This window comes from Aquibacillus sediminis (genome assembly GCF_005870085.1).
GTDB classification, from domain to species: domain Bacteria; phylum Bacillota; class Bacilli; order Bacillales; family Amphibacillaceae; genus Aquibacillus_E; species Aquibacillus_E sediminis.
On sequence record NZ_SZNM01000029.1, the window covers coordinates 1 to 45,446 of the forward strand.

Sequence of the window (45,446 nt, forward strand, 5' to 3'; positions counted from 1 at the left end):
CACCTCTAGATGAGACTTCCCATCATTTTAAATGAGTAAGATCCCTCAGAGACGATGAGGTTGATAGGTCCGAGGTGGAAGCGTGGTGACACGTGCAGCTGACGGATACTAATAGATCGAGGACTTATCTATATTTGAGTTTTAAATGTTTGTTTGTCTTGAGACTTTCTTATCTAGTTTTGAAGGTACATATCTAACTAAATACACCATTGTTTAGTGGCAATAGCGAAGAGGTCACACCTGTTCCCATGCCGAACACAGAAGTTAAGCTCTTCAGCGCCGATGGTAGTTGGGGCTTTGCCCCTGCGAGAGTAGGACGCCGCTAAGCAACCATATTTAATCGCTCCACAGTACCTTAACGGTAGAGCAATCGACATTTAGTCGGTATGTTGTAGATTTGTTGTCTACCTGTGGAGTTATTAATTTGTCAAATTTTAATTGGCCCGTTGGTCAAGTGGTTAAGACACCGCCCTTTCACGGCGGTAACACGGGTTCGAATCCCGTACGGGTCACCAAAGTTTTTTCACATAGATGAAAATAACTTACATTATGACGGAGGATTAGCTCAGCTGGGAGAGCACTTGCCTTACAAGCAAGGGGTCGCAGGTTCGAGCCCTGCATCCTCCACCATTAAAATCATAGTTTAGCCGTTGTTAAAATAAACTTAAATACATTAAGGATATTTAACTAACGTTAAAAAATTAGGTCCGGTAGTTCAGTTGGTTAGAATGCCTGCCTGTCACGCAGGAGGTCGCGGGTTCGAGTCCCGTCCGGACCGCCATATAATCTATTGATTTAACTTCTTGCTCAGTTAAAATAATAATGTAAATATTTTATTAGCCGGCCTAGCTCAACTGGTAGAGCAACTGACTTGTAATCAGTAGGTTGGGGGTTCAAGTCCTCTGGCCGGCACCACTTTTTTATTAGTATATGAATGAGACAATTTAATTACGAGCCATTAGCTCAGTTGGTAGAGAAACCGTAAACCTCATGGAATAACATCAGTGTAGGTTTTGCGAGGAGCGTAAACATCGATGAGTATGCTTGCAACGTGACGAGCACAAACAGAATAAGCTTCATTGTATTACTAGTATTTATACTTAATAACATGGAAAAGCTAAATTAAAATTTATTACGAGCCATTAGCTCAGTTGGTAGAGCATCTGACTTTTAATCAGAGGGTCGGAGGTTCGAATCCTCCATGGCTCATCAAGGATGTTATGGTTATGGATTCTCACCTACGGTTTCCCTTGTTTCGTTTAAATTTAGTGGTAACAAGGACTAGCCTACGGCGTCGGAATCCTCCATGGCTCATCACTTAAGCGGGTGTGGCGGAATTGGCAGACGCGCTAGACTTAGGATCTAGTGTCTTCGGACGTGGGGGTTCAACTCCCTCCACCCGCACCATATACATGCGAAAGTAGTTCAGTGGTAGAACACCACCTTGCCAAGGTGGGGGTCGCGGGTTCGAATCCCGTCTTTCGCTCTTGCTTTGGCGGTATAGCCAAGTGGTAAGGCAGAGGTCTGCAAAACCTTTATCACCGGTTCAAATCCGGTTACCGCCTCTCCACATATTAGACACTTAAGTGCCGGGGTGGTGGAATTGGCAGACACACAGGACTTAAAATCCTGCGATAGGTGACTATCGTGCCGGTTCAAGTCCGGCCCTCGGCACCATAATAAAGCGCCCGTAGCTCAATTGGATAGAGCGTTTGACTACGGATCAAGAGGTTAGGGGTTCGACTCCTCTCGGGCGCGCCAATAGTAAAGTAACTCAGTTCGATAGAGTAACGAGGGGCCTTAGCTCAGCTGGGAGAGCGCCTGCTTTGCACGCAGGAGGTCAGCGGTTCGATCCCGCTAGGCTCCATTTTTAAAATATGGCGGTGTAGCTCAGCTGGCGAGAGCGTACGGTTCATACCCGTGAGGTCGGGGGTTCGATCCCCTCTGCCGCTATTATAAAATAGATCTTTCACAAGGTTGATACTATCTAATAGATTTAACCTAAAAGATCATACGGAGGAGTACCCAAGTCTGGCTGAAGGGAGCGGTCTTGAAAACCGCCAGGGGCTTCACGGCTCGCGGGGGTTCGAATCCCTCCTCCTCCGCCATTAAAATTCTATTAATATCTTATTCTATATAGAGTGAGCAACTTAATAAACCCTCTTGACTTAAACATCACACTATAAACGGCTCGGTAGCTCAGTCGGTAGAGAAACCGTAAACAACCTTGAGTAAACATCAAAGTAGGTTTTGCGAGGAGCGTAAACATCGTCGAAAAAGCATGCAACGTGACGAGCACAGAGCATCAATGAAATAACATCGAAACAAGATAAAGAGCGAGCTTTAATACATAAACATTACACAATACATGGCTCGGTAGCTCAGTCGGTAGAGAAACCGTAAACAACCTTGAGTAAACATCAAAGTAGGTTTTGCGAGGAGCGTAAACATCGACGAAAAAGCATGCAACGTGACGAGCACAGAGCATCAATGAAATAACATCGAAACAAGATAAAGAGCGAGCTTTAATACATAAACATTACACAACACATGGCTCGGTAGCTCAGTCGGTAGAGCAACGGACTGAAAATCCGTGTGTCGGCGGTTCGATTCCGTCCCGAGCCACCACTTAAACATAGTGGAGGGATAGCGAAGTTGGCCAAACGCGGCGGACTGTAAATCCGCTCCCATCGGGTTCGTAGGTTCGAGTCCTACTCCCTCCACCATTAGTATTATTTTATGCCACAATGGCGGTTGTGGCGAAGTGGTTAACGCACCGGATTGTGGTTCCGGCATACGTGGGTTCGATCCCCATCAACCGCCCCATTTTAATAGTTTACTATACGGGTGTAGTTTAGGATGTTAGTCTACATATACTCGTTACTTTATTATATAATGGGCCTGTAGCTCAGTTGGTTAGAGCGCACGCCTGATAAGCGTGAGGTCGGTGGTTCAAGTCCACTCAGGCCCATCATATTCCCCCCCTTATATAATCCCATCTAATTAATTATTCTATAAAAAAATACATACATTTAATTCATCTTGGACAGACTATTGAAGTGCATTAGTTAAGATTAATCCACAGTAGCTCAGTGGTAGAGCAATCGGCTGTTAACCGATCGGTCGTAGGTTCGAATCCTACCTGTGGAGCCATTGGAGAAGTACTCAAGTGGCTGAAGAGGCGCCCCTGCTAAGGGTGTAGGTCGTGTAAACGGCGCGAGGGTTCAAATCCCTCCTTCTCCGCCATTTTATTGGGCTATAGCCAAGCGGTAAGGCAACGGTTTTTGGTACCGTCATGCGCTGGTTCGAATCCAGCTAGCCCAGCCATATACCTATTACATATAAAATCCCTTATGAAGGGATTTTTTTAGTACTATTAGTAAAATGAGCACATAAACTTCGGCGTAACATTGACATGGCTCTACTGGCTCTACATTATGAATCAAGGTATTTAGTGGAAAGAGAAACAGGACAAAGGTAGGAGGCGGCCCCTCATTCCTCTAATTATTACAAGCGATCGGACATCCATTCCTCTTGGTATGTCCGTTGGCAAAAGTTGGACCTATGAAGATAACACCAAAACTTTTACAATCCGACAGATGGGTGAATTTACCTTGCTATTACGTTTTATCAGCATCTAATTCTGGCTCTTTGTGCCTCGTTAAACCTTTTTCATACCCACAGAAGAGTTGTGTTAAAGCCAACTCATTATCTACGGTATTATTTTCTTCTATCTTTCCCTAAAATTCCTTTAATTTCGACAATTTTTCAGTTACAATAGTAGATATTTTCATTAAAGACAAGGAAGGAGATACCCTATTATGCATCGAGAAAAATGGGCATCAAAGATCGGATTCATGCTGGCAGCAATGGGGTCTGCTGTTGGGTTAGGAAATATATGGCGTTTCTCCTATGTAGCTGGAGAGAATGGCGGGGGCGCTTTTTTAATTCTGTATCTAGCGTGTATATTAATCATAGGTATTCCACTATTACTAACAGAAGTCAGTATCGGAAGACAGGCGCAAAGTGATGTGGTTGGTTCTTATCAAAAGTTAGCACCGAAAAAGCCATGGTATTTAGTTGGGTATTTAGGTGTTGCTAGTGCCTTTTTAATTTTAGGTTTTTATAGTGTTATTTCTGGTTGGTCCTTATATTATTTTTGGAATTATTTGGCTGGGCAGTTAGCTGTAGAACCTGCAAGTGGCTATCAAGCAGCTTTTGGCTCGTTTATCACAAATCCATTTCAGCCAATTTTTTGGCATGGCTTGTTTATGGTAATGGTCATTTTTATTGTTTTATCAGGTATTAAAAAGGGTATTGAAATGGCAAATAAAGTATTTATGCCGACTCTTGCAATCATTTTAATTTTATTAGCAATTTATAGTGTTTCATTAGATGGAGCTGTAGAAGGGTTGAAGTTCCTATTCCAGCCTGACTGGTCCGTCTTACAGGATCCGTCCGTTTATATTGCTGCATTAGGACAAGCGTTTTTCTCCTTAAGTTTAGGTGTGGGAACAATGCTAACGTATGGGAGTTATTTATCCAAACAGCATCGCTTGCCAGGTGCAACGGTTGGTATTGGGATTATGGATACGTTATTTGCGATTATTTCGGGGATTGTTATTTTTCCAGCCGTATTTGCGTTTCAGATTCAGCCCGACGCTGGCCCGGATTTAGTGTTTATTACTTTGCCAGAAATATTTAATCAAATGCCATTTGGTTCTGTTGTTGGTATTCTATTTTTCTTATCGCTAACCTTAGCGGCCATCTCGTCATCAATATCGATTCTGGAAGTTCCAGTTGCTTACTTTATTCGTGCAATGAAGTGGAGTCGTAAGCAGGCATCGATAGTGACTGGGTTGATTATGTTTGGTTTAGGCGTATTATCCTCATTAGGAATGGGTGTGCTCTCAGGTGTTACACCGATTGGCGACAATAATATTATGGATTCAATGGACTTCATTGCCTCGAACATTTTCTTACCAATTGGTGGGTTGACCATGGCCCTCTTCTTTGGTTGGTATATCAATAAGAAGGAAGTGTTTGCAGCAACAGACCTTACGAATTCTAGATTGAGACATGTTTGGTATACGCTTGTTCGTTACCTTGCACCAATCGGAATTATTGTTATTTTCTTGAATGCGATTGGTGTGCTGTAACTTGCTCCTTCGTGGTATGATAACAGTAATGAAGAAAGTTTATGGAAGGAGGGAACAGCTTGGCTATCACCAATGAATCCATAATCAATAAGATGCTTCACGAGTTAGAAAATGCCAAGGCCAAAAAAGATAGAGATGATGCTGTTCGCGAACATATACGTGCAGTTCGGTCATTGTGTGATTTAATTTTGGATCAATCAAGTGATGTTACATCGAAGCAACCAACTGCTAGCAATGAGCAAGAACTAAAAGCGATGATGGGAAGTTTGGAATTTCCGCAAGCATCACCAAAGCAAACCAGCATACAAAAGCAATCAACGATCGATCATGGAGAGGCGAACGGTAAATCATTATTTGATTTTTAATGAGAGGGGAAACGTATGATGAAACTCTTTCTTTTATTAGCGGTTATTAATGGATTTTTAGCAGTAGCTTTAGGTGCATTTGGTGCCCACGGATTAGAAGGGAAACTATCGGAAAAGGCAATTAAAACATGGGAAAAAGCGGTCACGTATCAAATGTTTCATACCGGTGCACTAGCTGTCACAGGGTTATTAATGAGCAAGTTCCAAGGTGGGGCATTTACAACAGCAGGTTGGTTTTTCTTAGCTGGTATTGTTATTTTCTCTGGTAGCCTTTATATCTACGCCCCAACAGGTATAAAAGCGTTCGCCATGACCACCCCAATTGGTGGCTTTGCCTTTTTAATCGGCTGGGTGTTACTAGGATATGCGATTGTTAAATTTGTTTAAAAGTACAAATAACAAGTAAAAATAATGATCACAAAAGCGCGTAGTATTTGTTGTGCAAATAGAAAGGTATGTCGTTTTTTTAATTCAACGATTCCTTCAAAAGCAAAGCTCAAGGCTAAGGTGAAACAGGTGAGTAATGCAAGTGTCCGATTTGCATTAATCAGTGCCATTGTGCCGATTAATACGGTGAGTGCCATCATCAAAAGTTGTAACTGAACAAATTGTTTGTATGGGTGCTTCATCCTAAACCTCCTTATAAAAAAAGATAAAGAGACCCTTGCAGCATGTTCGAGTATGCTGCAAGGGTTTTTTATTTAACTAGTTTGGTACACTTATCGGGCTGGATAGTTTACTGTTTGATTACCTGCTGCAAATGGATACTCATAGTTAAGTTCCTCATCAAAAGTTACATAATCTAGATAAATCATTAGAAGTAAATAACGTCTACCTGTCTCTGGATCACTAAGAATAATGTGGTCTCTTCCTGCAGCCTCGATGACCCCTTTAAATATTTGGGCATTCCAACGGTCGTTGTTTTCAAATGTCATATAAACGGTAGCTATTTTCCCTTTATTTAAGCGTAAAATATTCTCAATATAGCTTTCTTCTACTGGTAACATACCAGGAACATCACTTGTTGGTTGTTGTTGTTGTTGTGGAGGTGTTGGTATTTGACCTCCAGCTGGCGGCATTTGCGGCATTGGTTGTTGTTGAGGTGCTTGTGGCATTTGTCCGGCATAAGGATAACCCGAAGGTGCTTGTTGTGGGTACACAGGCATTTGCCCATACCCTGTTTGTGGTTGGAATCCAGCTCCCATTTGTCCTGGCATTCCTTGTGGTATTTGTGCTCCTGGTGCTCCTTGCGCTCCTGGTGCCCCTTGTGGCATGCCTGCCCCTTGTTGTGCGGGTTGGTTTGCACCGTTATTGTTTGAATAAGATCCCTCTTGTTGTTGACGAAGTTCTTCGTTGCTCATGTAAGAAACCTCTCCCTTCCTTAAAATAAATTAATTGATAATAGAGCATAGTATGGATGATAACAGCATTCCTAGCAGTAGGATTACTGTTGATCACTGTAATAAGAAAGTGGGCTATAGATCATAGTTGCCTGGCAAGCCACGTCCGGCCCAACGGCCATCGATTACCAGGATGATAAAACCAATCTATGTTTGATCCCAAATTCCTGTGACACATATCCAAAAAATTTTTATCCCGATGCAACCGTCGTAAGCTCCCCACTTCAAAACATCAAATGAGACGAAGATGTTAAGTGAGAGTTAACTTTTGCTAACACTACAATTGGTTTAAGGGCTACGTGTCTCCCCTTGGTACTGACACGCAGTGAGTAAGAACAATAACCTCCCACTAAGTGAAGATCTATTTATCTAAACACTCGTGGACACTCAGATTCCAAAGGATTATAGAAGCAATGAGATTTATAGCGTCCTGCATTCCATTGGTCAAACCACTGAGCAGGACAACTCCCTTCTGGTTTAAAAAACCACAAGGAATGACTCGCTGGATGATATTTTTCACCTTTAATCACTTTACGAGCTAAATCAATATCCTTTTGTCTAGCACGTTGGAAGAAATAACCTTTTTGTGTTGCTTCAAAACCACCAGGGCTTTGGAAAACCATGTCGCGTAAACTTGTTAGATCAGTAAAGTCAGAGCAATCGGAAATCACCCGATTCACACCGGTGTTACCAACCATTAACATACCAAGTTGACCATCCCCCTCTGCCTCTGCTCGCATTAGCCGGGCAAGTAATTTTACATCTTCCTCTGTGTGTTGCACGACAGCCATGTTGTCACCTCTCTCCAAAAGAAGGCGGATCGGTGAATAGGTGCGACAAGTGCACATACTCTAATACATATGCCTATGCAGAAATGATTTAAACGATGATAAAAATTGAATGATTTTCTGCAATTACTTTCTCAATGTGCCCAAAGTAAGTATATGGTGGAACATGAAAAGATGTTCATAAGTAAGTGACTTTTTTAAAAAATTCACAGAGGAAAGGTAGGAGGGCGGTCTAAAAAACGTTATACAAACGATTGAGCATGTTCCATTGTGTAAAAGTTTGTAACATAACTTAAATTTGTTCGTCTAATTAGTAAATAGATTTTCGCATTATTTAGTTAAGATAAAGAAAGGAGCATGTTAAATGTATAAACTAGTATTAGGGAGTTTACTCACCCTTACCCTAGCTGCTTGTGGGACAACAGGTGCAGAGGAACCAGGAGAAAAACAGGCAGGAGAGGAACAAGTTGAGGAAAACACCGTCAGTATGGAGAACGTCGAACTATCTACGGATGCATTAATCGAGGGGGATCAAGCGAAATTTGTATTGGAATTGGAGAATACAAACGAGGAGGATGTGGACCTTTTAATGCCAAGCGGTAAGAAATATGAAATTGTAGTAACAAATGATGAGGGGGAAGAAGTGTATCGTTATTCAGAAGGTAAGATGTTTACACAAGCATTAGAAACCGTTACGATTCCAGCCGATGATAAAGTGGCATGGGAAGAAGAATGGGATTTACATTCCGAGGACGAACTTGTTGAAGAAGGAGAATATAACGTAGATTTTACTGTAGTTGTAAACGAATTTGACGGAGAAGAAGTAGAAGACTTTACGGACGAAACGACATTAGAAGTGTCCGATTTGAATTTTGCTTTTAAAAATGTAAATCTTGAAAAATCAGATGGCGACTATGTAGTGACAGGAGAAGCTAGAGTGTTTGAAGGGGTATTCTTATTCAGTGTGGATAGTGGCAATGAGAACATTATAGAGGAAACAGGGGTGCAAGTGGATTTTGGCGCACCTGAATGGTCAGAGTTTACAATCGACATTGCAGAAGAGGATGTACCTGAAAATGAACCAGTAACACTTTCGCTATATGAACGGAGTATGAAAGATGGTTCCAAGACAAATATGATGGAGCTGCAGCTGAATCAAGAGCCACAGGACCTATAAGGTTTTGTGGTTTTTTACGTTGTGAAAAAACAGAGAAGAAATCATGTCGATTTCTCCTCTGTAGTTGTATCGTTAATTTACTTGTAAGTAAGCAGGTACGGAATCTTTTTCTAGGATGTTCCCCACATAGAAAGCACCGAATTCACCGTAGCGCGCACTTACTTCATCAAAGCGCATTTCATAAACGAGTTTTTTAATTTGTAAGACGTCTTTCGCAAATAGCGTAACGCTCCATTCCCAGTCATCAAATCCCATTGAACCAGTAATGATTTGCTTAATTTTGCCCGCATACTTTCTACCAGTTAGACTGTGTTCATACATTAACTGTCGGCGGTCATCGAATGGAAGGGAGTACCAATTATCGTTTCCTTGTCGACGCTTGTCCATTGGGTAAAAGCAAATATGATCCCACTTTGGTAGGCGTGGTTTTAGTCGTGCTCGCACACCTGGGTTATCTTCAGGATTTTCGCCTTCTTTGGACATATATTTAGAAAGTTCGACAACAGAAACATAAGAATAAGCAGGGACAGTGTACTCAGCTAGTTTTGATTTGTTAAAGGCAAGTTCAACTTGCTCGAGTTCCTTCATTGTTGGTCGAAGGATCATTAAAATAAGATCTGCTTTTTGTCCCATAACGGAATAAACAGCGTGACTTCCTTCGCGATCTTCTTCAATTTGCTCCCAATCCGTTACCATGTTTTGAAATTCTGTGATCGCAGTTTGGCGTTCATCTTCTGAGGCCTGTTTCCAAGCTGTCCAATTTATTGTTCTTAAGTCATGTAGACAATACCAACCATCCATGGTTTCTACGGCTTCTGCCATAACGCATCTCTCCTTCATTATTCCATCTGTTTTTAATATAACATAATTGGGGAATAGTAATCATGAATCATGTTTACATGGAATGTCGTAATAGTTGTTGGTGGTCAAGGTTTATTCACAAAAACGTATCATAATTGTCAAAAAATGTAAGAAGTTGTTATTTATCCCTTTTATTCAAACACAAAAAGGCGTATTATATATAACAGGAATAATGATGGAGGGTTCATTTATGAGTAATCTATTTGATAATTTAACAGCAAAATTAAAAGAAAACGGCAGACGTATTGTCTTTCCAGAAGGATTAGATGAAAGGATCATCACAGCTGCTAGTCGTTTAGGTACAGAAGGAATTGTTGTACCTGTACTACTAGGAAATGAAGAAGAAGTGAAACAGAAGGCAAGTGAGATTGGTGTTGATGTAAGCAATACAGAAATCATTGACCCAAATAGCTATCATGCTTTTGATGAACTTGTTGCAAGTTTTGTCGAACGCCGTAAAGGAAAAGCAACAGAAGAAGATGCTCGTAAGATTTTATTAGATGAGAACTATTTTGGTACAATGCTAGTCCATACGGGTAAAGCGGATGGTCTTGTTAGTGGTGCGGTTCATTCAACAGCTGATACGGTACGCCCTGCACTACAAATCATCAAAACAAAAGAAGGCATTAAAAAGACATCGGGTGTGTTTATCATGGTTCGTGGTGATGAGAAATATGTGTTTGCTGATTGTGCCATCAACATTGCACCTGACAGCCAAGATTTAGCTGAGATTGCAGCGGCAAGTGCTGAAACAGCGAACTTATTCGACATTGATCCACGTATCGCGATGTTAAGTTTCTCAACGAAAGGTTCTGCTAAATCAGAAGAAACGGAAAAAGTTTCTGAAGCAGTTCGTATCGCAAAAGAACAACATCCTGATTTAGTGTTAGATGGGGAATTCCAATTTGATGCAGCATTTGTTCCATCTGTTGCAGAGAAAAAAGCGCCAGACTCTGTTCTTAAAGGGGATGCGAACGTATTTGTTTTCCCAGGACTGGAAGCAGGAAATATTGGATACAAAATAGCCCAACGCCTAGGTAACTTTGATGCAGTTGGCCCAATCTTACAAGGACTTAACAAACCAGTTAATGACTTATCACGCGGCTGTGATGCGGATGATGTATATAAATTGGCTATTATTACTGGTGCACAAGCACTATAAAATTTACACGAGACGAGCTTGGATCTAAAATGGATCTGAGCTCGTTTTTTATGTGCGTTCTGTTTAAGTTAAAACGTGGATATGAGAGCAGAGGAAGGAAACGTGTATATTAAAGCTAAAAAAAGCGCTAGATGTGCACGATAAAGAGAGAAACGTGTATATTAGGGCAGAAAAAAGAGCTAGATGTGCACGATAAAGAGAGAAACGTTTATATTAGGGCAGAAAAAAGCGCTAGATGTGCACGATAAAGAGAGAAACGTTTATATTAGAGCAGAAAAAAGCGTCAGATGTGCACGATAAAGAGAGAAACGTGTATATTAGAGCAGGAAAAAGAGCTAGATGTGCACGATAAAGAGAGAAACGTGTATATTAGGGCAGAAAAAAGCGCCAGATGTGCATGTTTAGGAGAGAAAACGTTTATATTAGAGCAGAAAAAAGAGCTAGATGTGCACGATAAAGAGAGAAACGTGTATATTAGAGCAGGAAAAAGAGCTAGATGTGCACGATAAAGAGAGAAACGTTTATATTAGCGCAGAAAAAAGTGCCAGATGTGCATGTTTAAGAAGGAAACGTGTAGGTTTAGGGTGGATTTTTATTCTATTATACTTGTTTCAAAAAATAGTGTGGAGAAGAGGAGGCATTAGATGTGACAGATAGATCATTTTCAATTAAACAAGTTGTTCTTCATCGTTTGAACATGCAATTAAAACAGCCGTTTACAACAAGTTTAGGTGATGTGAACTTGAAAGATTTTTATGTTGTCGAAGTCATCGACGAGGAGGGTTATCGCGGTTTTGGCGAAACAGCAGCATTCCCAACACCTTGGTACACAGAGGAGACAGTCGAGACAAACCGACATGTAATGGAAACCTCGTTAATCCCATTAGTTTTATATCAATCATTTACGCATCCCAATCAAGTTGCCCCGCTATTTGAAAAAGTACGCCGAAATAATATGGCGAAAGCGGCAGTTGAAGGGGCGATTTGGGATTTATATGCCAAACGAAAGGACATGCCGCTAGCAACTGCAATTGGTGGAGCCAAACAAAAAGTTGATGTAGGCGTTAGCATTGGCATTCAACCTTCGATCAACCGGTTGCTACATACAATTGAACGGCGAGTAGCTGAAGGGTACAAGCGTGTGAAATTAAAAATCAAACCCGGCTGGGACGTAAACGTGCTCGAACAGGTTCGTACCCGTTTTCCTGATCTACCAATTATGGTGGACGCAAATTCTGCCTACAGCTTACAAGATATCGATCATTTGAAACAGTTGGATGATTTTAATTTAATGATGATCGAACAACCCTTAGCCCATGATGATTTTTTAGAACATGCCCAACTACAAGCGAAATTACGCACACCGATTTGCTTAGATGAAAGTATACATACGTTGAATGATGTGAAAATGGCCGTTCATATAGGGAGTTGCAAGATCATTAATATAAAAGTTTCCCGGGTTGGTGGGATAACGGTGGCCAAACAAATCCATGACTATTGTGCCGCTCACAATATCCAAGTATGGTGTGGCGGAATGTTAGAGGCAGGCATTGGCCGCGCCCATAGTGTCGCGCTTTCTACGCTACCGAATTTTACCTTGCCAGGAGATACAGCGGCATCTAGCAACTATTGGGAGCGAGATATTATTGATCCTGAAGTAACAATGGAAAATGGGGAAATTACCATTCCAAATCGCGCGGGGATTGGGTATGAGGTGGATTGGAAAGCGTTGGAGATGTATCGTGTTGGAAAAAGTATTTTTAAATAACGAAATGAGGGACCACATTACTGTACAAGGTGGATCCTCATTCCGCTATTTGCTGCAAAAGAGAAGGTTTTCGAAAGGAACCGGTTCTTGGTTCCGTTAAAGGTGTGCATTAACAGTAAAAATGAATGAAAAAAAGGCAAATAGCGGAACCAGAGGCCGGTTGAATCAAGAACCACATTATCGTGCAAAACGGGTCCTCATTCCGCTATCCCCCTCAAAATCAAAACGAGATTTACCCCAACACCTTTCTATTCCGCTCCACCATTTGTTCCATTCTTTTTTCAAAAATGGCCTGTTCTTGTTCATCCAAAGGATCACGCGTTAGGTCTGTCGCTAGTTCTTCAAGGGCTTGTTCAATCCGCTCAACAACGTCTTGGACGGTGAGGGAGCGATCAAGTAGTTGCGACAAGGAAGCCATCGTTTCCGGTCGAATCGTTGGATAGTCAAACGAACCTTTTTCCCCGCGCAAACCATGTTCGTAAAAACCACGCACAAGCTCAGCGCGCTCCTCGCCATCCCCTTCGACACACAAGTAGATTTGCACGGCCGCACCGTTTTTAACACGTCGTTGCGAAATACCGGCAAACTTTTTTCCATGAATACTTAGGTCGTATTCACCAGGACAGTAAGAACCTTCTACTTCATATGCTTCAATGCCATCCGTCAAGTCACGGAAAAGATACTTGGTGAAATCCACCATCGCATCGTATCCATCGTGAATGCCCAGTTTTTTTATGTCAGGCAAAATTAATGACATATTTAATACGCCGCGATCAAGCACGACCGCAAGTCCTCCAGAATTGCGCACCGTTCCTTGGAAACCGTGCTCCTGTAAATAGGCTAAGGCATCATCGATGTAAGGCAATTTTGCATCGGGAATGCCTAACATAAGGGTGTGATCATGGACCCATAGCCTTAATGTTGGGGCAGATTCATGGTTGCCAACCGATGTTGCCAACGCATCATCAATTGCAAACGAAGCCATTGGTTGATGTTCCTCTGGTTGACTTTGATCAATATATCGAAAAAGCGTTCCACTAAAAAAATTTTTCCAATCGGTCATAATATGTACTCCTTCAGTTAATATAAGCAGTTCTATTATACCAAATAAAAACTTTTTGCTAAAAAGCATTTTTGTTAGACCGAATCTATTATATAATGACGTTAAATAGAATATTTCGCAGCAATGAAAAAGGGTTTCTAACATACTAGAGCCCTTATCATTTTGTCTAAGCAAAGTCACCCGATGATGAAAGTCTAAGATGAGAAATGCGGTGGTATGACTTTGCCTAGTATAGATTAGCATGCAGCAAGAAGTTTAATTAAATGCAGAAAGGGTAAAAAAATGTCATATAAAGACGAGCGATTAAGTGAAGAAAAAGTATTTAAAGACCCAGTACATAGGTATGTGCACGTCAATGATCAGGTGATTTGGGATTTGATTGGTGCCCCAGAGTTTCAGCGTCTGCGTCGTGTGAAACAATTAGGGACATCTTATGTGACGTTTCATGGGGCTGAACATAGCCGGTTTAATCATTCCTTAGGTGTGTATGAAATTGTTCGTCGCATTCTTAATAACTTCGAAGGCCAACCGAATTGGAATCAGGATGAGCGACTGTTATGTTTGTGTGCAGCTTTACTTCACGATCTTGGACATGGCCCGTTTTCCCATTCATTTGAGAAAGTATTTAAATTAGACCACGAAGATTTTACGAGAAAAATTATTTTAGGTGATACCCATATTAATCAAATTTTACGACGTGTTGGCGAAGCGTTTCCGCAAAAAGTAGCCGATGTCATAAACAAAACGTATGAGGATAAACTAGTGGTTAGCTTGATTTCAAGTCAAATCGATGCCGATCGTATGGATTACTTGCAACGGGATGCCTATTATACAGGGGTTAGCTATGGTCACTTTGATATGGAACGGATTTTACGTGTGATGCGTCCGCTTGAGGATCAAGTGGTCATCAAGGAGTCCGGGATGCATGCTGTCGAAGATTACATTATGAGCCGCTACCAAATGTATTGGCAAGTTTATTTTCACCCTGTGACAAGAAGTGCAGAAGTGATTTTATCGAAAATATTACACAGGGCCAAATCACTTTTTGAACAAGGCTATGCCTTCAAATTAAAGCCAACCCATTTTCTTTCCTTTTTTGCTGAAGATGTGTCCTTGCAAGAATATTTGCGGTTGGACGAGCATGTTGTGCTGTATTATTTTCAAATGTGGATCGACGAAGACGATGAGATTTTAAGTGATTTATGTGAAAGGTTTAGTAACCGGCACTTATTTAAATATATTGAATTTAATCCAAATTTACAGATGAACCAATGGATGGAGCTGTATCGCTTATTTACTGAAGCGGGCATTAATCCTGATTATTACTTAGTTGTCGATTCGTCATCCGACCTCCCATATGATTTTTACCGACCAGGAGAAGAAGAGGAGCGTTTGCCAATTCATTTGTTAATGCCAAAAACAAATGAATTGCGAGAGTTATCCAGACACTCAGACATTGTTGAAGCCATTTCCGGAAAGAAGCGAACCGATCATAAGCTTTATTTCCCGCAAGATTTTTTAGAAGCACTACCAGAAGATAGCGACATAAAAAAACGTATTTTTGAAATCTTATTTCATTGATTTTTGATAGAATAGGGGTTGTTTGTTTTGTTGGAAAATCATGCAAAATTAGTGAAGTTCTTTTCATCTTCAGACGAGATTATTGGTCGAAAAAAGTTGCAAAAGATGATCTATATACTAAAAAAGTGTGATGTCCCATATGAGGAGAAATTTGAATTCCACTTTTATGGACCATATTCAGAGGAACTAACATTGCGAATTGAGGAATTATGTAATCTAGGTTTTATTACTGAGCAAAAAGAGAAAAAGAGTAACTATTATCAATACCGCTATCAAGTGACAGAACAGGGCGAGCAGTTTTTAAATCAATCCAATGTCACACTACCGCCGATTGACAATTTGATTGAAAAAATGAAAGTGCAAAGTTCCAGATTTCTAGAACTTGTTTCCACGATGCTCTATTTCGACCATTTATCCAAGCAAGAAGTCGCGGAAAAGGTGCAGGTAGTGAAGAAAAAGTCCAATTACACCGAAAAAGATATCAATGAAGCGTGGCAGTTTATTGATGAATTGAATGCCATCGCAAAATAATAAAACCACCCTTTACTAGAGATGTGAAGGGTGGTTTTTGTATCTCTGGAACGCATTTGCTATTTAGAGCGTAATCCCGCAAAATCCAGTGTTTATTCTCAAGATCCTGCGTGTTTAGAGCATAATCCCGCAAAATCCAGTGCATTTTCTCAAGATCCTGCGTATTTAGAGCGTAATCCCGCAAAATCCAGTGTTTATTCTCAAGATTCTGCGTATTTAGAGCGTAATCCCGCATGATCCAGTGTTTATTCTCAAGATCTTGCGTATTTAGAGCGTAATCTCGCATTATTCAGTACTTTTCCCTTAATCCAGTGATTATACAGTGATTTTAGAAAATCACTGTACTTCACTAGTTTAATTAATCATTTGCTGCACATAATCCAGCTATACGTCATAATAACTAGTTGAGCTGATTAATCGACCAACCGTTTCCCGCCAACTCCATACTGGCGCTTATCAATATCTTCCACAAACACCACTACTTTTTCTTTTGATGCGCCTGTGGTTCGAACAACGGCATCGGTTACTTCCTCAATTAAATCTTTCTTCTGTTCATCGGTACGTCCTTCTAACATTTTTACTGTTACATATGGCATGGTGAGCACTCCTTTTTAAGTTTCTAGCATATCTAATTCGGTTTTGCACGTATAAATTCCTGCTAACATCCAAGAATGCCTAGAGATGAAATCTTTTTTCTATCTATGCTACAATGATACACACAAAGTTCCGTACATAGACTGGTAGAGCAAACGTGTCAATTTTAAGGAGGTTTATAGATGAGTACAGAAGGTTCTTCCAATAATAAGAAAAAAAGTAACCAGTTTACAATCATGAAGGATGACTCAACAGATGGCCATGGTGGTTATGGTGTTGGCGCAATCAGCTTAGAAAATGTTTCCCCAGTCATAGTGGATCCAAATGAGGATCGTGCGTTTGTTGATATGGGTGCGATGCATGCGCGTAGTGAAGTTGAGCGTCGGGTGAAATTTTTGCCAAATAAAGACGAGGTTCCAAATGGTAAATTGTATTGGATCGTTTGGGTAACGGTAGAACAAGCGGAAAATGGCCCACACTATTATGGGGTGACTGGAAGTGAAATCCGCGTCGATCGTTCTATTAAACGGGCATATAAATCAATGCCAGAACATGTGAATCATTTGGATAAATCATTAAAGGGAAAAGTCATTTTAGACCATATGGATGAAAAATCGAAACAGTTGCTAGGTGACTTTTTACGTGACTTTAATGAAGAAATGTGGGAAAACTCTTCTGATGAATTAAAACAAGTATTGCCACCAAAATCATAGTATTTTACCCCCTGCATGTAACTAGCAGCAAGCCCCCGTATTAAGTTTTTGATGTAAGTGGGGGAAACTGTCAGTTAATGTCGGATTCGGTAAGGTCATACTTTTGCGGTACTAACAAACAGTGGGGAAAAAGCCACTGTTTGAGGTTCACTTTAGGAAACATGATAGATTTGGTGAATATTTCTTGTAGTTTTTCGGTGAAGTTTGTAAAATATATAACACATGGTATTGTTTTCCATGTACTAAGACAAAGAAAAAGGCCGGATCATTCCCGTGATCCGGCCTTTTTCTTTTTATTCCGCAATGTAACTAGAAAAAAGGAATCGCATGATAGAAGTGTCTCTTGATAGAGAAGCGTGAGTAAGATTAGAGTTCCCATTGGGTTTACTGTCCCGAAATAAGAAAGAAACGCAAAATTCGGTACAGAAACAGCTTTTACTGTCCCAAAATAAAGAAGAAGCGCAAAATTCGGTACAGAAACTACTTTTACTGTCCCGAAATAAGAAAGAAGCGCAAAATTCGGTACAGAAACTACTTTTACTGTCCCAAAATAAAGAAGAAGCGCAAAATTCGGTACAGAAACTACTTTTACTGTCCCGAAATAAGAAAGAAGCGCAAAATTCGGTACAGAAACTACTTTTACTGTCCCGAAATAAGAAAGAAACGCAAAATTCGGTACAGAAACTACTTTTATTGTCCCAAAATGAGAAAGAAACGTATAAAAACAACGTGGAGGCCCCTGTTAGACAATCAACGTGCAAACACATAGAAAAGTGTACGGCAAAAGGAGACGAATCCCCTTACCGTACACAAAAAAACCTTAATCAACAAATGGCAACCAATCAAGCATCTTTTTCAAGCGACTAGGTTCTTCTTCTTGTTCGTCATCTTGTTCTTCTAACTCCTCATCATGTTGATCGTTTTGTTCGTCATAGTTATGCGCGGTACAATACGATGTTGGTTCTGTTCCTTCGACAAAGTACATTAAGCGGTCATCTTCACAATATGGGGTTGCGAGTTCCCCTGAAGTTGGATCGACATAGGCTCCAACCACACCATCAGGTACTTCAAATGTTTCCATCGGCTTGCCTTCGTGGGCTGATTCCATAAAATCAGCCCAAATTTGTTTGGCGTAGCGATGATCGGCTGCCTTTTCTAACCGTTTATTTTCATCATAACCAATCCACACTCCTGTTGTAAGGTTGGGGCTATATCCAATCATCCAGCTATCCGTGCTGGTTGTCCCTGATTTACCAGCGTATGGACGTGTTAACTGATCGGCAATCGCGGTGCCTGTCACCTGCATATAGCCATTCAAAGAACGATCAAACATTCCGGTCATAAGGTGTGTCAATATAAAGCTTGTTTTAGGGTCTAGTATAGGTTCACTGGTAGTTTCTTGCCGTTCGTACAACACGTTTCCTTTTGCATCAGTCACTTTTTCAATTGTGTACGGTTGAATGGAATAGCCGCCATTCGCTAGCATGCTGTAACCAGTCACCATCTCATCTACCGATACAGAACCGGTTCCTAAGGCCAGTGATGGTGTGGCTTGTAATTCACTATTTATACCAAACTGTTCAGCGGTTTCCACTAGTTTTTCTGGTGTTAAATATAAATTCGTTTTGACCGCATAAATATTATCGGAAACAGCAAGAGCCTGTGCCAATGTCACTGGTTTTTCGGCGTAATAGCCATTATAGTTACTTGGCTGATAAACGGTACCATCGGCCAGTTCAAAATTGGTAGGTTTGCTCAATAATGCGGTGGTTGGTGTATAGCCATGGTTTAATGCCGCGTAATATAAAAAAGGTTTAAACGCTGAACCGGGCATCCGCTTTGCTTGGATGGCACGATTAAACTGGCTAGATTGATAGTCCTTGCCACCAATCAGTGACGTGACAGCACCGGTTTTGGGATTCATTGCAAGTGCACCAACTTGAATCTCGGACTCGTTGGGTAAACGCTCCGTAACGGTTTGTTCTAATTGTTTTTGATTTTCGACATTCAAGGTTGTGTACACTTGGTAACCGCCAGATTTTATTTTTTCAATGTCTTGATCTAAAACGGAACGCAATTCTCGTAACACCATATCTTGGAAGTAAGGTGCAATGGAAATCTTAGTCCGTTCATGATTTTCTGTGAAGGCTAGCTCTGTTTGGGCTGCATCCTTTTGTTGTTGCTCCGAAATATAATTTTTAGCCTTTAATGTTGCCAGAATTTGTAATTGCCGTCTTTTTGCATTATCAAAATTATGAAAAGGAGAATAATAAGATGGTCCTTTAGGGATCCCGGCGAGCATGGTAGCCTCCGCTAAACTTAAGTCATTAGCAGATTTGTTAAAAAAGTAACGACTAGCAGCTTCGACACCATAAGCACCATGTCCATAATAAATCGTATTTAAATAGCCTTCTAAGATCGCATCCTTACTGTAAAACAGCTCCAAACGCAATGTATAAAATGCCTCTTTCAGCTTTCGTGTCCATGTTTTTTCATGAGATAAATACATATTTCTTGCATATTGTTGTGTAATCGTACTTGCCCCTTCATTCATGGAAAACGACTTAAGATCCTTTAATGCTGCGGCAATGATCCGTTTAAAGTCAAAACCATTATGCTCATAAAAACGTCGGTCCTCGGTATGTAATGTAGATTGAATAATATCCGAATCAATATCCTCCAAATGCTTCCAGTATCGATTCTCTGGTCCATGCTCTTCGCCAATTACTTGCCCTGATGAACTATAGTAAACAGTGTTTTGTTCACTTGTCAGCGGTGGTGGCCCAAGGCTGTATACGTAAGTAAAAAAACCAACAATAAACACAATCAGCGCGAAAGACAAACCAAACCCAGCAGCAACAAGCCAACGAAGGCGACGATTCTTTATTTTTAATAGCATTTTTTTAATCGTTTGGACCATAGTCATTCTCCTATACGATAAAATTCACCATGTGATATGTAGTTGCGGCACTGATTGTGGTGGATACGCAATTAGGTGAAACCTGAGTTTAATTGGATAATAAAATCGGTTAAACATACGCAGACAAGCGAAAAATCACCTGCATTAACATTCACTTAAACATCAAGCCAAAAGCACTAACCCAAGAGTCTCTTAATAAAAATATATTTTTTAACATTATGGGAAAGTTCCAATTGAATTAAACGTCCCAAATCAGAATTTAACCAAGCATTGTAATAAAAATAAAAAACTAACGAAACCTATACAACAGGATTATGTCAAAGGAGTTTTGCAAATGGGGTTATGGTTTACGGAGAAACAAACGAAAGATTTTGGTATTACGGCAAAAATAAATCGGTCATTACTTCATGAAAAGACGGACTATCAAGCATTAGATATTTATGAAACAGCGGAATGGGGTAACATGCTTGTTCTAGATAATATGGTGATGACGACGCAAAAGGATGAGTTTGTCTATCATGAAATGGTCGCCCATGTCCCATTGTTCACCCATCCCAATCCGAAGCATGTATTAGTTGTTGGTGGCGGTGATGGTGGGGTAATCCGCGAAATTTTGAAACATCAATCAGTTGAAAAAGCAACATTAGTTGAAATTGATGGCAAGGTGGTCGAATACTCAAAAAAATTTTTGCCAGAAATCGCTGGGAAATTAGATGACCCCCGCGTGGAAGTGAAATATGCCGATGGGTTTATGCATATCGCGGAAAGTGAACGGGATTATGATGTGATCATGGTCGATTCCACCGAGCCAGTAGGTCCTGCTGTGCAGTTATTTTCCAAAGGATTCTATGCCGGCATTGCCAACGCGCTTAAAGATGATGGAATTTTTGTAGCGCAAACAGATAATCCATGGTTCAAATCGGGTTTAATTAAACAGGTTTACACAGATGTGAAAGAGATTTTTCCTGTTACAAAATTGTATACTGCCAACATTCCAACATATCCGAGTGGCTTGTGGACATTTACGATCGGTAGCAAAATCCATGACCCGGAAAAAGTGAAACCGGAACGATTTACAACCATCGATACGAACTATTACACAAAGGATCTCCATTATGCAGCTTTTGTATTACCTAAGTTTGTAAAAGATTTAATAGAATAGGAGGTGGGAGTGATGCGGTTTGATGAGGCCTATTCAGGTAAAGTGTTTATCATGTCGCGCCCTTCGATTGATGAGGCGGAAGCGGTGATTTATGGCATGCCAATGGATTGGACTGTCAGTTTTCGACCTGGCTCCCGGTTTGGCCCTAATCGAATCCGGGAAGCTTCCATCGGCTTGGAGGAGTACAGTCCATACATGGATCGGCACATGGAGGAAGTTGGATATTTTGATGCCGGTGACATGCCGCTACCATTCGGCAACCCACAGCGCAGTTTGGATATGATTCACGACTACGTAAAACAAGTTTTGGCTAAAAATAAATTTCCACTCGGATTAGGTGGGGAACATTTAGTGTCATGGCCAGTAATCCAAGCTGTTTTTGAAAAATATCCTGATATGGCACTGATTCACATTGATGCTCATGCCGATTTACGCGAGGAATATGAAGGGGAAGCCTTATCGCATTCGACACCAATCCGCAAAGTTTGCGATTTAATCGGACCGGAAAATGTGTATTCTTTCGGCATCCGTTCCGGGTCGCGTGAAGAATTTGCGTACGCGAAAGAAACTGGCATGTACATGGCAAAATATGATGTGGCCCAACCATTGCGGCAATTATTATCTCGGTTGCAGGGGCGTAATATCTATGTAACCATTGATATCGATGTACTCGATCCTGCGTTCGCGCCAGGGACAGGGACGGCAGAGGCTGGCGGAATTACTTCTAAAGAATTGCTCGAAGCGATTCAATTAATTGCTGAGTCTAATGTGCATGCCGTTGGCGCAGATTTAGTAGAAGTAGCACCAATCTACGACCCAACCGAACAAACCGTGATTGCCGCAAGTAAATTTGTGCGGGAAATGTTGTTAGGCTGGGTGAAATAGTTTTTTATTGCCTGTTCGTATCGATGGACGCTTCCTGTTGTGGAGGCGTTTTTTCTACATAGTCTAGTTATAGATAGATAAAAACAGGTTCTAGTTAACGTCTGTAGGCAATTAAATTTTTAGGAATCTGTCCGCTAAACTTGAGTTTTTCCTTATTCATTCTTATACTTAACTTCGTATCCTTTTTCGCGTTATATACGAGAAACGTGCACATTAGACAGGAAAATGGCCTTAGATATAGACGAAAACCGCCTAATCGTGTATATCTGGAACAAAAATCAGCGCTAATATACACGAAAACGAAAGAAACGTGCACATTAGGCAGTAAAACCGGCGTAGATATAGACGAAAACCTTTTATATCTGAGTATATCTACACAAAAATCAAGATAATAGTAGGTATTTATTTTTAAAATTTATGCAAATGTTAGTTGTTATGCTAAAATAACACTTTTATAGAAATAATGAAAAAGGGCACGAGCAAAAGGGGTGACACCATGGTTCATAAAGTTCCAGTTAATATACAATTAACAACTGAAATAAGCGAAATGGACGAAAAAAGTGTGACAGTGATCGAAGAAACTGGTACCTTTATTAAAAAAGGAGATACATCTGTCCTTACTTTTACGGAACACATAGAGGAACAAGAAGATGTTCATTCGCTGATTACAATCACGAATGATAAAATAAGTGTGAAGCGTTCTGGTGGTGTAGACATGCATCAAACGTTCCGCCAAAAACAAATAACCGAAAATATATATCGTCATGCGTTTGGTTCGATTCATATGGAAACCCATACCGATCAAATTACATATCAACAACCAGATGAGCACGACCAAGGGAAATTGTTTATTAGCTACACAACGAAATTAAACGGTGAAGGCGATCGTCAACATCGACTTACTTTATTATTTAAGGAGGAAAACAAATGAATATTGTGCAACAAACAGAAGAAAAGTTAAAAGAAGAAATTGCACAGTCGGTTTTAAAAGCAGAACTTGCGACCGAAGACCAATTACCATCGATCGTGCTTGAGCAACCAAAAGAAAAAGCACACGGGGACTATGCAACCAATATCGCGATGCAACTAGCAAAAATTGCCAAAAAGGCACCACGCCAAATTGCAGAAGACATCATTGCACAGTTCGATCGCAGTAAAGCTTCGATTAAAGATATTGAAATTGCTGGACCTGGTTTTATTAATTTTTTCATGGACAACCAATACTTAACGAACCTTATTCCGACGATTTTGGAAGAAGGAGAAAACTATGGTTCTTCCCAAGTTGGCAACGGCGAAAAAATTCAAGTCGAATTTGTTTCAGCTAATCCTACTGGTGACTTGCACTTAGGCCATGCTCGTGGGGCGTCTGTTGGGGATGCGTTGTGCAATGTATTAGCAAAAGCTGGCTACGATGTGCAACGTGAATACTACATTAATGATGCCGGTAACCAAATTGCCAACCTTGCTACAAGTGTGCAAGCGCGTTACATGCAAGCATTAGGCAAAGATTGGCCAATGCCAGAGGACGGTTATCACGGACAAGATATTATTAACCTAGGAAAACAGTTGGCAGAAGAACATCAAGATTCGCTAGAAGACAAGCCAGAGGAAGAGCGCCTTGCCTTTTTCCGTCAGTATGGCTTGAAATATGAACTAGAAAAATTAGAAAAAGACTTAGCTGACTTCAGAGTAACCTTTGATCATTGGTTCTCGGAAACGTCCCTATATGAAGATGGAAAAATCCAGCCGGCGTTAGATACGTTAAAAGACAAAGGGTATATTTATGATGAAGATGGCGCGACATGGTTCCGTTCCACGGACTTCGGTGATGACAAAGACCGTGTACTCATCAAAAATGACGGCACTTATACGTATTTGACACCAGATATCGCGTATCACAAAAATAAATTAGATCGTGGCTTTGAAACGTTAATTAATATTTGGGGTGCTGACCACCATGGCTATATTCCACGTATGAAAGCGGCGATTCAAGCGCTTGGTTATGAGTCTGACACGTTGGAAGTAGAAATTATTCAAATGGTCAACCTATTCCAAAATGGCGAACGCGTAAAAATGAGTAAGCGAACAGGAAAGGCTGTCACGCTACGTGAACTGATGGAGGAAGTTGGCATTGATGCGATGCGTTATTTCTTCGTGATGCGTTCTAGTGACTCCCACTTAGATTTCGATATGGATTTAGCAAAATCCGAGTCTAATGAAAACCCAGTGTATTATGTACAATATGCACACGCACGAATTTGCACGATGTTGAAGCAAGCAGAAGAAAAAGGCTTCACAGATGAAGGGTACAATGGCGCATTGCTAACTTCTGAAAAAGAAGAAGACTTGTTGAAAAAGCTTGGTGAATTCACGCAAGTCGTTGAAGAAGCTGCAGTCAAGCGGATGCCACACCGCATTACCCAATACATTTTCGATTTAGCATCGAACTTGCATAGTTTCTATAATGCAGAAAAAGTACTAGATGCCGACGACGAAGAGCGCACCAAAGCAAGAATCGCGCTAATGCGTGCGGTGAAAACCACAATCGCTAACGGCATGCAGTTGATTGGTGTAAGTGCACCAGAAAAAATGTAATAATATGCTATATGAGGATCTGTCTCTCTAGGTTAGAGGGCAGATCTTTTTTTAACCTATGAACTGTTAAGGTAAGAAAAAGCACTAAATATACGTAACCGATAGCAAGAATAGCAAGATAACGTAAGAAAAAGCACTAAAAATGGCTCTTTACGAAAAGCTTGTAGTTATTCATTTTTTCGCATAAGCCAATTCATGTGTAATTACTATACTTGAATTTATTTACTTTCATTCTAGTTGAAATATGTGCTATATCATCGTTTCGGCAGAATACTCCGCTTTCCATGGGCACGGCCTCGGGCCAGTTGGATGTTGATCACGCGCAGGCGCTCCACAGGACGTGGCGATCTTAGCCTACGATCCTTAATTCATGGGATCTTCGACTCGTGCTGTTCCCATAGGACAAGGAAGGCTTCGGCAGCGTTACATCGCACAAAGAATATTGAACTTTATTTTCGAGGAGTCTCCGTATTCTGCCTCCACTATGGTAAGTTTTCTGCATTATGATAAGTGTATGCATGAATTCATATGTAAAAAATTAGAGCCAATACGATTTAAGCAACAATCACTCTATATTCAAAGCAACCGAATCAGCGTAGGAAATACACGGAGACTCCTATGGGACTAGTGGCATCGGTGAGACCCCGCAGTGAGGTACGAATGAGGAGGCTCACCAGCCCCCCATGGAAAGCGTAGTGTATTTCCGAAGCGGTATAATAGCAATCATCTAATAATGGAAGGAGGTTTAATTACACATAATTTAGCTTCGTACAATAAGTAACAATTTCTTTAAAAAAGCCGTAAAAACATACACCCACAAAAGCAAAAAAGTAACGAATAGCCATCACTATCCGTTACACACGTTCGCATTTAAAATATTCGACTGATCATCGGCTCCATCCATTGGAACAGTTTAAAACCAGCATAGATGCCTACAATCCCGATAACACCGGCAAATGCTGGTGGGGCCGGGATTGGGAGTTTAAACAGTGCGAACAAAAATCCTACAATTAAGCCTGTTAACAATGCTAAGACAACTTCTTTCATACTGAATAAACCTCCTATAATAATGGTTTAATGACCTGAGCGATAATTCCAGACAATTTACTCATAATCGGTTGTTGTTTTACCCATTTTTCTGTAAACGGTAAACATGACTTGATATCATTAAAATACGCAGAACGGATTTTTTTAATAAAATCGGCGTCGTGATCGATTACGATATTCATTTCTTTATTGATGTAGACACTACGCATATCAAAGTTTGCGGTGCCGAGATCACAAAATTGCTCATCAATCAAGATAACCTTGGCGTGATAGAAGCCATTATCATACAAATATACTTCCCCTCCAGCTTCTGATAGTTTTTTCATATAGGGGATCCCTGCTGGTTTAACAAATGGATGGTCTTCCTTCATGGGTACCGTTAATTTAACATCGACCCCACGATCACAAGCGTCCAGTAGGGCTTGGAACATCCGTTTACTAGGTATGAAATAAGGGGAGCCAATTAATAGTTCACGCTTGGCATTGTTAATATAATCAACAAAAAAATCCTCTAATTGACCAGCCTCTGTCACCACAATATCCATTTTCTCGTCACTAGAAGCACTTTTGTCCTTTTCCTTGGTAACTTCTGCAGGCAGGTTGTTTGCTCGATTCCAATCGTACGTAAATACATTGACTAAGCTACTAACTGCATCGCCAGTAATTCGCATATGGTAATCACGCCATGGACCTAACTTTGGATCCTTTCCTAAATATTCTTTCCCAACATTAAAGCCACCTAAATAGCCAATTTTTTCATCAATAACAGTTATTTTTCGATGGTTGCGTCGATTTAGTTGGAAAAAGAAATACGGAAAAGCTGGTTTATCACTAAAAGCAAATTTAACTCCGCTTGCTTGTAAGTCCTTTATGATCGTTTTTTTTAATTGAAAACTGCCAATTCGATCGACTACTAAGCGAACAGTTATCCCTTGTCCAGCCTTTCTTTTTAATATATTAAATAATTCAAGGCTAATGCCATCATTTCTCACAATAAAAAACTGGACATCAACACTGGTTTGGGCTTGCTCAATATCCTCAAACAACGATGAAAAAAATTCATCCCCATCCGTCTTCAAGTTATAGCTAGCCTTCTTACTATTGAACGAAAAGACAGGAGCTTTTTTCTGAAAATGGTTATAGCCAAGTCGCAAATCAAGATAGATTAAAAAACCTAGAATGACGATGATGGCTAGGATCATTAGTGATAAAGTCAATGCAACATTCCCCTTTCTAAAGGTCAGAGGTATCATTACCTTTCCCAAATTCGGATAAAAAATGAATGAAAAATAACAAAAGAGTTGACTGAATATTCATTCATCACTTAAAGTAGACATAAGATAACAACAGAAGAGGGACAAAGGGGTTAAGTTCGAGTTCGTCTAATAATTAGAGGAGGAAGGGAAAATGGAAGGCTTACAAATACTTAATGGGGTCTTATTTTTATTAGTGACGTGTTATGCATTGTACTTATTTGTCCGTGTTGTTCGAACGCGTATCGCTTATATTAAACTCGGACGTAAGGTGGAATTTGACCAGCAGGTGAAGCAAGGCATACAAAAAATTGTTGTGTATGTGTTTGGACAAAAGAAATTACTAAAGGATAAAAAATCTGGCGCGATTCATGTCATGATGTTTTATGGGTTTCTATTAGTTCAATTTGGAGCAATAGATTTTATTGTTAAAGGCCTTGTACCAGGTGCTCATCTGCCACTTGGATTTCTGTATCCTGGCTTTACCTTTTTTCAAGAGCTTGTAACGCTTATGATTTTGGTTGCTGTCGTATGGGCTTTTCACCGTCGTTACGTTGAAAAATTAGTACGCTTAAAACGTGGCTTTAAAGCAGGACTTGTCTTACTATTTATTGGTACCTTAATGTTGTCTGTGTTGTTTGGAAATGGGATGGAAATGGTCTGGCATGGGGAGACTGCTACTTGGACAGAACCAATTGCGTCCATTTTTGCAATCGCTTTCTCTTGGTTGTCGCCAACAGCTGCTACTGTGTTGTTTTTTATTTCGTGGTGGATTCATTCACTCGTTCTACTAAGCTTTTTAGTATATGTACCACAATCCAAACACGCCCATTTACTTGCCGCACCAGTCAACGTTTACATGAGTCGTAACACGAATCCTGGCAAATTGGAAAAAATCGATTTTGATATTGATGACGAAACCGATGAGGCAGACATTAGCTTTGGGGTAGGGAAGATAGAAGATTTTAACCAGCTGCAAATGATCGATTTTTATTCTTGTGTTGAATGTGGCCGTTGTACCAATGTTTGCCCGGCAACTGCAACAGGCAAGATGCTATCGCCAATGGATTTGATTATTAAATTACGTGACCATTTAACAGAGACAGGGGCAGCCGTAACAGGGAAATCACCATGGGTGCCAGCGAGTGCATTTGCTAATACCCAAGGAAATCAATTGGCAAAAATGGCGCAAACAGATGCTGGAGATGAAGTTGCTGCTAGTATTCACGGGGAGTCGAGTAGTTTAATTGGTGATGTGATCACAGAAGAAGAACTGTGGGCTTGCACGACTTGCCGCAATTGTGAGGATCAATGCCCAGTGATGAATGAGCATGTCGATAAAATTATTGACCTTCGCCGTTATCTTGTGATGACAGAAGGGAAAATGGATCCAGATGCACAGCGGGCGATGATGAACATTGAACGTCAAGGCAACCCGTGGGGCTTATCCAAACGCGAACGTGAAAATTGGCGCGAGTTGGATCCGTCCGTTTCGATTCCAACTGTTAAGGAAAAGAAAAAAGAAGGCGAAGAGTTTGAATACCTGTTTTGGGTTAGTTCGATGGGTTCTTATGACAACAGAAGTCAGAAAATTGCGTTATCTTTTGCTAAATTAATGAATGCAGCAGGCATCTCGTTTGCGATTCTTGGTAATAAAGAGGCCAACTCAGGCGACACTGCCCGTCGTTTAGGCAATGAATTTTTGTTCCAAGAAATTGCTGAGAAAAATATTAAATTATTCGAGAAAAATGATGTGAAGAAGATTGTCACGATCGACCCACATGCCTATAATATTTTTAAAAATGAGTATCCAGACTTCGGCTATGAAGCAAAAGTGTATCACCATACCCAACTATTGTATGACTGGATTCAGGAAGGCCGCCTCGTTCCGAAACGAGAAATCAACGAGCGCCTAACCTATCATGATTCCTGTTACTTGGGCCGTTACAATGGTGTCTATGATCCACCAAGGGAAATTTTAAAAGCGATTCCAGGCATCGAGTTAACGGAAATGGAACGAAGCAGAGAAAACGGTATGTGTTGTGGTGCTGGCGGTGGCTTGATGTGGACAGAGGATAAGACGGGTAATCGCATCAATGAAGCCCGTACCGAGCAAGCAATGCAAGTGAACCCAACCATGATCTCCAGTGCCTGCCCATTCTGCCTAACCATGATCAGTGACGGAACCAAAGCAAAGCAAGTTGAAGATGATATTGGAACGATGGACGTGGCGGAGATTTTGGCGATGGCTGTATATGATGAGGATATCCGCTAAAAATATAGTGTTTTCTAAAATTCAGAGGCTTATTTACAATAAAACTTTATTTGTGAGAATTAAATGAAGTATCAAACTAAAAATACACTGCTACTTATTGTGGGAAATTACTTTCCTGTAGTATTAAATTAAACTCACAAGTCAAGTGGAAAATCTAACAGTTAATTTCTTAAATATCGGCAACTCTCTATATTATTAGTGAATAAACTTATATATAGAGTGAGGTAGCCTGTCCCCTTCTAAATTATAAGGAGTAAAATAGTTTTGAAATTATTTTAAAAGACTATTCCATGACACAATCCTAAGACTAACTGTCCCACCTTAGTTTAGCTGTGAATAGTGCAGAGGAGAGGTGTATCTAGAATGGATACTATAAAGAAAAACATGGTCAGGAATATAAATTATTTGACATTATCAAACCATAGAAATGACCGGGCAGTTTTGCCCGGTTTTTGTTATTTATATTCATAGAAAATGAAGTTTCATTAGAAAATTCTATGAAGATGCATCAATGACTCTTATACTTAATTCTGAAAGTTTTCGATTTATATCATTCCCAATAGGTTGATCTGTAATAATGGTATCAATTTCTTCTGTATATGCAAAAAGTGCACTAGAACTTGTACCTATTTTAGATTTATCAATTAAAGCAATAACATTATTTGCTTTTTTAACCATTTCTTTTTTAAGTTCTACCTCATATAAGTTAAAATCAGTTAAACCAGTTTCAACTACGAAACCATTAGCTGAAGTGAACATAATGTCGATATTGACATTGTTTAAAATACTCAATCCTAGAGTCCCTTCAACAGAACTTGACCCGGTTGTTACAACTCCGCCTATTAATATTACTGTAATATTAAAATTATCTTTTAGTTCTAGTGCTGTCTGCAACCCGCTAGTCACGACAGTTAAGCGCACTTGTTGGTCTTTTAAGAAGCGTGCAAACTCTAGTGCAGTTGAGCTTGCATCGAGTAAAATACACTGTTTTTCTTCCACAAAGGTAAATGCCTTCTCCGCTATTTTTATTTTTTCACTTTTATTTTTCTTTTCACGTGCAGAAAAACTAGTTTCATAATCTATATAGTCATTAAGAATTGCACCTCCATGAGTTCGGGTTAGTAGTCCTTCCATTTCCATTTTATTCAAGTCGGTTCGTAACGTTGCTTCAGATACTCCAATCTTTGAAGAGAGGTCTTTGACTGTTAGACGTTGTTTTTCTTGAAGAATTTTTAGTATTTCATTTCTTCTTTCAGTTGCAAACATTTTCATAAATACTTTCATCCCTTAAAATTATTGTGTTTAACGTTATCTTATTTCATTTAGAATTATTTAGCAATAGTATTAATTCAGTGTTTTAAATAAAAAAACAAAGAAAAGTAGTAAATAAAAACAAATAAAAAATATCCCCTAATATTTATGAGAACTAACTGTTGAAGAGTATAAACTAGCAATTAAAGAAATTGAAAATAAAATATTGATGAAATTGTTTATACTATGCACTGTGCAAGAAGAGTAGAGGGCTGTGCTCTGAATTGTTAGACATGGTACTATTAAAAATTATAAGATTAAGATATATAATTTCTAGTTTTGAAATACCAGAGTGATCCACTATTAATTCTAAATTAAAATGTTAAAATAATCTAAAATTTGCCATTTTAAAGCATTGACAAAATGAAAAAAAATGATAATATTTAAACATAAACAAAAATGAAAGCGATGACAAAAGTTTTAATACTTTTTTGTATTTGGATATGTTCTAGAAAAGAGGGGGTTTAATGGATGAGTGAATTCCTTGAACTGAAAGGTATAGCAAAAAGTTTTGGAGATGTGCAAGTATTAAATGATGTTAATGTTAGATTTAATAAGGGAGAAGTTCATGCGTTAATGGGGGAAAATGGGGCCGGAAAATCTACAATGATGAAAATTCTAACAGGTATACATATGCCTACCAGTGGAGAGATCTTCCTAAAAGGAGAGTCCCTTAAAATAAAAAATCCTAGAGAGGCGTTGTCGAAAGGGATTTCGATGATACACCAAGAATTATCTTCAATCAAAGATTTATCAATTGCTGAAAATATTTTTTTGGGTAGGGAACCAGTAAAATACGGTTTTATTGATTATAAAGAAATGTTTAAAAAAACAGAAGAGGTCTTGAACTCCATTGGTGTAGCTTTAAACCCAAAAACAAAAATACGAGATTTGAAAGTTTCTGATATGCAAATGGTGGAAATCTGTAAGGCTATTTCTTATGATGCGGAAATCATTATAATGGATGAACCCACATCTGCAATTACAGATCGTGAAGTTGAGAAGTTATTTGGTGTAATAAGGGATTTGAAAGATAACGGGAAATCAATAATTTATATATCCCATAAAATGAAAGAAATATATGATATTTGTGATGTGATAACAGTTTTGAGAGATGGAGATATTGTAGCAACTAAACCAACTACAGAAGTTAGTAACAATGAATTGATATCAATGATGGTGGGAAGAGAGCTTGAAGATGTTTTTCCTGATAAAAATAATGTCGTAGGTGAACCGATATTATCAATAAAAAATTTCTCTAAACAGAGTATGTTTAACGATATTAATTTTGAAGTTCGTAAAGGAGAAATCTTAGGAATTGCTGGATTGATGGGAGCGGGTAGGACAGAGGTTGTTGAAAGTATCTTTGGACTACATAAATTAGACGAGGGTGAAATTCAAGTCAATAACAAAACTATTCAAATTAATGGTCCTTGGGACGCCATAGGAAAGGGTATTGCACTTGTTACAGAAGATAGAAAAGAACAGGGTTTGGCTCTTTGCCGATCGGTGAAAGAAAATATCTCGATCTCATCATTAGCGTCTATTGATAAGTATGGGGTCTTAGATAGATCTATTGAAAATGAAAAAGTAAATGATTATATTAAGGCTCTCAGAATCAAATTACACTCAAAAAATCAAGAAGCTGGACAACTAAGTGGTGGAAATCAACAAAAAATAGTTTTAGCTAAATGGTTGATGACCTCGCCGAGTATTTTGATTTTAGATGAGCCTACAAGAGGGATTGATATAGGTGCCAAATCGGAAATTTATAAACTAATGGTGGAGTTTGCTAATAAAGGTTTTGCGATAATAATGATTTCCTCTGAATTGCCTGAAATATTAGGTATGAGTGATAGGGTATTGGTTTTTTCAAACGGGGAAAAGACTGGAGAATTAACGAGAGAAGAAGCAAACCAAGAAAAAATAATGGAGTATGCTACGGCTAACTTAAGATAGGAGGAGAAATATGTTAGAGACTAAAATAGAAAAAACTGTTGGAAAACTCAATTTTACACCAAAACAATTTCTGAGGGATTTTGGGATTATATTTGCATTTCTACTATTAATAGTTGTCCTGTCATCATTGAATTCTAACTTCTTAGAATATAATAATATAATAAATGTTGTTCGACAAGTGGCGATAAATGGTTTGTTAGCTATAGGGATGACTTATGTTATCTTAACGGGTGGTATTGATTTGTCAGTAGGTTCCATCCTTGCATTTTCAGGAGTAGTCTCGGCGAGTTTAGTCACGGGTGATTCGGAATTGCCGGTGCTATTAGCTGTATTGGTTGGTATAATGGCGGGAAGTATATTAGGGTTTATAAATGGTTTTATCATAGCTCGTTTTAACGTAGCTGCTTTCGTAGCAACTCTAGCGATGATGAGTATAGCTAGAGGTTTGACGATGGTATATAGTAATGGAAATCCCATTAGCGGATTATCAGATGGGTTCAAATTTATTGGGGGAGGTGAGTTAATTGGTATACCAATTCCAGTAATAATTTTATTTATAGTTTTCGTATTAGGTGCTTTTATTCTTCAAAAAACAAGGTTTGGACGGTATGTTTACGCTGTAGGTGGAAATGAAACCTCCGCTCGTGTTTCAGGTATTAAAGTAAATCGGGTAAAAATTGCAGTATATACAATAAGTGGTATGTTATCTGGTTTAGCCGGGGTTGTTTTATCTGCACGAGTAACAGCAGGACTACCTCAAGCAGGTACTGCTTATGAATTGGATGCTATCGCAGCTGTTGTTATAGGAGGAACTAGTTTAGTAGGTGGTAGAGGTAGGCTTTGGGGTACAATAATTGGTGTATTAATCATAGGGGTTTTAAGTAATGGCCTAGACCTTCTTAACGTTTCATCATACTTCCAGATGATTGTTAAAGGCATCATAATAATAGCTGCTGTACTATTTGACTCAAAGGTTAATAAAGGATAATAAAATAAAGTGAATATAAAAAACGAGGAGTGAAAACTGATGGTGAAGTATAGGGAGTTATTTGATCTAACTAATAAGACAGCAATTGTAACAGGAGGTGGAGTAGGGTTAGGGAAGGAAATAGCAAATGCTCTTTCTCAAGTGGGGGCGAATATTGTTATTGCAGATATTGATCTTAAGCAATCAAAGGAAACTGCTCAAGAAATCAAGGAATTAAATGGTGTTTCTACACTTGCAATTAAAACTGATGTTACAAATGAAGAAGATGTGAGGTTAATGGTTGATAAGACAGTAGAAAATTTCGGAAAAGTTGATATATTAGTCAATAATGCTGGTATATGTCAAAAGATTGATGCTGTAGATCAATCGTTGGAAGACTGGAAAAAGACTATGGATGTTAACGTGAACGGCGTGTTTCTGTGTTCAAAATATGTTGCTTTAAACATGATGGAGAACAACGGTGGGTCAATTATTAATATGTCTTCAATGTCTGGTTTTATAGCTAATACTGAATCTCAAACTGCTTATAACGCATCAAAGGCGGCAGTTGCCCACATGACTAAGTCATTTGCATCAGAATGGGTGAACCATAATATCCGAGTAAATGCGATTGGTCCAGGTTATATGAAGACGGCAATGACTAAGCCAATATTTGAAGAAGGTGGAGAGTTGGCGCATGTGTTGGATATGGTTCCGGTTAAAAGATTAGGAGAACCATATGAATTAGGTGGGGCTGTGATTTTGTTAGCATCTGAAGCTTCCAGTTTTACAACCGGTTCAACCTTTATTATTGATGGTGGTTATACAATTAATTAAAAATATACTAGGGGGGAAGTAAGATGGAAATTATTAAAAAGTTTTCGGTATTATTGTTATTGGGAGTTTTAAGTATTTTTTTAATAGCTTGTGGAGAGGAAGAGGAAACATCTAACAATGGAAATGAAACCAATGATTCTGAAACATTCACTTTAGGCGTTACCCATTATAGTATGCAAAATGAATTTCCGGTTTTAGTTAGTGATGCACAAGAAAGAATTGCTGATGAACAGGGGGCAGAGATTGAATTTTATGACGGTGATTACGATCCTGCTACACAACTTAGTCAATTTGAAAATATGATTTCTCAAGGTGTTGATGCAATTATTTTTTCTCCGACTGATGCGGAAGCAATGGCTGGGGCTGTAGAGATGGCTGATAATGCAAATATTCCAGTATTTGGTGTGAATACAAAAGTAGAAAGTGATTTGTTAACGTCATACATTGGTTCGAATGATGTAGAAGCTGGAGAAATTGAAATGCAATGGATGGCTGATGAACTTGATGGGGAAGGGAATATTGTGATCCTTGAAGGCCCGTTAGGAAGTTCACCTCAAATTCAAAGAAAAGAAGGTATTTACAATATTTTGGAAAATTATCCAGACATCAATGTATTGGCAGAACAAACAGGAAACTGGTCTCGTTCTGAAGGATTATCTTTAATGGAAAACTGGCTGCAGGCATTTCCGGATGAAATTGATGGTGTAGTATCTCAAAATGATGAGATGGCACTAGGTGCAATAAATGCATTAGAGGATGCAGGTATAAAAGATGATGTGCCAGTTGTTGGGGTGGATGCCATTTCCGACGCATTAGATGCCGTTGATGAAGGGCGGTTAAATGCAACAACTTTTCAAAATGCCGTTAAACAGGGTGAAGAGTCTGTTGAAGTAGCTTTGAAATATCTAAAAGGAGAATCTGTCGAGGAGGAATATATGATTCCTTTTGAATTAGTAACACCTGATAATTTAGATGAATTTAAATAAGGTTAGCAGAAGTTATTAAACAATCTTACTATAAAAATAGGTTTGAACCTTAGTAAGAAAAATGGTCAATCCTCCTATCCAAAAAAGGATGGGAGGAAATAAAAAAGTTGCCTTAAAGTTCTCTATAGGGAGAGTGAGATTTGTGAAAAAATTGATTAATAACCCAAAGGATGTAGTAGAAGAAATGGTGGGAGGATACGTGAAAGCGCATCCTAGTTATGTGAAACAACTACCTGAAAATGAAAGGTCAATAGTTACAGCTCGTAAGACTAGAGAAGGGAAGGTTGGTGTGCTGATCGGTGGGGGTTCAGGTCATGAACCAGGTTTTATGGGTTATGTTGGTGAAGGGATGGCAGATGGTGTTGCAATTGGTAATATATTTGCATCACCTTCACCAGATCCAATCTTAGAAGTAACAAAAGCTATTGATAAAGGTGCCGGTGTTGCTTATCTATATGGTAATTACGCTGGAGATGTGATGAATTTTGGAATGGCCGCGGAGATGGCTGATTTAGAAGAGGATATCCGAGTGAAAGCGGCACTAGCAACAGATGATGTAGCGTCAGCGCTAAAAGAAGAAAAGGAAAAACGTCGTGGAATTGCTGGTGAATTCTTTGTTTTTAAAGCAGCTGGTGCAGTAGCTGATTTTGGATATAATTTAAATGATGTGATAAGAGTTGCTCAAAAAGCGAATGAAAACACGCGTTCTATGGGTGTTGGTTTAAGTCCTTGTTCGTTGCCTCAAACTGGCGAACCGAGCTTTGATATAGGTGATGATGAAATGGAAATAGGTTTAGGTCACCATGGTGAGCCTGGTATAGAAAAAGGGGTAATAGAAACAGCGGATAAAGTTGCAGAACGTCTTGTTCATGATATTTTAGCTGATATAGAACTGAATAAAGGTGATAAAGTTGCTGTTCTTGTAAATGGGTTGGGTTCAACACCTAGAATGGAATTATACATTATATTTAGACGAGTGGAACAAATATTAAATGAAAATGGTATTGTAATTTATCGTTCCTATGTAGGAGACTACATTACGTCACTTGAAATGGGTGGCTGTTCTGTTACTTTGATGAAATTGGATGAGGAATTAGAAAGAACGATAGATCATTCAGTAGATTGTCCGATGTTCGTTCAAAAATAACCGATGTATTAAAAAGCAAGGGGGACAAATATGGAATTTACTGTGAGTGAACTAAAAGAGTATTTTAATAGTGTGGTTAATATGATTGAAGAACAAAAAGATTATCTTTGTGAACTTGATCGAAAATTAGGTGATGGAGATCATGGTGTAACAATGTCAATTGGCTGGCAAGCTATAAAAGAATCGCTTAATAATGAACTTTTAAATGAAGAGGACTGTGGAAAAGTCAGCATTAAAGTTGGTAAAACATTTTTAAGTGCTGTCGGTTCTTCCGTGGGGCCTTTATATGCAACGGGTTTCATGAGGGGAGCGAAAGTAATTAAAAACAAAACTGTTCTTAACGGTGAAGATCTCGCACAATTTTGGCTTGCATTTGGGAAGGGTGTAAAAGAGCGTGGTCAAGCAGATGTTGGTGACAAAACAATGATTGACACACTTGAGCCTTTTGTAAATGTATTAGAAGAGAAATTTAACGATTACCAAGAGTTTTTAAGTGCGTTCAGTGAAGCTGTGGATGCAGGTGAAGAAGGAATGAAGTCTACAAAAGACCTTACTTCAAAGAAAGGTCGTTCAAGTCGCTTGGGAGAAAGGTCTATTGGTGTACAGGATCCGGGCGCTACATCAGCTTATTTGATTTTAAATGAGTTTTTCAATTTTGTAAAATCACGTTCTGTGCAGGCTAATTAACTATGGCGGTGTGATGTTTAGTTAGTTTATTAATAAAGTTGAATATAAAAATTACTGGATCAGATGATAAAGTTCTGATCCTTTTTTATCTATGTAATCAAAAAACAAAGTAAAATAATTAAAAATGAAAATAATCGTTGAAAAACAATAAGATATGAATTAAAATGATAATATAAAGTTGAAAGATTTCATTGAAGGAGTGAGGAGGAAGATATAATGAAGATAGGTATCGGAAGTGACCACAACGGATTTGATTTTAAAGAAGCAATTAAAGAACATTTAAAAGGGACGGATCATGAACTAGTAGACTATGGTTGTGATTCCTGTGATGCAGTAGATTATCCAGATGTAGCGTTTGAAGTATCTGAGGCAATTAGTAAAGGGGAACTTGATCGGGGTATTTTGATTTGTGGAACAGGCATTGGGGTCTGTATTGCAGCTAATAAGTATCCGGGTATTCGTGCTGCATTAGCGCATGATACGTATTCTGCCGAAAGAGCCCAGCTTAGTAATAACGCACAGATTGTAACGATGGGGGCACAAATTATTGGTCATGAAGTTGGAAAGAAGGTTGTAAGCGCTTATTTAGATTCTGAGTGGGCGAATGGTTCGGAACGAAAGGTAAACAAAATAATTGAAAATGAACAAAAATTTGTAGGAGAGAGCTATAAAGAAGCCGCTGCTGGTAATCAGTGCAGCTAACCAGGAGGCGATGATTTTATGAAATCATTGTTACTAGATTTCTTAAGAGTTACGGAAGCTTCTGCGCTTGCCGCATTACCGTGGGTTGGTAGTGGAGACAAAATAGCTGCCGATGATGTAGCTACAAAGACAATGCGACAGTACCTAAACCAAATGGAAATACAAGGCACTATTGTGATTGGTGAGGGTGAAATTGACAATGCGCCAATGTTATATATAGGAGAAAAAGTAGGATTAGGTAATGGCCCGGGAGTTGATATTGCAGTTGATCCAATTGAGGGAACGACACCAACCATTAATGGTCAAGGTAATGCAATCACTGTTATTGCGGCAGCGCCCAAGGGCTCACTACTTCACGCCCCGGATATGTATATGGAAAAAATGGCTGTTGGACCTAAGGCAAAAGGTAAAATTGATATCACTGCATCATTAAAGGACAATATTGAAGCAGTAGCAAAGGCAAATGACAAAAAAGTTAGCGAACTAAATGTACTAGTTCAAGATCGCCCGAGACACCATGAATATATAGATGCGATTAGAGCAATTGGAGCAAAAGTTTATTTGTTTAATGATGGAGATGTTATTTACGCTACTGCAACATGTATCCCGAGCAAAAATATTGATATGTTTTTTGGGGTTGGCGGTGCACCAGAAGGGGTACTAGGAGCTGTAGCATTAAAAGCATTAGGTGGCGAAATGCAGGCAAAGCTTCTTCCTAAGGACGACGAAGAATGGCAACGTTGTATGGAAATGGGGATAATGGAGCCGGAAAATCCATTAACTCATGTTCAGTTAGTTGGTTCGGATGATTGCATTTTCGCTGCAACAGGTATTACAGAGAATATATTTTTAGATGGTATTAAAGAAGATCATGGAAACTATTTCACACATTCCATTTTGATTAATGGAAAAGAAAATAAACTACATTATATAAAAAGCCAACATGAAAGAAATGCCATACTCAATAAATAACCATTCAGAAAAAGGAGGAAATGTAGATGGAATTTTTCCTAGATACAGCGAATATTGAAGAGATTAAAAGAATTAATCGTTTAGGCCTTGTTGATGGTGTAACAACGAATCCATCCATTATTGCAAAAGAGGGAAGAGATTTCAAAGAAGTAATTAAAGAGATTTGTAGTATCGTAGATGGTCCTGTAAGTGCTGAAGTTATAGGGTTAACCGTTGATGAAATGGTGCAAGAAGCAAGAGATATTGCCACATGGGCATCGAATGTTGTTGTTAAGATTCCAATGACTGAAGCCGGTTTGGAAGCGGTTAATATCCTTTCGAGTGAAGGGATTAAAACAAATGTCACCCTTATTTTCTCTGTTGCACAAGGACTAATGGCTGCCAAGGCTGGTGCTACGTATGTAAGTCCGTTTGTGGGAAGAATTGATGATATGGGGGAAGATGGAATAGAACTAATTGGAAATTTAAATAAGACATTAAATAATTATGGATTAGAGTCAAAAATCATTACTGCTAGTGTGAGAACGATTGGACACTTAGAGCAAGCAGCGGTTGCTGGGGCACATATTGCAACAATCCCTGGTGCGTTATTACCAAAATTGTGGAGTCATCCATTAACAGATATTGGTATTCAAAAGTTTTTAGAAGACTGGGAAAAGGTTCCTCAAAAAAATTAAGTGAATAATCCTATTATGAATGGTTTGTTGTACTAACAGTCGTTCCTTCATGGTGGATTAGAGTATATGTATTTGGTATGAGAAAAACTTTGGCATTCGCTGTCGGTTAAGGCGAATGCCGAGTTTTTCTAACTAGAGAGGAGTGTTGATGATGGAAACTACTGCCACCTCAATTGAACAATTATCAATAAATAGTATTCGTACCCTTGCCATTGATGCGATTGAAAATGCGAACTCAGGACATCCTGGTTTACCGATGGGTGCTGCTCCAATGGCATATACGTTATGGACGGAATTTATGAATCATAATCCAAAAAATTCTAGCTGGTTTAATCGTGATCGTTTTGTTTTATCAGCGGGTCATGGTTCGATGTTGTTGTATTCACTGTTACACTTGTCAGGTTACAAGGTAACGATCGATGATTTAAAACAGTTCCGTCAATGGGGTTCTAAGACACCTGGGCATCCGGAATTCGGTCACACGGATGGGGTGGAAACAACAACAGGTCCGCTCGGGCAAGGAGTTGCTACAGCTGTAGGAATGGCAATGGCTGAAGCGCATCTTGCAGCGAAATACAATAAAGAGGATCTATCCATTGTAGATCATTATACCTTTGCATTAGTGGGTGACGGAGATTTAATGGAAGGTATATCGCATGAAACGGCATCCCTAGCAGGGCACCTTGGATTAGGAAAACTTATCACTTTATATGATTCGAATGACATTTCCTTAGATGGTGATTTAAATAAGTCTTACTCAGATTATACAGCGGATCGTTTTAAAGCATATGGTTGGCAAGTAATTCGTGTCGAAGATGGAAATGATGTTGATGCATTACGTAGTGCAATGAAAGAAGCTAAACAAAATACTGCCCAACCAACACTAATTGAAGTGAAAACAGTGATTGGCTATGGTTCTCCGAATAAGTCAGGGTCTGCTGCTTCCCACGGTGCGCCACTTGGTTCGGATGAAGTACATTTAACAAAAGAAAATTATAATTGGACACATGAACCGTTCCATGTACCGAAAGAGGTATATGCTGATTTTAAAGAAAAAGCAGTAAAAACAGGAGAAGAAGCAGAAGAAAACTGGAATCAACTATTTAATACGTACAAAGAAAAATATCCTGAACCTGCTCAAGAATTAGAGTTAGCAATCAATGGCGAACTACCAAAAGGTTGGGAAAAAGCTCTTCCAGTGTTTGAACCTGAAAAAGATACGTTGGCAACACGTGCCTCATCAGGAAAAGTCTTAAATGCAATTGCGAAAGAAGTTCCAAACTTTATTGGTGGTAGTGCTGATTTATCAGGATCAAACAAAACAATGATCAATGATGAATCAGATTTTTCAAGCGAAAATTATGCAGGTCGTAATATTTGGTTTGGTGTTCGTGAATTTGCGATGGCTGCTGCACTAAATGGTATGGCGCTTCATGGAGGCCTTAAAGTTTACGGCGGTACGTTTTTCGTTTTTAGTGATTATTTACGTCCGGCTGTTCGTTTATCAGCTCTAATGAAATTACCTGTAACGTATGTGTGGACACATGATTCCATCGCTGTTGGGGAAGATGGACCAACACATGAACCGATTGAACATCTTGCATCCTACCGTACAATGCCAGGTTTGTCGCTAATTCGACCTGCAGATGCTAATGAAACACAAGCAGCATGGCGGTTAGCTTTGGAATCAAATGATCAACCAACAGCATTAGTACTAACGAGACAAAACTTACCGACCTTAGACGGTACCGGAGAACATGCTTATGATGGTGTGAAGAAAGGTGCCTATGTTGTAAGTGAGTCAACCAAATCAACACCTGATGCATTAGTACTCGCAACGGGTTCTGAAGTTCACCTGGCTATTAAAGCACAACAGAAACTTAAAGATAAAGGCATTGATGTGCGAGTAGTGAGCATGCCATCTTGGGATCGATTTGAAGCACAACCGCGAGATTATAAAGACAGTATTATTCCGCCAAAAGTAACAAAACGACTTGCCGTTGAGATGGCTTATCCACTTGGCTGGGACCGATATGTTGGAGATGAAGGGTATGTTCTCGGCATCAATCAGTTTGGTGCTTCAGCGAATGGTCAAAAACTAATCGAGGAGTATGGATTTACAGTTGAAAATGTTGTAAATCATGTTGAAAGGTTAATAGAAAATTAAATTTGTGAAATTTTTAAATTAGTTAAAATTGTTATGAAACCTGTAATATTAGGGTCTGACCTCCAATTGGGAGGGCGGGCCCTAGTTAAGGTTGGCTAACTTTTAGGGTGCACTTCATTCATTTTTAAGTTACTATAGTAAATGCTATAAATAACAGACATAATTATAAATGAGGTGTATGTATGCAAAAGTTAGTCTTTTTTGTAGGTGTTGCAGGAACGGGGAAAACTACAGTTGCTAGGAGTATTGCAAAACAAAGGCCTTGCGTATGTTTGGATAAGGATACAGTTGGTGGGCGCTTTGTTGAAAAAGTGTTAGAGGATAATAATTTAGATAAAAATGATCGAGATTCTGATTTTTACAGAACAGAACTAAGAGATCTTGAATACGAAACAACAACAGATCTGTGTATAGAAAACCTTTCTGTTGGGCAAGATGTGTTTATGATTTCTCCGTTTACATCAGAATTGAAAAATAAGCTTTGGATCGAACAAGTGATAGAAGCAAGTGGCAAAACCAAGCAAGATGTTGATGTGAAAGTAGTTGTCGTTACACTAGAAGACATTGATAAACAGAAGCAACGTATTGTTGATCGTGGCACGGTTCGTGATTCCTGGAAGTTGGAGAATTGGAACAGCTATGAATCTCGTGTTAATTTTGTTCCAGAAATTAATTGGGACATTCCCGAATCCAACATCCTTGTTTTTGATAACTCAGGAGAATTAACTGAAGAAAAAGTAAACAAGGTGACACAATTTATTAACAACTAGACAAAACATGCGCGGTTTTCCTGTCCTTTGGGGAATCGCGCATATTGCATTTTGATTTTCATCACCATATAATGTATGGTAGACTTTGCAAAAATAAATGATGTGCGAAAAATGATTCAATTGGAATGAATTCAATTTACATAAAAAGGGAGTGCTTGACCGTGGCCTTGAAGAAGTTTACTCAAGATCAAATTGAAGACTTAGCCATGATTGAAATGGCGAAAGAAATCCTTGGCGCAAACAATAAGAAAGCAATGGATTTTCGTGAACTATTTGATCAAATCGCAGAGATAAAAGGGTTCAGTGATGCTGAAAAAGAAGCAAAGCTTGCTCAATTTTATACCGATTTAAACATTGATGGTAGTTTCTTAACGATTGGATCGAATCTGTGGGGGCTTAAACGCTGGTACCCAGTTGACCAAATCGATGACGATGTATCGGCACCGAAGAAGAAAAAGAAGAAAAAGAAAAAAGCAGCTGCTAAACCGAAAAAAGAAGAAGTGGTTGCTGAACCAGAAGCAGATTTAAGTCTAGATGAAGAGGAACTAGATTTTGATGACAGTGATCTAGATGATGACTTTGATGATTTCGATTTAGATGACGAATTCGATGATAGTGAAGAGGATGTAGGCAACGAGGATGACGATCTTGATTCCTCTGATGAAGAGAAAATTAAGTAATCGTTCTTGACTTTCCAAAGGCAAATGAGTAAAATGCTATTTGGGCTCTACAATTATTATAAGTTCACGCTCCCCGGTATAGGGGGGCGTTTTTTGTTTTTTACAGAGAAAAACCCCTTTGAATGAAAAAGTTTTTAAATAGTAAAATACTATATAAACAAAGACACAGAAAGAGGGATGAAGGGTGACAAAGTATATTTTTGTAACTGGTGGTGTGGTATCTTCGATTGGAAAGGGGATCACTGCAGCCGCATTAGGACGTTTATTGAAAAACAGAGGATTAAAAGTAACGATTCAAAAATTTGATCCATATATTAATGTCGATCCAGGGACAATGAGCCCGTATCAGCATGGTGAGGTATTTGTAACCGAAGATGGCGCTGAAACCGACTTGGACCTTGGACACTATGAGCGTTTTATTGATATTAATTTAAATAAATATAGCAATATTACGACTGGTAAAGTTTATTCAACTGTTATTAGAAAAGAACGCCATGGTGATTACTTAGGTGGAACCGTACAAGTAATTCCACACATAACCAATGAAATTAAAGATAAGGTTTTCCAAGCAGGTAAACAGACAAACGCAGATGTTGTCATTACGGAAATTGGTGGTACGGTTGGTGACATTGAATCCCTCCCATTCCTTGAAGCGATTCGTCAAATTAAAAGTGACATCGGCCGCGACAATGTGATGTATCTGCACTGTACCCTTGTGCCATACATTAAAGCGGCTGGTGAAATGAAAACAAAACCAACCCAACACAGTGTGAAGGAATTGCGTTCATTAGGTATCCAACCAGATGTGATTGTCCTAAGAACGGAAATGGAAATTAGCGAAGAAATGAAGAAAAAAATCGCCTTGTTCTGTGATATTAATGAAAAAGCAGTCGTGGAAATGAAAGATGCGGACACGCTTTACCACATTCCATTAGCATTGCAAGAGCAAAAACTTGACCAACTAACCTGTGATCATTTTGGTTTAGAGTGTGGCCAAGCAAACATGACCGAGTGGAAGCAATTAGTCGATCGGGTTGTGAATTTATCGAAAACCATCACAATTGCTTTAGTAGGAAAATATGTGGAGCTTCCTGATGCATATATTTCTGTCGTTGAGGCGCTAAAACACGCAGGGTTCAGCTTTGATGCCGATGTTGATGTGCGCTGGATCAATGCCGAAGAATTAACAAGTGAAAATGTGGAAGCATCGCTAAAAGGTGCTGACGGTATTCTAGTGCCTGGTGGATTTGGTGATCGCGGTATTGAAGGAAAAATTGAAGCAATTCGCTATGCAAGGGAAGAAAAAGTGCCGTTCCTAGGCATTTGTCTTGGTATGCAGTTAGCAACTGTCGAATTTGCGCGTAATGTAGTGGGATTAAAAGGAGCACATTCAGCGGAGTTCAATCCAGGAACACCTTACCCAATTATTGACCTACTACCAGAACAAAAAGATGTTTCAGATCTAGGTGGAACGTTAAGATTAGGTGTTTATCCTTGCCGTTTAACAGATGGTACCAAAACAAAAGAAGCGTATGAAAACGAAGATATCGTGTACGAACGTCACCGTCATCGTTTTGAATTTAATAACGAATATCGTGATCAGATGGAAGAGAACGGATTTATCTTTTCAGGGACAAGCCCTGATGGTAAGTTAATCGAAACAATCGAAGTAAACGACCATCCATGGTTTGTAGCATCCCAATATCACCCTGAATTTAAATCAAGACCAAATCGCCCGCAGCGTTTATTCTATGGATTTATCGATGCAGCTGTGAAGATGAATCAATAAGTTTTATGTGTGGCCCACTAAGGTGAACAAGCGATTAGTTTGGATCATAGCAAGAAAGCTCAGATTAAACTCTGGGCTTTTTTTTGTTATCAGCTGAGAGCAGGAGTGTCACGGTAGATTCACGCACCAATTTTGTCTGAATCGACCAAGAGAGCCATTACACGGTGAATTAACACAAAAAAATTGACCAAACGATTCATGCCCGTCCTTTTAAACTCCTTATGGCACTTATAGTAAAATTTGTTGCTTTTGTGTCGTAGTTGATAGAAACTCCGACGTAACTAATGTTGTTCTCGCTCGCTCTTATAAAATGAGTGCTAATATAGAGCTCCGGAAATACACTGCGCTTTCCACGGGCGGCTGGTGAGCCTCCTCGCTCGTCCCTCGCTGCGGGGTCTCACCTAGGCCTTTCCTCCCGTAGGAGTCTCCGTGTATTTCCTCCGCTCTTGTTTTGTGCATCGTAATTTTAGAGCTTTTTGCTTGATTATACGTATAC

The 45,446-nt window shown here is 39.3% G+C and carries 37 protein-coding genes, 20 tRNA genes and 2 rRNA genes; 49 read left to right on the forward strand and 10 right to left on the reverse strand.

What is annotated here, in order from left to right; genetic code table 11:
• From FCI53_RS18355 to FCI53_RS18475, 25 genes are all read left to right on the forward strand, one after another.
• A 23S ribosomal RNA gene (locus FCI53_RS18355) occupies nucleotides 1–132 on the forward strand; the annotation flags it as partial.
• 80 nt (nucleotides 133–212) lie between these two features.
• Nucleotides 213–328 (forward strand): 5S ribosomal RNA (gene rrf / locus FCI53_RS18360).
• A 112-nt stretch (nucleotides 329–440) separates the two neighbouring features.
• Nucleotides 441–515: transfer RNA gene (locus FCI53_RS18365), tRNA-Glu, on the forward strand.
• A gap of 39 nt (nucleotides 516–554) precedes the next feature.
• Nucleotides 555–630: transfer RNA gene (locus FCI53_RS18370), tRNA-Val, on the forward strand.
• A gap of 74 nt (nucleotides 631–704) precedes the next feature.
• A tRNA-Asp gene (locus tag FCI53_RS18375) sits at nucleotides 705–781 on the forward strand.
• A gap of 58 nt (nucleotides 782–839) precedes the next feature.
• Nucleotides 840–915: transfer RNA gene (locus tag FCI53_RS18380), tRNA-Thr, on the forward strand.
• 221 nt (nucleotides 916–1,136) lie between these two features.
• Nucleotides 1,137–1,209 (forward strand) — tRNA-Lys (locus FCI53_RS18385).
• A gap of 113 nt (nucleotides 1,210–1,322) precedes the next feature.
• Nucleotides 1,323–1,407, forward strand: a tRNA-Leu gene (locus tag FCI53_RS18390).
• Between the two features lie 7 nt (nucleotides 1,408–1,414).
• A tRNA-Gly gene (locus FCI53_RS18395) sits at nucleotides 1,415–1,486 on the forward strand.
• An 8-nt stretch (nucleotides 1,487–1,494) separates the two neighbouring features.
• Nucleotides 1,495–1,565 (forward strand) — tRNA-Cys (locus tag FCI53_RS18400).
• A gap of 23 nt (nucleotides 1,566–1,588) precedes the next feature.
• A tRNA-Leu gene (locus FCI53_RS18405) sits at nucleotides 1,589–1,677 on the forward strand.
• A 7-nt stretch (nucleotides 1,678–1,684) separates the two neighbouring features.
• Nucleotides 1,685–1,761 (forward strand) — tRNA-Arg (locus tag FCI53_RS18410).
• A 33-nt stretch (nucleotides 1,762–1,794) separates the two neighbouring features.
• Nucleotides 1,795–1,867: transfer RNA gene (locus FCI53_RS18415), tRNA-Ala, on the forward strand.
• 12 nt (nucleotides 1,868–1,879) lie between these two features.
• Nucleotides 1,880–1,953: transfer RNA gene (locus FCI53_RS18420), tRNA-Met, on the forward strand.
• 62 nt (nucleotides 1,954–2,015) lie between these two features.
• A tRNA-Ser gene (locus FCI53_RS18425) sits at nucleotides 2,016–2,108 on the forward strand.
• Between the two features lie 444 nt (nucleotides 2,109–2,552).
• Nucleotides 2,553–2,628 (forward strand) — tRNA-Phe (locus tag FCI53_RS18430).
• A gap of 12 nt (nucleotides 2,629–2,640) precedes the next feature.
• A tRNA-Tyr gene (locus FCI53_RS18435) sits at nucleotides 2,641–2,726 on the forward strand.
• 24 nt (nucleotides 2,727–2,750) lie between these two features.
• Nucleotides 2,751–2,826, forward strand: a tRNA-His gene (locus FCI53_RS18440).
• A gap of 71 nt (nucleotides 2,827–2,897) precedes the next feature.
• A tRNA-Ile gene (locus FCI53_RS18445) sits at nucleotides 2,898–2,971 on the forward strand.
• Nucleotides 2,972–3,078: 107 nt separating this feature from the next.
• Nucleotides 3,079–3,153, forward strand: a tRNA-Asn gene (locus tag FCI53_RS18450).
• Nucleotides 3,154–3,155: 2 nt separating this feature from the next.
• Nucleotides 3,156–3,246 (forward strand) — tRNA-Ser (locus tag FCI53_RS18455).
• Nucleotides 3,247–3,252: 6 nt separating this feature from the next.
• Nucleotides 3,253–3,327 (forward strand) — tRNA-Gln (locus tag FCI53_RS18460).
• A 494-nt stretch (nucleotides 3,328–3,821) separates the two neighbouring features.
• Nucleotides 3,822–5,159 carry a sodium-dependent transporter gene (locus FCI53_RS18465; protein ID WP_138420478.1) on the forward strand — a complete coding sequence of 446 codons (1,338 nt, stop codon included), beginning with the start codon at nucleotides 3,822–3,824 and terminating at the stop codon, nucleotides 5,157–5,159.
• A 59-nt stretch (nucleotides 5,160–5,218) separates the two neighbouring features.
• A complete protein-coding gene (locus tag FCI53_RS18470) occupies nucleotides 5,219–5,524 on the forward strand; it encodes a YwdI family protein (RefSeq protein WP_138420479.1) in 306 nt (101 codons plus the stop codon).
• Between the two features lie 18 nt (nucleotides 5,525–5,542).
• On the forward strand, nucleotides 5,543–5,911 hold the full coding sequence (locus tag FCI53_RS18475; RefSeq protein ID WP_138420480.1) for a DUF423 domain-containing protein: 369 nt from the start codon (nucleotides 5,543–5,545) through the stop codon (nucleotides 5,909–5,911).
• Here the strand turns inward: FCI53_RS18475 and FCI53_RS18480 are convergent.
• From FCI53_RS18480 to FCI53_RS18490, 3 genes are all read right to left on the reverse strand, one after another.
• Nucleotides 5,908–6,153, reverse strand: coding sequence for a hypothetical protein (locus FCI53_RS18480; RefSeq protein ID WP_138420481.1), 246 nt, complete (start codon nucleotides 6,151–6,153; stop codon nucleotides 5,908–5,910). The two genes, FCI53_RS18475 and FCI53_RS18480, sit on opposite strands and share 4 nt — an antisense overlap.
• Nucleotides 6,154–6,243: 90 nt before the next feature.
• A complete protein-coding gene (gene gerQ / locus FCI53_RS18485; protein WP_425457199.1) occupies nucleotides 6,244–6,741 on the reverse strand; it encodes a spore coat protein GerQ in 498 nt (165 codons plus the stop codon).
• 548 nt (nucleotides 6,742–7,289) lie between these two features.
• Complete coding sequence (locus tag FCI53_RS18490) at nucleotides 7,290–7,715, reverse strand: cell wall hydrolase (protein ID WP_138420482.1); 426 nt, start codon at nucleotides 7,713–7,715, stop codon at nucleotides 7,290–7,292.
• A 361-nt stretch (nucleotides 7,716–8,076) separates the two neighbouring features.
• On the opposite strand from FCI53_RS18490, the gene FCI53_RS18495 reads away from it, so the two are divergent.
• Complete coding sequence (locus tag FCI53_RS18495) at nucleotides 8,077–8,889, forward strand: BsuPI-related putative proteinase inhibitor (protein ID WP_138420483.1); 813 nt, start codon at nucleotides 8,077–8,079, stop codon at nucleotides 8,887–8,889.
• Between the two features lie 72 nt (nucleotides 8,890–8,961).
• Here the strand turns inward: FCI53_RS18495 and hemQ are convergent, their stop codons facing one another.
• Complete coding sequence (hemQ, locus tag FCI53_RS18500; RefSeq protein ID WP_138420484.1) at nucleotides 8,962–9,711, reverse strand: hydrogen peroxide-dependent heme synthase; 750 nt, start codon at nucleotides 9,709–9,711, stop codon at nucleotides 8,962–8,964.
• A gap of 229 nt (nucleotides 9,712–9,940) precedes the next feature.
• Between hemQ and pta the strand changes: the two genes are divergently transcribed.
• A complete protein-coding gene (pta, locus tag FCI53_RS18505) occupies nucleotides 9,941–10,912 on the forward strand; it encodes a phosphate acetyltransferase (RefSeq protein WP_138420485.1) in 972 nt (323 codons plus the stop codon).
• Between the two features lie 646 nt (nucleotides 10,913–11,558).
• Nucleotides 11,559–12,680: an o-succinylbenzoate synthase gene (gene menC / locus FCI53_RS18510; RefSeq protein ID WP_138420486.1), complete on the forward strand. Its 1,122-nt coding sequence runs from the start codon at nucleotides 11,559–11,561 to the stop codon at nucleotides 12,678–12,680.
• A gap of 232 nt (nucleotides 12,681–12,912) precedes the next feature.
• Here menC and FCI53_RS18515 read toward each other — a convergent pair whose 3' ends face one another.
• Nucleotides 12,913–13,743: a lipoate--protein ligase family protein gene (locus FCI53_RS18515; RefSeq protein ID WP_138420487.1), complete on the reverse strand. Its 831-nt coding sequence runs from the start codon at nucleotides 13,741–13,743 to the stop codon at nucleotides 12,913–12,915.
• Nucleotides 13,744–14,025: 282 nt separating this feature from the next.
• Between FCI53_RS18515 and FCI53_RS18520 the strand changes: the two genes are divergently transcribed.
• Both FCI53_RS18520 and FCI53_RS18525 read left to right on the forward strand, forming a co-directional pair.
• On the forward strand, nucleotides 14,026–15,324 hold the full coding sequence (locus tag FCI53_RS18520) for an HD domain-containing protein (RefSeq protein ID WP_138420488.1): 1,299 nt from the start codon (nucleotides 14,026–14,028) through the stop codon (nucleotides 15,322–15,324).
• Between the two features lie 27 nt (nucleotides 15,325–15,351).
• Nucleotides 15,352–15,855 carry a YwgA family protein gene (locus FCI53_RS18525; RefSeq protein WP_138420489.1) on the forward strand — a complete coding sequence of 168 codons (504 nt, stop codon included), beginning with the start codon at nucleotides 15,352–15,354 and terminating at the stop codon, nucleotides 15,853–15,855.
• A gap of 413 nt (nucleotides 15,856–16,268) precedes the next feature.
• Here the strand turns inward: FCI53_RS18525 and FCI53_RS18530 are convergent, their stop codons facing one another.
• Nucleotides 16,269–16,451: a 2-hydroxymuconate tautomerase gene (locus FCI53_RS18530; RefSeq protein WP_138420490.1), complete on the reverse strand. Its 183-nt coding sequence runs from the start codon at nucleotides 16,449–16,451 to the stop codon at nucleotides 16,269–16,271.
• Between the two features lie 180 nt (nucleotides 16,452–16,631).
• Here FCI53_RS18530 and FCI53_RS18535 point away from each other — a divergent pair, with 180 nt between their 5' ends.
• Complete coding sequence (locus FCI53_RS18535; RefSeq protein ID WP_138420491.1) at nucleotides 16,632–17,162, forward strand: YwhD family protein; 531 nt, start codon at nucleotides 16,632–16,634, stop codon at nucleotides 17,160–17,162.
• An 820-nt stretch (nucleotides 17,163–17,982) separates the two neighbouring features.
• Here the strand turns inward: FCI53_RS18535 and FCI53_RS18540 are convergent.
• A complete protein-coding gene (locus tag FCI53_RS18540) occupies nucleotides 17,983–20,082 on the reverse strand; it encodes a transglycosylase domain-containing protein (protein ID WP_246050154.1) in 2,100 nt (699 codons plus the stop codon).
• A gap of 334 nt (nucleotides 20,083–20,416) precedes the next feature.
• Here FCI53_RS18540 and speE point away from each other — a divergent pair, with 334 nt between their 5' ends.
• The 4 genes from speE (at nucleotide 20,417) to argS (ending at nucleotide 24,724) form a co-directional block, all read left to right on the forward strand.
• Entirely contained in the window at nucleotides 20,417–21,244 is an 828-nt protein-coding gene (gene speE / locus FCI53_RS18545) for a polyamine aminopropyltransferase (RefSeq protein WP_138420493.1), read from the forward strand.
• Between the two features lie 12 nt (nucleotides 21,245–21,256).
• The gene (speB, locus tag FCI53_RS18550) at nucleotides 21,257–22,129 is read left to right on the forward strand and encodes an agmatinase (protein ID WP_138420494.1); all 873 of its coding nucleotides are present in this window, start codon (nucleotides 21,257–21,259) and stop codon (nucleotides 22,127–22,129) included.
• Between the two features lie 496 nt (nucleotides 22,130–22,625).
• Nucleotides 22,626–23,060, forward strand: a complete 435-nt coding sequence (locus tag FCI53_RS18555) for a YwiB family protein (protein ID WP_138420495.1) — start codon at nucleotides 22,626–22,628, stop codon at nucleotides 23,058–23,060.
• Nucleotides 23,057–24,724: an arginine--tRNA ligase gene (gene argS / locus FCI53_RS18560; RefSeq protein ID WP_138420496.1), complete on the forward strand. Its 1,668-nt coding sequence runs from the start codon at nucleotides 23,057–23,059 to the stop codon at nucleotides 24,722–24,724. Before FCI53_RS18555 ends, argS begins: the two co-directional genes overlap by 4 nt.
• Nucleotides 24,725–25,594: 870 nt before the next feature.
• Here argS and FCI53_RS18565 read toward each other — a convergent pair.
• Nucleotides 25,595–25,771 (reverse strand): XapX domain-containing protein, encoded by a 177-nt coding sequence (locus FCI53_RS18565; protein ID WP_138420497.1) that lies wholly within the window; start codon nucleotides 25,769–25,771, stop codon nucleotides 25,595–25,597.
• A 14-nt stretch (nucleotides 25,772–25,785) separates the two neighbouring features.
• Entirely contained in the window at nucleotides 25,786–26,988 is a 1,203-nt protein-coding gene (gene cls, locus FCI53_RS18570; protein WP_171038238.1) for a cardiolipin synthase, read from the reverse strand.
• Between the two features lie 190 nt (nucleotides 26,989–27,178).
• Between cls and FCI53_RS18575 the strand changes: the two genes are divergently transcribed.
• On the forward strand, nucleotides 27,179–29,299 hold the full coding sequence (locus FCI53_RS18575; protein WP_138420499.1) for a (Fe-S)-binding protein: 2,121 nt from the start codon (nucleotides 27,179–27,181) through the stop codon (nucleotides 29,297–29,299).
• Between the two features lie 495 nt (nucleotides 29,300–29,794).
• On the opposite strand, the gene FCI53_RS18580 is transcribed toward FCI53_RS18575, so the two are convergent.
• Nucleotides 29,795–30,571 (reverse strand): DeoR/GlpR family DNA-binding transcription regulator, encoded by a 777-nt coding sequence (locus FCI53_RS18580; RefSeq protein WP_138420500.1) that lies wholly within the window; start codon nucleotides 30,569–30,571, stop codon nucleotides 29,795–29,797.
• A gap of 510 nt (nucleotides 30,572–31,081) precedes the next feature.
• On the opposite strand from FCI53_RS18580, the gene FCI53_RS18585 reads away from it, so the two are divergent.
• The 13 genes from FCI53_RS18585 to FCI53_RS18645 all read left to right on the forward strand — a co-directional run bounded on the left by FCI53_RS18585 (nucleotide 31,082) and on the right by FCI53_RS18645 (nucleotide 44,950).
• Nucleotides 31,082–32,569: a sugar ABC transporter ATP-binding protein gene (locus FCI53_RS18585; RefSeq protein ID WP_138420501.1), complete on the forward strand. Its 1,488-nt coding sequence runs from the start codon at nucleotides 31,082–31,084 to the stop codon at nucleotides 32,567–32,569.
• 10 nt (nucleotides 32,570–32,579) lie between these two features.
• Nucleotides 32,580–33,557, forward strand: a complete 978-nt coding sequence (locus tag FCI53_RS18590) for an ABC transporter permease (protein WP_138420502.1) — start codon at nucleotides 32,580–32,582, stop codon at nucleotides 33,555–33,557.
• Between the two features lie 39 nt (nucleotides 33,558–33,596).
• Nucleotides 33,597–34,373, forward strand: coding sequence for an SDR family NAD(P)-dependent oxidoreductase (locus FCI53_RS18595; RefSeq protein WP_138420503.1), 777 nt, complete (start codon nucleotides 33,597–33,599; stop codon nucleotides 34,371–34,373).
• A gap of 23 nt (nucleotides 34,374–34,396) precedes the next feature.
• A complete protein-coding gene (locus tag FCI53_RS18600; RefSeq protein ID WP_138420504.1) occupies nucleotides 34,397–35,359 on the forward strand; it encodes a substrate-binding domain-containing protein in 963 nt (320 codons plus the stop codon).
• A 142-nt stretch (nucleotides 35,360–35,501) separates the two neighbouring features.
• Nucleotides 35,502–36,506 carry a dihydroxyacetone kinase subunit DhaK gene (locus FCI53_RS18605; protein WP_138420505.1) on the forward strand — a complete coding sequence of 335 codons (1,005 nt, stop codon included), beginning with the start codon at nucleotides 35,502–35,504 and terminating at the stop codon, nucleotides 36,504–36,506.
• Between the two features lie 30 nt (nucleotides 36,507–36,536).
• Nucleotides 36,537–37,193 carry a dihydroxyacetone kinase subunit DhaL gene (dhaL, locus tag FCI53_RS18610; protein WP_138420506.1) on the forward strand — a complete coding sequence of 219 codons (657 nt, stop codon included), beginning with the start codon at nucleotides 36,537–36,539 and terminating at the stop codon, nucleotides 37,191–37,193.
• Between the two features lie 216 nt (nucleotides 37,194–37,409).
• Nucleotides 37,410–37,895: a ribose 5-phosphate isomerase B gene (gene rpiB, locus FCI53_RS18615; RefSeq protein ID WP_138420507.1), complete on the forward strand. Its 486-nt coding sequence runs from the start codon at nucleotides 37,410–37,412 to the stop codon at nucleotides 37,893–37,895.
• A gap of 18 nt (nucleotides 37,896–37,913) precedes the next feature.
• Nucleotides 37,914–38,867: a class II fructose-bisphosphatase gene (gene glpX, locus FCI53_RS18620; RefSeq protein WP_138420508.1), complete on the forward strand. Its 954-nt coding sequence runs from the start codon at nucleotides 37,914–37,916 to the stop codon at nucleotides 38,865–38,867.
• 26 nt (nucleotides 38,868–38,893) lie between these two features.
• The gene (fsa, locus tag FCI53_RS18625; RefSeq protein WP_138420509.1) at nucleotides 38,894–39,544 is read left to right on the forward strand and encodes a fructose-6-phosphate aldolase; all 651 of its coding nucleotides are present in this window, start codon (nucleotides 38,894–38,896) and stop codon (nucleotides 39,542–39,544) included.
• A 151-nt stretch (nucleotides 39,545–39,695) separates the two neighbouring features.
• On the forward strand, nucleotides 39,696–41,711 hold the full coding sequence (gene tkt / locus FCI53_RS18630; RefSeq protein ID WP_138420515.1) for a transketolase: 2,016 nt from the start codon (nucleotides 39,696–39,698) through the stop codon (nucleotides 41,709–41,711).
• Between the two features lie 182 nt (nucleotides 41,712–41,893).
• A complete protein-coding gene (locus tag FCI53_RS18635) occupies nucleotides 41,894–42,481 on the forward strand; it encodes a P-loop nucleotide/nucleoside kinase family protein (protein ID WP_138420510.1) in 588 nt (195 codons plus the stop codon).
• Nucleotides 42,482–42,642: 161 nt separating this feature from the next.
• Nucleotides 42,643–43,161, forward strand: a complete 519-nt coding sequence (rpoE, locus tag FCI53_RS18640) for a DNA-directed RNA polymerase subunit delta (protein WP_138420511.1) — start codon at nucleotides 42,643–42,645, stop codon at nucleotides 43,159–43,161.
• A 184-nt stretch (nucleotides 43,162–43,345) separates the two neighbouring features.
• Nucleotides 43,346–44,950: a CTP synthase gene (locus tag FCI53_RS18645; RefSeq protein ID WP_138420512.1), complete on the forward strand. Its 1,605-nt coding sequence runs from the start codon at nucleotides 43,346–43,348 to the stop codon at nucleotides 44,948–44,950.
• The last annotated feature ends 496 nt before the right edge of the window (nucleotides 44,951–45,446 follow it).

What these genes read in the sequence shown, in the direction of transcription:
- argS (WP_138420496.1), top strand. Translation starts at nt 23,057, where the DNA reads ATGAATATTGTGCAACAAACAGAAGAAAAGTTAAAAGAAGAAATTGCA.
- FCI53_RS18540 (WP_246050154.1), bottom strand. Translation starts at nt 20,082, where the DNA reads ATGGTCCAAACGATTAAAAAAATGCTATTAAAAATAAAGAATCGTCGC.
- fsa (WP_138420509.1), top strand. Translation starts at nt 38,894, where the DNA reads ATGGAATTTTTCCTAGATACAGCGAATATTGAAGAGATTAAAAGAATT.
- FCI53_RS18595 (WP_138420503.1), top strand. Translation starts at nt 33,597, where the DNA reads ATGGTGAAGTATAGGGAGTTATTTGATCTAACTAATAAGACAGCAATT.
- FCI53_RS18515 (WP_138420487.1), bottom strand. Translation starts at nt 13,743, where the DNA reads ATGACCGATTGGAAAAATTTTTTTAGTGGAACGCTTTTTCGATATATT.
- FCI53_RS18490 (WP_138420482.1), bottom strand. Translation starts at nt 7,715, where the DNA reads ATGGCTGTCGTGCAACACACAGAGGAAGATGTAAAATTACTTGCCCGG.
- glpX (WP_138420508.1), top strand. Translation starts at nt 37,914, where the DNA reads ATGAAATCATTGTTACTAGATTTCTTAAGAGTTACGGAAGCTTCTGCG.
- rpiB (WP_138420507.1), top strand. Translation starts at nt 37,410, where the DNA reads ATGAAGATAGGTATCGGAAGTGACCACAACGGATTTGATTTTAAAGAA.
- FCI53_RS18465 (WP_138420478.1), top strand. Translation starts at nt 3,822, where the DNA reads ATGCATCGAGAAAAATGGGCATCAAAGATCGGATTCATGCTGGCAGCA.
- dhaL (WP_138420506.1), top strand. Translation starts at nt 36,537, where the DNA reads ATGGAATTTACTGTGAGTGAACTAAAAGAGTATTTTAATAGTGTGGTT.
- FCI53_RS18555 (WP_138420495.1), top strand. Translation starts at nt 22,626, where the DNA reads ATGGTTCATAAAGTTCCAGTTAATATACAATTAACAACTGAAATAAGC.
- FCI53_RS18585 (WP_138420501.1), top strand. Translation starts at nt 31,082, where the DNA reads ATGAGTGAATTCCTTGAACTGAAAGGTATAGCAAAAAGTTTTGGAGAT.
- pta (WP_138420485.1), top strand. Translation starts at nt 9,941, where the DNA reads ATGAGTAATCTATTTGATAATTTAACAGCAAAATTAAAAGAAAACGGC.
- FCI53_RS18520 (WP_138420488.1), top strand. Translation starts at nt 14,026, where the DNA reads ATGTCATATAAAGACGAGCGATTAAGTGAAGAAAAAGTATTTAAAGAC.
- speE (WP_138420493.1), top strand. Translation starts at nt 20,417, where the DNA reads ATGGGGTTATGGTTTACGGAGAAACAAACGAAAGATTTTGGTATTACG.
- FCI53_RS18565 (WP_138420497.1), bottom strand. Translation starts at nt 25,771, where the DNA reads ATGAAAGAAGTTGTCTTAGCATTGTTAACAGGCTTAATTGTAGGATTT.
- speB (WP_138420494.1), top strand. Translation starts at nt 21,257, where the DNA reads ATGCGGTTTGATGAGGCCTATTCAGGTAAAGTGTTTATCATGTCGCGC.
- FCI53_RS18590 (WP_138420502.1), top strand. Translation starts at nt 32,580, where the DNA reads ATGTTAGAGACTAAAATAGAAAAAACTGTTGGAAAACTCAATTTTACA.
- FCI53_RS18535 (WP_138420491.1), top strand. Translation starts at nt 16,632, where the DNA reads ATGAGTACAGAAGGTTCTTCCAATAATAAGAAAAAAAGTAACCAGTTT.
- FCI53_RS18600 (WP_138420504.1), top strand. Translation starts at nt 34,397, where the DNA reads ATGGAAATTATTAAAAAGTTTTCGGTATTATTGTTATTGGGAGTTTTA.
- hemQ (WP_138420484.1), bottom strand. Translation starts at nt 9,711, where the DNA reads ATGGCAGAAGCCGTAGAAACCATGGATGGTTGGTATTGTCTACATGAC.
- FCI53_RS18530 (WP_138420490.1), bottom strand. Translation starts at nt 16,451, where the DNA reads ATGCCATATGTAACAGTAAAAATGTTAGAAGGACGTACCGATGAACAG.
- FCI53_RS18580 (WP_138420500.1), bottom strand. Translation starts at nt 30,571, where the DNA reads ATGAAAATGTTTGCAACTGAAAGAAGAAATGAAATACTAAAAATTCTT.
- FCI53_RS18495 (WP_138420483.1), top strand. Translation starts at nt 8,077, where the DNA reads ATGTATAAACTAGTATTAGGGAGTTTACTCACCCTTACCCTAGCTGCT.
- tkt (WP_138420515.1), top strand. Translation starts at nt 39,696, where the DNA reads ATGGAAACTACTGCCACCTCAATTGAACAATTATCAATAAATAGTATT.
- FCI53_RS18475 (WP_138420480.1), top strand. Translation starts at nt 5,543, where the DNA reads ATGAAACTCTTTCTTTTATTAGCGGTTATTAATGGATTTTTAGCAGTA.
- FCI53_RS18480 (WP_138420481.1), bottom strand. Translation starts at nt 6,153, where the DNA reads ATGAAGCACCCATACAAACAATTTGTTCAGTTACAACTTTTGATGATG.
- FCI53_RS18635 (WP_138420510.1), top strand. Translation starts at nt 41,894, where the DNA reads ATGCAAAAGTTAGTCTTTTTTGTAGGTGTTGCAGGAACGGGGAAAACT.
- FCI53_RS18575 (WP_138420499.1), top strand. Translation starts at nt 27,179, where the DNA reads ATGGAAGGCTTACAAATACTTAATGGGGTCTTATTTTTATTAGTGACG.
- gerQ (WP_425457199.1), bottom strand. Translation starts at nt 6,741, where the DNA reads ATGCCAGGACAAATGGGAGCTGGATTCCAACCACAAACAGGGTATGGG.